This is a genomic window from Anaerolineae bacterium, from assembly GCA_013178165.1.
Lineage (GTDB): Bacteria > Chloroflexota > Anaerolineae > Aggregatilineales > Ch27 > Ch27.
The window spans coordinates 1-56,251 of the sequence record JABLXG010000020.1; the positions used below are offsets into that span (position 1 = coordinate 1).

Consider the following 56,251-nt stretch of genomic DNA (forward strand, 5'->3'; position numbering starts at 1 on the left):
CAACTGGCGCTCAACATTATCAAAAAGGACTCTTCCAAGGGAAGTATCCGCACCAAACGCTTCAAGGCCGGCCTTGATATCACCTTCCTTGAACGGTTACTGGAACAAATTTGATGCAATCGCCCTGGCGCAGGCACGCGATCGGGCCGTTCTGTCTGCCGAGCGCCGCCTGCTGCCGCCAGAGTCTGAACGCTGCCGGGAGGCAGCGCCCGGCGGCCTCCCGGTCTCCCGGCCTCTCCACCTCCCGGCCTCCCTGAAGATATCCTCAAGAAACCCTGCTTGACAGGCCGGGCAATCTATACTACCTTTGATATGGTAAAACGTTACAGCAGAAACGAAACAGTGTGTTGTGTGGGCGTTTTGCCGATCCAGACCGGGCAAAGGGTGACGGGTGACCCACAAGCGCCGATCTACGCTTAGGGATGTGGCTCGCCAGGCGGGAGTTTCGGTCACCACGGCTTCGCAGGTGGTGAACGGGCGCTCCGGCGGCAATATTCGTATCAGCGACACCACCCGCCAGCGCGTCTGGGAGGCCGTCCGGGCGCTGGGGTACACCCCCAATGCCAGTGCGCGTAGCCTGCGCACCCGCAAGACCAACCTGCTGGCCGTGCTCGTGCCAGACATTGCCAATTCATTCTACCCCCAGTTGATCCGCGGTGTGCAGCAGGTCGCCTCAGCAGAGGGCTACGATCTGCTGGTGTATGACGCCGACGACCACCCCCAGCGGGAAAAGGCTTTTATTGAAGCCATCCTGCGGCGACAGGTCGACGGCGTGATCATGGTGCCGTTCTTTTTGCAGGATGAAGACCTGGAGCGCATCACGCGGGCGAATATTGCGGTTGCGGTGATGTCCGGAGCGCCATCGCTGATCCCCGGCATCGATGTGCTCAAGGTTGATGATACGGCTGCCTTAAGCGGCATGATCAACCACCTGATCGCCAAAGGCCACCGCCGCATCGCTCATCTGAGTGGCACCCTGAACACCATTGCCGGGCGGGGGCGCTTCAAGGGCTATCGCCGGGCGCTGGAGGAGGCCGGCATCCCCTATGACCAGCGGCTGGTGGGCATCGGCAACTTCCGGGCGGATTGCGTGCCAGGGTTGATCGAGCGACTCTTCGCGCCCGACCACCCCGCGCCAACAGCGATCTTCGCCGCCAACGATGTGATGGCCATCGCTGCGATCTACGCCCTCAAACGCCGGGGGCTGCGCGTACCGGAAGATGTGGCTGTTTGCGGTTATGACAACATTCCTGAAGCTGCAACCATGATTCCGGCGCTGACGACCATCGACCAGAACATGCAGCAGGAGGGCCGGATGCTGGCCCAGTTGCTGGTGGAGCGCCTGGCCAGCACGACCAGGCTGCCAGAGCGCGCCGTTCCTTTTGAGTTTCGCCTGGTGATCCGGGAGAGCACCTAGAAAGGCAAGGGCATGTCGCTACCTCACGATTACGCGGAGCGGGTTTATGCGGGGGTGCTGGGCAAGCTGATCGGGGTGTACCTTGGTCGGCCCTTCGAAGGCTGGTCCTACCAGCGGATTATGGCCGAACTGGGGCTGATCACCTACTACGTCCACGAAAAGCGCGGACTGCCGCTGATCGTCACCGACGATGACATCTCCGGGACGTTCACGTTCCTGCGGGCGCTGCCGGATTACGGCAACAGCCTGTCCCTGACCCCGGCGCAGATCGGGCAAACGTGGCTGAACTACCTGATCGAAAAGCGCACCATCCTCTGGTGGGGCGGCGTCGGCAACTCAACCGAGCATACCGCCTACCAGCGGCTCAAGAGCGGCCTCAAGGCCCCGGCCAGTGGCTCGATCGCCACCAACGGCCACACCGTAGCGGAGCAAATCGGGGCGCAGATATTCATCGACGGCTGGGCGATGGTTGCACCTGGCGACCCCGAACTGGCCGCTGACCTGGCCCGGCGGGCGGCCAGCGTCAGCCACGACGGTGAGGCGGTCTACGGGGCACAGGTGATCGCCGCCATGGAAGCCCAGGCGTTTGTGGAATCCGACCTGAACCGATTGCTGGATACGGCCACCGGGTTGATCCCCGCCGATTCGACGATCTACCGCGTGATCGCCGACCTGCGCGAACTGCGTGGCAAAGAGACGGACTGGATGCGGGCACGGGAATGGCTGGAAGAACACTACGGCTACCAGCATTACCAGGGCGTCTGCCACATGGTGCCCAACCACGGCCTGATTGTGCTCAGCCTGCTCTATGGTGACGACGACTTCCAGAAAACGCTGATGATCGTCAACACTTCCGGCTGGGACACGGATTGCAACTCCGGCAATGTCGGCTGCCTGATGGGCATCAAGAACGGGCTGGCCGGGATTGACGCCGGGCCGGACTGGCGTTCGCCGGTGGCCGATCGGCTATACATCCCCACCGCCGATGGCGGGCGGGCGATCACCGATGCGGTGCGCGTCAGTTACGACATCATCAACATCGGGCGGGCGCTGCAGGGGCAACCGCCGCTGGCGCCCAAAGGCGGCGCACGCTACCACTTTGAGCTTCCCGGCGCGGTGCAGGGCTTCCAGCCGGAACCCAGCGTGGAAGTCAATGGCACCACGAGCATCGAAAACGTCGCCGGGCACAGCGCCCTCGGCGAGCGCAGCCTGGCGATTCGCTACCAGCGGCTGGCGCCGGGGCGGGTATCGCGGGTCAGGACGCACACCTTCATCCCGGCGGATACCGGCGACCTGGGGCATTACGCCCTGCTGGCCTCGCCCTCGCTGTATCCGGGGCAGACGGTGACCGCTGCCGTCCAGGCCGACCCGACCAACGCCGAGCCAGTTCAGGCGCGGCTGTACATCCGCGTCTACGAGGCGGCTGGCACAGCGCACTTCTCAGTTGGACCGGAGGCGCTCAAGGCGATGGAGCAGGCCGTTGACGCCCTGGTGCCGATCTACGGTCCGGCGGTGACGCTGGCGCCGGGGGCGCGGCAGGACTTCACCTGGACCGTACCGGAGACAGAAGGCCGCCCGATCGCCGAGATCGGGCTGGAGATCGCGCCGGTAGAGGGCTATGTCCCCGCTGGCAGCGTGTACCTGGATTACCTGACCTGGGGCGGCGCCCCCAACGTCCGGCTGGGCAAGCCGGCCAAATTCGGCAAGATGTGGTCGCTGGCCTGGACAAACGGCGTCGATGACTGGTGGCCGTGGTGGCCGCTTGGCCTGCGACTGATGCACAACGAAGGCACCGGGTTGCTGATCCAGGGCACGCGGGAATGGACGGACTACCAGGTTTCGACCCGCCTGACGCCGCACCTGTGCGCTTCGGCGGGGATTGCGGCGCGGGTGCAGGGGATGCGGCGCTATTACGCTCTGCTGTTGCGCCCCGGCAACCGCGCCTGCCTGGTCAAGGCGCTGGATGGCGAGCGTATCCTGGCCGAGAAGGAGTTTGCCTGGGCATTTGATGAGAGCCATGACCTCCGGCTGGCGGTGGAAGGCCAGCGCATCAGAGGGTGGGTTGATGGCACGCTGCTGTTTGACGTACAGGATACGGAGCGGCCGCTGGAAGGCGGCGCAGTGGCCATCGTCCTGGAAGAAGGTACGCTGGAGTGCGGCGATGTGTTCGTCCGCCCGGTAACCTGATCACGCCATCATCAATGCGGGGCGATAGTTGAGGAAGGAGGTGCCCGCCAGGTCAGAGTTATCCGATGCAATGAAAACTGATTGTCACGACAAGTGCTGATTACTCAAGTGAGGAGGGAGATTGCCGTGAAAGCACGCGCTCTGTCTATTCTGCTCATCATTGCCCTGTTCCTGATGGTCACGCCGATTGTCAGCGCCCAGGGTGACGAAATCGCCATCACCTGGTGGACCGAGCCGAACTCCGTGCCCACCAACATTCAGGAACTGTTCATCGACCCCTGGAATGAGGCACACCCCGGTTATCGGCTGGAAATCACCGAGCATGAGGACCTCAACAACGTCCTGCGTACGGCCATCACCGCTGGCGAAGCACCGGACATCATTCAGTCGCCCGGCGCCTCCTTCATCGCCGAATTCGTGGAAGCCGGCCTGGTGCAGCCGCTGGATGACTATGCCGCGCAGTGGGGCTGGCAAGATCGTCTGCTCCCCTGGGCCTTCGAGTCCGGGTTCATCGGTGGGACACTATACAGTGTTCCACTGACCTACGAGAGCATGATCTTGATGTACAACAAGACTCTGTTTGAGGAGAAGGGGTGGACCCCGCCCACCAACCTCGAGGAGTTCGAAGCGCTGGCCGAGGCTGCCGTTGCCGAGGGCATCTATCCCCTGATCTACGGCAATGTTGGCTGGCAGCCCACCAATGAGCACCTCGTGGGCATCTACCTCAACAATGTGGCCGGGCCGGAGAATGTCTACAAGGCCCTGATCGGCGAGAAGCCGTGGACGGATCCGGAGTTCGTGGAGGCGATGGAACTGCTGCGGACCCACATCGCCGACAAGGGCTGGTTCAGCGGCGGCCTGGAAAACTACTTCGCCATCGGCTGGGATGATTACTGGCCAACACTCTCCACCGGCGAAGCGGCCATGATGATGATCGGCACCTGGGGCTTCTGGGGCGTGGGCGCTTTTGAAGAGGCCGGAACGGAATGGGACTGGGCGCCGCTGCCCGTCTTCAATGAGCGCGCTGGCGAGTACAACTACGAACTGGCGACCGGCTCCACGCTGTCGATCAACGCTGCTTCGAAGCATCCTGAGGTGGCGGCGGAAGTGATCGACTTCCTGCTGAGCGATCCGGACCGCGTCCTGGACATGTCGGCCACCCAGAGCTTCGGCGAGTGGATGGTGCCGGTGCGCATCACCCCTGAGGACTTCCCGGAGGGGGTGGACGAGCGCTTTGTTCGCTTCTTCTCTGACTTTGCCAAGGTCACCGGCGAAGGCCGGATCGGTTACACCACCTGGACGTTCTGGCCGGCTGGTCCGAATGTCCAGCTGTGGGAGGAAATCGAGCTGGTCTGGTACGGCGAACTGAGCGTCGAAGACTATCTGGCCAACCATCAGGCGGCCTGGGATGAAGCGCGGGCGTCAGGCGCCGTGCTGAACGTCCCGGCGCCGGGTGTCAGCGAATAAGCAGGGCGATAATCGCCACGGGGGCGGTGACGTCACCGCCCCCTCTCCTGTTCCCGGCGAGTATTTCACCGATTACTTGAACACAGGTCTGGAGAAGGCAGTATGGCAGCCACATCGCTTCATCGTGAAGCCCGCCAGGCCCGGCGACGGCAGCAGATCAGCGGCTGGCTATTCGTCGTGCCGGTACTGTTGCTCAACCTGATCGTCGTGGTCATCCCTTCGATTGCCGGTCTGGGGATGGCCTTCACGGACTGGTCGGGCGTGGGCAGCATGAATTTTGTGGGTCTGGCTAACTTTAGGCAGTTGCTCCAGGATCAGGTCTTCTTCAAGGCTTTGATCCACAACCTGATGTGGACGGTATTCTTTCTCACCATACCGGTAGCGCTGGGCTTGCTGGGAGCGTATCTGCTTTCCGGCGTCAAACGCGGGCAGATGTTCTTCCGGGTGGCCTACTTCATCCCGTATGTGATCGCGGCGGTGGTCAATGCGCAGCTGTGGCGCTTCCTGCTCAATCCGCGCATCGGCATCGGCCCGGCGCTGGCCAAGTGCTGCGGGATAACCTTCCTGGATGTGGCGATCTTCGGCTCCCGCGATCTGGCCCTGTTCGGCGTCGCCTTTGTCGACATGTGGCACTTCTGGGGGTTCCTGCTGGTGCTGTACCTGGCCGCCATGTCTGCCGTGGACGTGGAGCTGTACGAAGTGGCCCGCCTGGACGGGGCTAACCGTCTGCAGCAGTTCCGCTTTGTGACTCTGCCCAGTATCCGCCCGACGCTGGTCTTCACCATCCTGATGATCACGATCTGGTCCGGGCTGGTCTTTGACTACGTGTACATCATCACCGGCGGCGGACCAGCCAACGCCTCCGAAGTGATGGGGACTTACCTGTACACCAGCGCCTTTGAGCGCTTCAAGTCTGGCTACGCGGCGGCGGTAGGCGTATTCATGACGCTGTGGGTGGCCATCGCCACCGGCGGCTTTGTGCTGCTGCGCAAACTGGGATGGGAGATCTAGCCATGTTCCGGACCAGAAGAACAGTCTCCACACTACCTAACTATGTCATTTTGACGCTGCTGGCGATCTTCGCCCTTGTCCCGATCCTGTTGCTGTTCCTCAATTCGCTCAAGAGCACCGCCGAGATCAACCTCAGCCCGTTCACGCTGCCCCAGGAACCGCTGTGGGACAACTTTACGACAGCCTGGCGGGAAGGTAACTATGCCAACACGATCAAGAACAGCGCGATCCTGACCGGCTTTACCGTGGCCGGGGTGATCGTGCTGGCGGGGATGGCGGCTTACGCGCTGGCCCGGCTGGACCTCAGGGGCGGCAATGTCATTTCCTTCTATTTCCTGATCGGTACCGGGGTACCCGCGCAGTTGTTCATCATCCCGCTGTTTTACATCTGGAAGCAACTGGGGCTGATCAACTCGCACGCCGGCCTGATCATCATCTATATCGCCCTGCAATCACCCTTTGCCACGTACCTGTTGCGGTCGTACATGGTGGCCCTGCCCCAGGACTTCATTGACGCGGCGCGTATTGATGGCGCTTCCAACATCCAGGTGCTGCGGGAGATCATCCTGCCACTATCCTGGCCTGGCTTTTTGACGGCGGCGCTGGTGGTCGGGCTGTTCACCTGGAACGAATTTCTGTTCGCTGTCACCTTCCTGCCTGGCACCGACCTGAAGCCGATCTCGACCAGCCTGTACGCCTTCCAGCAGCGTTATGGCCGCGACTGGGGGCTGACCAACGCCGGATCGGTGATCATGATCGTGCCGGTGTTGATCCTGTTCCTGCTGCTGCAGCGCAATTTCATCGAGGGTCTGACCCAGGGCGGCCTGAAGGCATGAAGGAGTTCATGATGACGACTTCCCGACACGCCTGGTTATTGAGGCGGTGGGGTGTGGTGGCGGTTACCTGTATCGGCGTGCTGATCGTGTTCAGCCTGTTCACCCGCGCGATCGGCTGGATGTCTCTGTGCGACGGCGGGCTGGCCCTGACCGGGGCGGCTCAGCCGGTCGCTGCCCAGGCAGAATCCCGGCAGATCAACCGGGCGGACTACGCCGACCACTTGCGGGCGATGTGGCTGGGCGAAACCATCGCCAACTGGACCGGCCTGACCACCGAAGCCGTCAAGACCGGGCCGCCGTTTTACACCGACGCCGACTGGGGTCTTGACCAGGGGATCGACTGGAAGCCCAACGACGTGATTGACTTCGTGTTTCAGGACCCCTGGCTGGCGGATGACGACACCGATATTGAATACGTCTACCTGCACCTGCTCGCCCGGCATGGCACGAACCTGCTCACACCGGCGCAGATCGTCGAAGGATGGCAGCAGCACATCAACGACTGGATCTGGGTTTCTAACCGGCAGGCCCGCGATCTGATGGAGCGGGGCGTGCTGCCACCCGTGACAGGGATGCGGTCGGTCAACCCGGAGAGCCTGCAGATTGACGCGCAACTGACCACGGAAATCTTTGGGGCGCTGGCCCCGGGCATGCCCGATCAGGCGCTCCGGCTGGCTAACCTGCCGATCCTGACTACAGCAAGCGGGTACGCCGCCCATGCCGCGCAGTTCCATGTGGCGCTCTATGCGCTGGCCGCGCAGGTCGACCGCTCCCTCCCGCCGCGCGAGCAGATCATCTGGCTGGTCAGGGCAGCGCGGGAATACCTCCCAGATACGTCAAAAGCCGCTGAGGTGATCGACTTTGTGCTGGCCGACTATCTGGACAACCCTGACCGGGACAACTGGGAACGCACCCGCGACCGGATTTGCGAACACTTCCAGCTAAATGCTGATGAAAACGGTTATGTCTACCGGGGCTGGACGGAATCTTCCGTGAATCTGGCGACGGGGGTGATGGCCCTGCTCTATGGCGAGGGCGACTTCAGGCGCACTATTCAGATCGGAACGCTCGCCGGCTGGGATTCGGACAACGGCACGGCCACCATGGGCGGGCTGCTGGGCCTGTTGCTGGGCTATGACGCGCTGCTTGAACAGTTCCCCGGTGTGGCGATTGCTGACCGGTATCAGATCAGCCGCACGCGGGAGAATCTGCCGGACTACCTGCCGGATGACCGGCAGGCCGAAGACACGTTCACCCTGATGGCGGAACGGATGCTCCCGATCATCGAGCAGACTATCCTTGAAGCGGGGGGAAGCGTAGCAGGCGAGGTGTGGACTCTGCCGCCCGCGCCAGACGGCCCGCCGCTGAGCCATAACCCGCTGGAGCAGCTCTGGCAACGCAGCGCCAACAACCGCGTCCGCCAGCACGGAGGAACCGTGGAAGCCCGCGTAGAAGGCGAACCTTCCCAGGCCACCAGCCGGGCGATCGCGGACGGGGTGGAGCACGACTTTAGCGGGGTTGAGCCGCGCCCGCCAGCGCGGGTGTACCGGGGCAAAGCCCGCGACGGGGCGATCACGCTATCGGTAGTCTATGATCGCCCGGTTGAAGCGAGCGTCATCCGCTTCATCGAAGGCGATCCCGGCGTGTTCACCGCCTTCCAGCTGGAATGCCTGGTTGACGGCGAGTGGGTTGCCGCGCCGGAGGGCACAACGCTGATCGGCGCGCCCGATCCACAGGTGCCTTACCAGCTCTTTGATTTCGCGCTGCCAGCGCCGATCGAACTGACCGGCGTCCGCCTGACCGGGACGGTTGAGGTGGGGCCGCTGGATGACGTGAAGGTGGTAGAACTGGATGTGCTGGCGGAGTGATCCGGCCCGTTGTGGCGGGATCCACCGGCGGGGCGACCCTGAAGAAGGGTCGCCCCGCGGCGTAACCGGGAATCGCCGGGCGGCGCAGCCCCTCCGGCGCGGGTCACAGGCACGGAGGGGTACGGCGCAACGCTGCTACGGCGCTGGCTCCAGCCAGTACTGCGATCCCCATGGGCTGATGACCTGGCTCTCCGACGCCCAGCCGACCGCCCCACCACCATAGTCAATCCGGTACCAGATGAGCGGCCCGGCAGCAGCACAAACCGGCCCTTCCAGCACGGTGAATTCCTCGTGATAGCCACGCACACTGATCACCGGACCACCGGGGCTGCTGCGCAGGCTGCTGAAGGAGCGTGCCACCCGGCCTGTATCGCCGACCGCCAGACGGGGAGCCAGCGAACCGGCGCAGGCTGTCGGTGTGCCACCGCCGTCCTCAACGGGAGCCAGCCAGTACTGCGCCCCCCACGGGCTGGCGACCGCGCTCTCCGAGGCCCAGCCAACCAGCCCACCGCCGTAATCGATCTTGTAGAAGGTCAGCCCGCCCGCGCAGGTCGGCCCCTCCAGCACGGTGAAGCGCGCGCCGGTGTACATGACACGGATCACCAGCCCACCGGGGCTGTTGCGCAGGCTGCTGAAGCTACGGGCGACTTCCCCCGTATCACCGACCGCCAGCCGTGTCGGCAGCGATCCCGGACAGGGAGTGCCGCCATCGGCATAGGCTGGCAGCGGCGGCAGGAGCAACCCGATCAACACCAGTACAACCGCGAGGGCAACAATTTTTGACAACTTACGCATGATGTGGTTTCCCCCATTTCTCAACAAGTGAAGAGTCGCCCCGGATCGCCGGTGACCCGCCAGCCGCAAAGACCCGGCTGCGCCCCGAACCGGCCAGAGCCTTCACCCAGGGCTGTGAAATGCTCTTACTGATATTATACAATATCCGGTGGAAATTGAGATGACGCAACGGCGCCTGCGGGCTGCAGTTTCGCCGGGGCCATCGAAGCCTATAATGAAGACGGGGAAAATCCCCCCTACCCACCGCCAGCAGCTGGATTAAGGGAGTCCCGGCATGCCCAAGTATCGCGACCTTGACCCGATCAACAAGCCTGAAGACCGACGCATCGCCGAGCGGTTGCTGGCCCTGCGCCGCCAGCTTGACCGCGATGTGCCGGTGACGCGCACGCTTTCCCGTAACCTGCTCGTGGCCACCTGGAACATCCGCGAGTTCGATTCGCCTGCCTACGGCGAGCGCCTGCCGGAAGCGTTCTACTACATCGCCGAGATCATCGACCGCTTTGACCTGGTGGCTGTCCAGGAGGTGCGCAAGGACCTCAAGGCGTTGCACCGTGTTCAGGAGCTATTGGGCGATCACTGGCAATATCTGATCACTGATGTGACCGAAGGCGAGCCGGGCAACGATGAACGGATGGCTTTTCTCTATGATTCGCGCAAGGTGCACTTCGGCGGGCTGGCCAGCGAACTGGTCCTGCCTCCGCTAAGGACCAAGGACGAACAGGGCAAGACAGTCTACCTGCCGGTGACACAGATCGCCCGCACGCCGTTCATTTGCGGCTTTGAGGCAGGTTGGACACGCTTTATGCTATGTACCGTCCACATCCTGTACGGCAAGGGTATCGCCAACGATCCTGAGCGCGTGGCCGAGATCGAGCACATCGCGCAGTTCCTGCGCCGCCGCACACTGGATGAGACGGCCTGGTCGCAAAACCTGATCCTGCTGGGCGACTTCAATATCTTCAGCCATGATGATCTGACCATGCGCGCCCTGCTGGACGCCGGTTTCTCCATCCCGATCGGGATCGACGGCCCCACCCGGCTGCCAACCAATGCTGCCCAGAACAAATTCTACGACCAGATCATGTTCCGGGTGCGGGACCAACGCTTCGGTGAGATCGGCAAGTCGGGCGTCTTCAACTACTACGAGACGGTCTTCCGCAACGACGACGAGGCGCTTTACGCCCCGTACATGAGTGAGGCCTACAACACCACCGAAGCCGGCAAGCCGCGCAAGGACAAATCGGCCTACTACCGCACCTACTGGCGCACCCATCAGATGTCCGACCACTTCCCGCTGTGGGTGGAGCTGCGCATTGATTACTCCGATGACTACCTGCAGCGCAAGCTGAGCGGCAACGCGTAGCGCTACCGTGAACATTCAGGGGTGAGTTGGAGCCGGGTGGAGCGCGTAAAAAGCGGCTACCACCCGGCGATCTTTTTCGCTTCAGAAATAGAACATCCGTGCTACAGTGCGAATGGTTCACGGACGCGCTGCCCGGCCCCTACCGCGCGGGAGACAACCCATCTGGAGCGTATCCTGGTGCTCCCGCCAGCAGCCGGATGGCGAGCGGTAGGCGCCGGGCGGCCAGCCCGCACAGGAGGTGCGCAACAGTGACGGTCATGGCAAAGACGACTCAACGCTCCCGTAAGAAGGCCCCTCCCTCCGATGTTGAACTGGCCCAGGCGTTGCGCCGGGGCGCGCTGGCCCTGGCCGAAGCCGTGCCGGACAAGATCGCCGATGCGCCGTTACACCAGGTAGCGGCGGCGCTCAAGACCACGATCGAGCTGATCAGGATGCTGGAAGCGCCGGATGACGCCACGCACGAACAGGTTATCCGCTGGGAATTCGCCTATGACGGTGCGGTCCATGCGGCTCCACCCTGGGCAGGCGCGGGTGATGGCTCATCCGGCCCGCTTCCGGGTGGTGGCCTGTGGCCGCCGCTGGGGCAAGACGGAACTGGGCAAGGTGGCCCTGCTTGACGCCGCCCGGCGCGGCGGGCTGGGCTGGTGGATCGCCCCGACCTACGGCCTGGCCGATGCCGTCTGGCGAAGCCTCAAGGCGGCGCTGGAGGGGGTATGGGTGGAAAAGAACGAGCAGATGCGGCTGGTGATCCTGCCCGGCGGCGGTGCGATCCAGGTCCGCAGTGGGCACGAGCCTGACGCCCTGCGTGGCACGGGGCTGGACCTGGCCGTGCTGGATGAAGCGGCCTTCATGCCGGAGGAAGTCTGGACGGGGGCCATCCGCCCGGCGCTCTCCGACCGGCGGGGGCGCGCCTTGTTCCTCTCCACGCCCAACGGCCTCAACTGGTTCTACCGCCTCTATCTGCTGGGCCTGGACCCGCTCCAGCCGGACTGGGCAAGCTTCCACCACCCCACCCGCGACAACCCCCTGATCGCGCCGGAGGAGATCGACGCCGCCCGGCTGGAACTGCCTGATCGCTGGTTCCGGCAGGAATACGAGGCTGAGTTCGTGGAGGATGCCGGGCAGGTCTTCCGCAACCTCGACGCCGTCTGCACTGGCCAGCCAGGGGAGCCAGAGCCAGGCGGTCGCTACGTCTGCGGCATCGACTGGGGGCGTGTCGACGACTACACCGCCTTTGCCGTGTTCGATGTCGCGGCGCGGCGGCTGGTAGCCCTGGAGCGCTTCCGCCAGATTTCATGGGCGCAACAACGCGACCGTCTGCGCGCCCTATGCGATCGCTGGGGGCCGGGTGCGATCTGGGCGGAAGCCAACAGCATCGGCAGCGTCAACATCGAGGCGCTGCAGGCGTACGGCCTGCCCGTCCGCCCGTTCCAGACGACGGCCCAGAGCAAAGCGCCGCTGATCGAAGCGCTGGCCCTGGCCATGGAACGCGGCGACGTCACCCTGCTGAACGACCCGCTATTGCGCGGGGAACTGAACGCCTACACGATGGAGCGGCTGCCTTCCGGTACGTATCGCTACGGCGCGCCGCCGGGCATGCACGACGACACCGTGATCGCGGTGGCGCTGGGCTGGATGGGCGTCCGCCACGCGGGCGGACCGCTCTCGTTCGCCTGAGGAAACAAGGAGGGCGCGGCGGTGATTTTAGAACGCCGGGCTGAGGCCCATGTAAATGGCAACGATAGTGAGGACAGTCAGCAAACCAGCACTGGCCAGAGCAACGATCGCTTCCCGGCTCAAACCGCGCAGCAGGTAGGCGCGCTCCGGGTGACGCGGGTCATAATGGACGGTCACCATGCTACCAGGTTGGAAGCGGCGTACAACTGCCTCAGCGCGGCGGCGATCGAAGGTGGCAATGCTGTTGCTCAGAGGGTTGTCATACAGACGTGTGCTGACGTAGCCCTCATGGTTGACCACGTAGCGAAATTTGACCACCGGCTGGTAGAGCTGGCTGAAGGCGTGATCCCCGGCGTCGGGGCGGGTCGGGCACACGCTGGCAGCCACGATGACGCCGGTCGCACGGGAGGGCCGGGCAACAGCCGACGCCCTATCCCATAGCAGGGCAGGTAGACGAACCGTAAGTTCCAGTAAAGAGAGCATAGTGACTCCTGAGTCCGAGGTTATACCGTCATTCCGTAATCAGTAATTAGATGTAAACCTGCCCAGTACAGTAACACAGACTGCGCCGGAAGAACCTGAAAATTGTGTGAATCTTTTGCGCAGGGTGAGGAGGAACGATCATGCCCGCATGGTTGGACTGGCTGCCGGGCCGCCGGCGGCGACTGGAAAAGCGCCCGCCGCATCTGGCTGCTGTCGCCCGGCACAATACTTTCGGCTGGCCTGCCCTGACGACTTACGAACGTCAGGCGGCCGTCTATGAGGATAACGCCTGGGTCTATGTGGCCGTCAACCGCATCGCGGAGGCGGCGGCGCTGGTGCCGCTGCGCGTCTACCGGCGGGCGGGGGAACGCCGCATCCCACTGGAAGCGCACCCGGCGGAAGCACTGCTGGCCGCGCCCAACCCGTTCCTGAGCGGTTTTGAGTTGATCGAGCAGACGGTTGGCGCCCTGGAACTGACCGGTAATGCCTACTGGTTCCTGGCCGGGGATGCGCAGGGCCGCCCGGCCCAAATCTGGCTGCTGCGCCCCGACCGCGTGGCCGTTGTGCCGGATGAGCGCGATCACGTGCGCGGCTATATCTACACTCTCGATGGGGAGCACATCCCGCTGGAAGCGGTGGAAGTCATCCATTTCCGGCGCTGGCACCCGCGCAGCGACTACTACGGGTTGAGCGCCCTCCAGGCGGCGCGGCTGGCCGTCCAGACCGACGATGCGATGACCCGTTGGAACCGCGATACATTCGGCGCGGATCGCGCCGTGCCCGCCGGGATCGTCAACATCACGGAATATGTCAGCGACGCCGACTTTGAGCGGCTCAAGCGCGAATGGCGCGAATCCTACGGCGGCGCGGAACGGCGCACGGCTTTCCTGCGCGGCGGCTCAGTACAGTGGCAGGCCATTGGCCTCAGCCAGCAGGACATGGACTTCCTCAACGGGCGGCGCTTTAACCGGGAGACGATCTTTCACATCTACGGCATCCCGCCGGGCATGTGGAGCGAGAACGCTACCGAAGCCAACGCGACCATCGCTGAGCGCGTGTTTGTGGAGCGCACACTGTGGCCCAAGCTGGTGCGGCTGGCAGGCAAGATCACCGCCGAGTTACTGCCTTTCTGGGGTGCAGACCTGGAGGCGGCCTTCGACGACATTCGCCCGACCGATATCGGCACACGCCTGGCCGAGGTCCGCACCGCCTACCCGGTGCTGAGCATCAACGAGATTCGCGCCCGCTACTACGACCTGCCGCCCGTCACCTGGGGAGAAACGCCGGTCAGCGGGGCGGGATCGCGTCGGCCAGCGGACGGCCAGCTGGCCGTTTCCGTGGCGGATAACGAAGCGCGCGATCCAGGCAGCCCGGCCATCGCGCCACCGGTCAAAGACGCCGCCGTACAGCGGGAGTTGAAGCAGTGGGAGCGCTGGGCCATCCGGCGGCTGGGCCAGTCCGCCGAGCGCCCGTTTGTCGTGGAGGCCGTGCCGGAGGCGCTGGCGGCGGAGATCAGCGCCCGCCTGCTACTGGCGGAAACGCCGGAGGACATCCGGGCGGTATTCCGGGCGGCGGCAGGGCAGGAAGCCAGCCCGCCAACGGATTAGCAAGGCCCGTCGGAACTGGAAAAGCATCGAGAGCAACCCGTGTGGTTGCTCTCTTCTGTATCCCCGGCCAGTGCCCCCTCAGACCTCAATGCCCAGCACATTACGCACAATCACCCCGATCAGGAAGGACAGCAGGGCCACACCCAGGCTCAGCCCGGCCATCTCCAGGAAGCGCCGCCGGAACGATTCATCCCGCGCCACGGAAAGGTAGAAGTTGAACACGGCAATGATCCCGATGGCGATGATCAGTGTGACGATCAGGCTGACAAAGATATTGGTGAAGATCAGGTAGGGCAGGATCAGGGCAATGACAGTGAAGACGTAAGCAATGCCCGTATACAGAGCGGCGCGGCCCGGCTCCTGCTGCCCTGATGGCTCCGAGCGCGTGGAAAGGTACTCCGAGGCGGCCATCGAGAGCGAGGCGGAGATACCGGTGATCAGCCCGGAGAGGGCAACCAGACCGGTATTTTGCAGGGCGAAGGTCAACCCAGCCAGCGCCCCCGTCAACTCCACCAGCGCATCGTTCAGCCCCAGCACGACCGATCCAGCATATTTGAGCCAGTCTTCATCCAGCATGGCCAGCAGCGCATTCTCGTGCTCTTCTTCTTCCCGCAGAACCTCCTCCATGCCGGGGATAGCATCCAGCAGGCGGCTGTAAGCGCTCTGGGCGGCTTCTTCGCTGCGCTCCATCAGCTTGACGCCGAAGGTCAGGCCAAACAGCCGCGCCAACCAGTAATGCAGGCGCACCTTCCAGGAATCAGGTTGCGCTTCATGACCGGTATGAGCCTTCCAGAAGTCGTGATGCTTGCGCTCCTCCCCGGCGATCCGGCGCAGCACTGCCGCGTTATCCGGGTTTTTGATCGTTTCGGCCAGCTTCAGGTAGATGTGATGGCCGGTGATCTCCTCTTTTTGCAGGTAACGCATAGCCTGCTGAAGATCGGCGTCTCTGGCTGCCTGGGTCATCGGGCTTCCCTCCCTGTCCTCTGCTGCAAGCGGTACATCCCTGTCCAGGATTATACCGCCGCCGGAGGAAGGTCAGCGGAATCAAAACGCCCGCGTCGGGGTGACGCGGGCGCGGGTAGTCAGTGTCGCGGAGCAGGCTTAGCGCAGCTTGACGACCTGGCGAGCCTGAAGGCCCTTGGGACCCTGTTCGATGGAGAATTCGACGCGGTCGCCTTCCTCGAGGTTACGGAAGCCGGTGCCCTCGATGGCCGAGTAGTGGACGAAGACGTCCGGCCCGTTCGGCTGCTGGAGGAACCCATAACCCTTGGTCCCGTTGAACCATTTGACAGTACCCTGAATACGTTCAGCCATTGGAGAAGCTCCTTCAACTGTAATGGCTTATTCGAAGATCGTAGTTGGGCATGCACGACCGCGTGGTTGAGACAAAAAACGCCCGGAAATTGGGCGTTGCACTGCTCACCTACACACTGCACCTGCCTGCTTTCCTACTGCCGGGCAGTATATACCGATCCGGGGGCGTTTGTCAATGCCTGTTTTGACCTGTGACAGGGCCAAAGCGGGCTGCCCACCGGCCCCCCTCACATCACCAGCACCCGCAGCCCCAGCAGAATCAACAGGGCGCCGGAAAAACGGCGCTGCCAGCGGGCTGCCCCCTCCCGCTGGCGCAGCCAGTCGCCGGCCGTCCCGGCCAGCAGTGCGATGATGGTATGGGTTGTCGTCGCAGTGGCATTGAAGAGCAGACCCAGCGCGATCACCTGTCCGGCGACCGCCCCCCGCGCCGGGGTGACAAACCCAGGCAAAAAGGCCAGGAAGAACACCGCGATGCTGGGGTTGAGCGTACTGGTTAGCGCCCCCTGGCGGAAGACCGCCGGCCAGCGAGCGTCATCGCCCACCGGCGCGGCAGCAATCCCCGCCGGGCGATCGGGCGCCTCACGCTCCCGGCGCGGCCACAGCGCCCGCATGCCCAGATAGACCAGGTACAGCGCCCCGGCGATACGGACGGCGCCGTAGGCCCCCGGCGCAGAGGCCAGCAGCGCCGCCAGTCCGGAGGCGGCCAGCAGCGTGTGGAGCACGTAGCCCACGCTCAGCCCCAGGGCGGAGACAATCCCCGCCCGCCGCCCCTGCCCTACACTACGGGCGATCACATACAACATATCCGGGCCGGGCGTCAGGTTGATCGAAATGGCCGCTGTTGCAAACAGCAGCAGCGTGCTGGCATCCGGCATGGTATTTTCCCCTGGGAGACTGCGTCACACATCCGGGCGGCACCACGCGGGTTCGCGCTTAGAAGGGAGGCTCACCGCCAGCCGCGCCGGTCTGTCTCCATCCGGCAAGGACAGTTCAGATCAGCGCGTCCAGCACCTGTTTCAGATGCTCAATGGCCATCTCCGTCAGATCCAGCAATTCGTGAGCGATGTTGATCGCCGGGGCGCGGCGGCTTTCCCGCAGGAAGGTGTTACCGGCCTTGGTGCGGCCTTTGGCCACGCGGATCAGGGCGCGGGCCTGGGCCAGTTCAAGCCGCGTGGGGAAGGTCTCATCCCCGCGTTCGACGGCAAAATCCATGTAAGCGGCGCGAACCGTCTCGATCAGTTCTTCCAGCAGGAGGCGGTCGCTGACCCCCTTGAGCGAACTCATGGCCAGCCTCAGGTCAGCCAGCAACTCGCCGCCATCCAGCGCCACGTCGCCATCCAGCCGCAGCTTTTCCAGGTCGATCAGCTTGAAGTCCAGCGCCCGGCTGTCATTGCCACGCTCGCGGGCGGGCAGGCGGCGAACCATGATGTTGCGCGAATGCAGGTCGCCGTGCATGTAGGCGACCGGGAAGCCCTCCAGCCTGAGCTGGTGACGCACCAGGCTGCCCATCTGATCCAGCAGGCTGTGCTTGAGTTGAGCGGCGTGTTCCAGCTTGCGCTGGTCAAGCAGGCCGTTATCCTGAATGTAGGTGAAGACGCGCCCGATGTGCTCCTGCATCGGCAGCAGGTACAACTCCCATAGCAGGCCGTACGGGGCAGGGCTGGTCTTACGGCGCTGGCCGGTGTGCATCCCGAGCAGGAACGGCCCCAGTTCGGCGCTGATCTCCGGGCGGGCTTGGGGCACGTCCTTCAGCATCTCAATCAGGGTGCGGTAGCCATTGAGGTCCTGCAGGATCAGGAAGGATCGCCCCTGCTCATCCTCATAGCTGGGCTGGGGCACCATGGCGAAGCAGGAGCGGATACTGGCGGGCAGACGGTCGTAGTTGGCCCGCTCCTCCTCGATCTCGGCCTTTGGCCCGTACTTGACGACCAACATGCTGGCGTAAGGGATGCTCACCGCGCCCGATCCATCGGGGATCATCGGGTTGGAGATATATGGCTTGATCCGCACGATCTCGGTATCAGACATGCCCAGCCGCAGGCGCTCCGGCTCGCCTTCCAGATCGACACGCAACCAGCGGCGCAGGGCCTCGCGGATGCTCTCGCGATCGGGCTGGGCGACCTGCTCCAGTTCAAGCTCGACCAGCTTGTGATGGACATAGCTCATCCCCCACTGGATCAGCGGCGCGCCCAGGTAGGCACGCACGGCGACCAGCGTGCGGGCCAGAATCATCAGGTAATCGTAAGGCGTCGGGAAAAGCGCGTGCAGCGTATTGGCGGCATTGCGCCCATGGAAGACACCCCACCATAGCTCCATCGCCCTGCGCAGCGTCTCCTGCGCGATGGGAAAGTCGCTCGCCAGCGGCATCAGATTCTCGATCACGTAACAGGTGCTGAGGATGGCTTCGCGCAGGACCTCGCGGTGGGTGGCGAAGTCCCCGGCGGTCAGGTTCTGCTGGCGCAGGTATTCGGCCACCCACAGCATATCCTGATCCAGCCCCCAGATGCCGCCTGTGCGCTCCGCCACACGCAACAGCTTTTCCAGGCTCTGTTTCTGCGCATGGCGCAGGCCGCCGGCCAGCTTGTGGCGCAGGCGCAGGGCCAGCGCCAGGTCCTTATCCAGCGGCGTACCGGCGATTACCCGCCCGGCCAGCTGGCGTAACTGCTCGCGGTCCACCAGGCCGTTGAGCAGCCCCCGCTCATCGGCCAGCTCCAGCACCTTGAGCGACCAGAGGGTGTCAAAATCGCTGCCGCGCCCCTCGATCACAAAGTGATCGCTGCCAATAGTGCGCTGGTGGAGGAGCTGCTCCAACCGCGGCAGGATACAGCGTTCCGGCGCGTTAAGCAGTAGCAGGGCTTCCAGCCGCGTCATTTCCACCGCGTCCACCCGGCGGTGAGTCTCGCTGGGGAAGGGCGTATCAAACCAGCGCAGGGTTTCCTGCAACTCCTCATAGGAGGCGTCAAAACCGTAGGCCAGCAGGCCAGCGACGTAATGCTGGGTCACCCGCACCGCGTCCGGGGCGACTTCGCCGCGCTGATCGAGCGGGGCGCTGCGCACCATCTCCGGGTACAGGCGCGGCGCGCGCATCAGGTCCAGCGCCAGATCGCCGACCGTCTGTTCAAGATCAGGAAGCAGGGATTGAGGCATAAGCAACCATCTCCGTTGCCAGTGAAGGCTATAAGCGATGACAACGTTGCCGGATGGCCATATTACCATGCTTTCGCGAACAGAGATAGGCGGGCACCATGCAGACAACGAAGAGACCAGGTGGTCAGGAGGCCAGGAAACCGGGAAAGAAGTGGCAGGCAGCAAGAGGTCAGGAGGCCGGCGGCCCCCTACTGCCTTTTCCCTGTTCCCCACTCCCATTTTCCCCTGCGGATGAGACCTGCCTGCGATTCCGGAGCGCGGCAGGCAGCCCGCCGCCAGGATCATGGCCCGCCGGGCACCCGGAGCAGCAGGCCCACCGCGTAGCCGACCAGCGCGCTGACCGTGCCGATAGCCGCCATTTCCAGCCCGCTGCGCCCCGGACGCCCGATGGTCACCCGCGCTTTGTAGGCCCCGACCGCAAACAGCACCAGCGCCGACAGCCCGATGGAGACGGGGATGCCAATGGCCACGGGAAATAACAGGAACGGCAGGAGCGGGATCAGCGAGCCGATGATGGCCGAGACGCCGACGATTACGGCGGACTTCAGGGCCTGGCGGCGATCCACATGGGCCAGCCCGTGTTCCTCGGCCATCATCACCGCCACCCAGACATCCGGGTTGGCCGTGATCGTGTCCACAATGTGGTCAAGCAGCTGGCCTTCGAAGCCTTTGAGGGTGTAAATCTCACGGATTTCGCGGCGTTCTACCGCCGGGACTTCCAGCAGGTGGCGGTACTCGCGGGTACGCTCGCTCTCGTAGAAGTCGGCCTCGGCCAGGGTAGAGGTGTAGGCCACAGCACCCATCGAGACCGATTCAGCAAAGGTCGCCGCCAGCCCGGCCACAAGCACGATGCGCGGATCGCTGGTGGCGGCGGCCACCCCCAGAATCACCCCCAGTACATTGACCAGCCCATCCTGGCCGCCCAGGATGACATCGGATAGCCCCGAAGCGCGGCGGTGGGGATCGATGCGGGTATGGTAGGTCACCTGCTCATCATGGGTCACTCCGGACGCGGCAGATCGTACCGGCATGGCTTCCCTCCTCACTATGGGCCACCTGGCCCCGTCAGGATAGGCCGGTTCGCCGCGGCTCAGGCGGTCAGATGGATGGGCGGCGGAACCAGCCGTAAGCGATCGCCAGCAGGACAGCGTTGAACAGCAGCGGCCAGACCAGAACGGTCGGCGGTGCGCCCAGCAGGACGAACTGCAGATTCGGCAGCAGCGCCGGTAACGCGCCGATCACAATCCCGGCAGCCACCGCCAGGTAGGTGTAGCGTCCCCGGCGGCGACCGGTCAGCGAGCTAATGAGCTGTGGCAACAGGCCACCAGCTGCCGCCGCCAGGAACAGCATCAGGAACAGCGGCAGCAGCCCGGCTATGTAATTGGCGGCCAGGCTGACGCCCGCGCTGGCCGCCGCAGCGATGACCAGATCCAGCGGCGTGGCCGTGTAGAACACGTCCTGCTGGTTGCGGACACACTCCCGGCAGCGATAGCCAACCGGCGTTTGCACAGCGCAGGACACACACATGGGTCGCCCGCAGCGGTTACAGCGCAGACTGGTGGCGCGCTCAGGATGCACCGGGCAATACAGGGTGTCGCCCTCGGCGGGTGACAGGGCAAGCGAGGAGGCGTCAGGTGGTGAGGTGTCAGGCATGTTCCGGTTCTCGCTGATGGCTGTTGGCTCCGCTGATCTAGTTCTCGTCGTTTTCCATAAACCCGGTATGGCGCGGGCGCTGGCGGGAAGGATGGCGCGGCTCCAGCCGGTCGAGCAGCGAACGGTAGAAATAGTTGCGCCCCCGCAGGCGAACGAAGCGGCTGACGTGCGCACTGGCCTGAACGGTGACCCGATCGCCGACCTGCAGCGTCGTCGCCAACACGCCATCGGCGGACACAATGACCCCCGTCCGATTCTCCGGCGCGACAAACACATCGATCACCGCGCCTTCGGAAACCACAATCGGGCGGTCCATCGTCAGGTGCGGGGCTACCGGCACGATCAGGATGTTGCGCAGCTCCGGCGGCAAGATCGGCCCGCCGACGGCCAGCGCATAAGCCGTCGAGCCGGTGGCGGTGGCGATGATCAGGGCGTCGGCGGCGTATGTGGTCGTCCAGCCGCGGTCAATGTACGTCTCCAGCCAGACGGTAGTTGCCAGTTCGCCACGCCCGATCACGACGTCGTTGAGGGCGTCACCCGCGCACAGGCACTGATCGCCGCGCCGGGCTTCGTAGCCGACCATCATGCGCTCTTCGATCCAGTAGCGCCCGGCCAGCACCGCGTCGAGGGCCTGCGGCCAGCGGTTGGGGCTGCGCACCTCCGTCAGGAAACCCAGGCGACCAACGTTGACGCCCAACACAGGCACGCTGTGGGGGGCGCAGAGCCGCGCCGCCCGCAGCATCGCGCCGTCGCCACCGATGGCAACGACCAGATCGGTCTCCGGCGCCAGGTCGTGGATCTGCTCGGCGGCCTCGCCGGTGCGCACCCAGCAGTTCAGGCCACGCTCCCGCAAACCGGCGGCGATCTCCTCCGCCAGCGGGAAGGTCGCCGGACGGAAGGGATGGGCCAGGACGCCAACCGTCTGCAGACTGTGCATAGGGTCATCCCTCTCCTCGCTGGCGGCAGAAGTAGCGCTTCTGCCGCCGATTATAGCCGCGGGCCGGGAGCATCACCATCGCCGGCCACTCACCATCCTGGCAGGCTGGGCAGGATGAAGCGCCACAGCGCCAGCACAGCCAGCCCAGCTAACCCCCACATCACCGCCGCCGGCAGCCAGCGCAACATTCCCGCCCAGCGGTCGGGTAACAGGGACGCCCAGCCCGCCCAGCCCCCGGCAAAGGCCAGTGCCAGCGCGCTCAGGGCCGGGTACAGGTAGCGCCCCTGGAATTGTACAAAGGTGAGGTTGTAGTAGATGAACTGGGCGATCCCCAGCGCCAGGAGCGCCGCAAGCAAAGCCAGCACGTCGCGGGCGGTGGGGGTGAGGGCATCCCACCGTTGCGCCCGGATCGCCAGCGGGATCAGCCCGGCGGCGCTGAGCACGGTGAACACCAGCAACGCGGTATAGACCCAGCCCGGCATAGGCACGCCCATCCAGCCGAACTGGCCCCAGAAGCTCTGGAAGGTCACGCGGACGCCTTCCGCCAGCCATCCCCCCAGGCCTCTGGCGGCGATCCAGTCGACGGTACGCGGCTGGCCGACAACAACGGCGTCATGTCTCCCCAGGCCCATGACATCCGGCCAGCCGTACAGAGCCAGGTTGCGCCCCCACCACAGCCCGCCGAGCAGCAGGACGGGCAACAGGAATAGCGCCCAGGCTGCCAGCAACCCGGCCAGACGGCGGTCAGCTTCCCCCCGCCAGCGCAGGTAGATGGCCAGCGCGGCCAGCGGCCCCAGCAGCAGGGTTGAGGCTTTGGTCAGGAAGCCCAACCCCACCATACCGCCCAGCAGGAGCGCGCCGCGCCGCCCAGGGAGCCGCCCGGTTGCCTGTAGCACGGCCAGCAGCGTCCCCGCGCCAACGATCAGCCCGGCCAGGCCATCGTTGTTCACCCCGGCCAGAATCGCCACATGCTGCGGCAAAAAGGCGGCAAAAGCCATCGCGCCAAGCCGGATGGGCGGCTCCGCCCCGGCGGCCCGCGCCACGCCGTAGACGCACAGCACCACGCCCGCCCCGATGAGCGCCGAGAACAGCCGCAACGCCGCCAGACTCCCACCGGTCAGGCGGTAAACCGGCGCAGCCAGCAGGTAATACAGCGGCGGCTGGTGATCTTCGTACTGGACGCTATCCAGCTGCTCCAGATGCTGCGGGGCGAAGCCGCTACCGGTGAGCGTCGCCAGGTAACTGGCATCCCAGTCTTCGGCGGTCAGGGCCGGGCAGCAGCCTTCCGCCGCCACCTGGCGGATATAGTTGTAATGGGCCGGTTCATCGGGAACCTGCCAGGCGGGGGTCAGCAGGGCGTAGAGCGCGGCCAGGACAGCATAGGCCAGCAATATCACGGCAGCAGCGGCGCGCTCAACAGTTACAGCGGAAAAGCGCATACGGGCATCCTGTCATCGGCAACCGGCGCACGCGCATTATACCCCGCCCCCGCTGGATCTGGCCGGGCGGCCAGGGAGAGTGGGAGACCTGCCCACTGCCTATTCCCCGTTCTTGCATGCAGCGTCATCTGATGGCTGACAGCCATGGCCTGCAGTTTCGTTGTCAGGCGGCGCGGAGTCAGGTAGACTCCCCGCCGGACTGATGGGGGGCGGGCATCCGCACAGGCCCGCCCCTCCTGTCTGTAGCCGGATTGTACTGAGGACAGCGGACTGATGCCCGGAACCCTGACCCGTGTTGCCCGTACCCTGATCGCGCTCGCTGCGCTGGCCGGTCTGCTTGCCCCGGCAGACGTTGGGGCGCAGGAGAGGGCGATTTTACGCGTCGCCGCCCGACCTATCACCGGCGCGACGGCGGGAATCCCCTTGCCAGACCCGCAGGCGCTGCCCGCCGGTCCTTCCGCCGCCCGCGATCTGGTGGAGAATCTGTTCGTCGGCCTGTTCCGCTACGATGCGGCAACCCGCCAGGCGGCGCCCGTCCTGGCCCGCAACTGGTCGGTCAGCGCCGACGGCCTGACCTGGACCTTCAGCCTGCGGGAGGACATCCCCTGGGTGAGCTTCAACGCGCCGGAGGGGGCGATCCAGGCCCTGCGGCCGGTAGTCGCCGACGATGTCGTTGCCGCGCTGCGCCGCGCCTGCCACCCCCTCAAGCCCAAACCGGCCAGCACAGCCATCTTCATCATTCGCGGTTGCTATGCCGCCCTGCAGGCTAACCCGTTGCTCACCACCGATGAGCAGATCGCCGCCCTGATCGGCGCGGAAGCGCCCGACCCGACCACACTGGTGTTGCACCTGACCTTCCCGGCGGCGTACCTGCCCGGCCTGCTGGCCGCACCGGAGTTCCGCCCCATCCCCCGCGAATTTGCCGCTTTTACCGCCGCCTGGCCGATGCAGGCCAGCAATGGCCCCTATGTCCTGACCGGCTGGACAGCCGGAGAGCGCCTGATCCTGGAGCGCAATCCCTTCTGGCCGGACCCCCTGCCGGGCAACATCGACCGGGTGGAGATCACCTACGGCGACGATCCGGGCGAGGTCTTTGCTGCTGGCGAGGCCGACTTCGTCCGGCTGGGGGCGGAAACCGCGCCCGGCGCGTCCGCGCTGCGGGGCGACCGGGTGACCGTGCTGGGCTTTTCCACCGAGCGGACTTTTGTTAATGCGGCGGGTGTCCGCCAGGCGCTATCGTGGAGCATCGACCGCGCCGCGCTGGTCGCCGACGATTCTGGCCACCTAGCGGTGACAACATTCACCCATCCGGGCAGCATCGCCGGGCCGGAGGAAGCGGCGGCTGTCGGCTACGCGCCGGAGGCGGCCCGCGCGGCGCTGGCGGCAGCCGGTTATCCCGGCTGCAACCATGTGCCGGAAGTGCTCAAGCTGGGCGTGCCGCCCGGCCAGGAGCCGCTGGCGGCGCAGATCATCGGTATGTGGTCGAGCGTGCTGGGCTGCCAGCCGGGCCTGTTCGAGGTGGTGCGGGTGCGCGCGGCCACGCTGCGCAACATTGGCCGTGACCTGATCGATGAAGAAGCCAGCGACCGGATTCACCTGTGGCTGACCGACTATACGCCTGAGCATCTGGATGCACACGGTGGCGCGGCGGATGCCTTCCATTGCACCTTCGGTTACTTCCACAGCGGCCTGCCGTGCGGCGCGGTGGACGCGCTGATCGACTGGGCGGCGACCAGCGTCATCGATCCTGCTGAGCGCGCCGATGTCTACACCCGGATTGAGGCCCGATTGTTTGGCCCAGCAGGGACGATCCCGGTGGTTCCGCTGTATGCCAACGCGGAATACATGGGTGTGGCTGCCGGGCTGACCGGTGTGGGCGATTATGGTCCGGCCTGGTGGGGCGCGTGGATCAAGTCCTGATGCAACTACCGCCCTGGCTCTGCGTACAGGGGATCAGAGTCTTGCCACCTGAGGCGAAAGGAGCCAAACCATGCGCGGATTCATCCTGCGCCTGATCATCAACGGGATTGCCATCGCGGTTGTCGCCGCGTTATTGCCGGGCATCACAGTGGTCAACGACGATCTGGGCACACTGGCGGTGCTGGCGCTGATCATCGCCCTGGTCAACGCGCTGGTGAAGCCGGTGATCATATTCCTCGGCTGCCCGTTCATCATCCTGTCGCTGGGCCTGCTGATCCCGATCATCAACGGCTTGCTGTTGTTACTCACTGCTGCCCTGTCTGGGGGCCGCCTGATCGTGGATGGCCTGGGCTGGGCCATTCTGGGTGGCCTGATTATGGGCATTGTCAGCATGGTGCTGGAAGGCGCCCTGGGTGTGAAAGAGGACAGGCGTGAGGAGCAGCGGCAGCGTCGCTAGGCCGCTGCTGACTCCCGCCCTGGACGAATCGCTGAAGCGCAGGTTTGACCACAAGAACGCCGGGGGTGGCGACCTCCGGCGTTCTTGTGCCTGTGGTCAAGCGGCCATCGCCGCGGGCCAGGGTGCGTTTACAGCATCGCCTGTAGGGTAGCGCGGCGATCCGCCAGCGCCTCGTCAGTCAGCAACGGGGTGCATTCGTCCACCGTGCGCTGCCCCTGGATCAGCGCTACCGCGAAGGCCATACAGGTCGGCTCCCCACAGGCTTTGCAGTTCGTTTGTGGCAGCAGCGACCAGACATCCATCATGCGCGGGGCGCGGCGGGCCGCCCTGGCCGGGGCCAGCGCGTCACGCTCGGCCCAGGTGGCGTTGATCGCCTCCACCAGCGCCCCCAGCAGCGCCAGCCCTTCTTCAACATTCGCCACCTGGGTGAAGTACACCCGGTCAGGGTAGAGTGTCAGGAAACCGCGCTGGCGGCGAAAGGTCAACGCGCCCTGGTGTGGGTTGTAGGTGATCACGTCCGGCAGTGTTGCCAGGTACGGCAGCACGTCATCCAGCAGCCGGGACGGTTGCCCGATCACGATGATCCGGCCCGGTTCCGCCAGGCAGGGCAGCGTCCGGATCAGCGCGATCGATTCCAGGTACGGGCTATCATCTGGCGGCGCCATGTCCTGTCTCCTGACTCGGCCAGATACCTGCAGGCGCTCACACCCCTGCTAGAGTGATGGGCTGGCCCCTGTCGGTTCCGCCGGGAGGGTGGGGTCGCCAGCAAACAGCCGCCGGCCCAGCCACAGAGCCACGTAGACCAGCCCGATCAGCACCGGGACTTCGATCAGCGGGCCAACGACAGTCGCCAGCGCCTGGCCGGAAGCGATGCCGAATGCGCCGACAGCTACCGCGATTGCCAGCTCAAAGTTGTTGCTGGCTGCCGTAAAAGAGAGCGTGGCTGAGGCATCATAAGGGAAGCCCAGTCGCCTAGCCATGAAGAAGCTCACGGCGAACATGATGACAAAATAGGCCAGCAGAGGCAGGGCGATCCGCAGCACATCACCGGGCAGGGCCAGGATCTTCTCGCCCTGCATGCTGAACATGACCACGACGGTGAACAGCAGGCCGATGATCGCCGTCCGCCCCAGGCGCGGCGCGAAATCCGTATCGTACCATTCTTTGCCTCTACGGCTGATGAGGACAAAGCGGGTGATCACCCCCGCCGCCAGCGGGATACCCAGGAAGATCAGCACGCTTTTGGCGATGTCCCACATCGTCACGCCAACGTTGGCCGTGTCCGCGCCAAACCAGCCAGGCACGATCGTCAGGTAGAAGTAGGCCAGCGGGCTATACATGATGATCTGGAACACGGAATTCAGCGCGACCAACACGGCACAATCCTCGCTGTTCCCTCCAGCAAGCATGTTCCAGATGAGCACCATAGCAATACAGCGAGCCAGCCCGACAATGATCAGGCCGGTGCGGTATTCGGGCATATCCGACAGGAAGAGCCAGGCCAGGCCGGTCATCAGCGCCGGGCCAATCAGCCAATTCTGCAGGATGGAGACGCCAAAGAGTCGGCCCTGATTCCGGATCTTGCCTAGTTCCTCATATTTGACCTTCGCCAGCACGGGGTACATCATCCACAGCAGGCCGATGGCAATGGGAAAAGAAACGGTGTCGATGCGCAGAGCGTCAAATGCCGTCTGGATGCCGGGAAAGGCAGCGCCCAGTAGCACGCCGGCGGCCATTGCCAGGAAGATCCACAGCGGTAAGAACCGGTCCAGTAGCGAAAGTCGCTGAAATACACCGGTTACCTGTCTGCGGGACACATAGGTTGTTTCTGTCATGGATTTGCTGCTCCTTTCGAACATTTCTCCGGTCAGATAGAGTTACCTCAACAGAGCCATTAAAGGCACCTGGCAGGGCAGCCAACGCGCAGGGATGCGCCAGACACCAGGAAAGCAGACATCGCAGAACAGGTGTCTAACGGCCTGGCGTGGGCAACCAGCTGCTCTGGCTGAACATCCTACCGCAAATACGGCTCCCGTCTGAAGAGATCACCCTGCATCCTGGCTGTACCCGCCCCGGGCACCTGAATAAGCACCTTTCAGCCGCCTTCGAGCAGGTTGCGCACCTGGCCTTTCAGATGCGCCTTCAGAAAGGCCAGCGCACTTTCCGCATCCTCATCGAGCAGGATACGGTATAGCTCGATGATCTCCTCATGATCCAGGATCAGCGTGACCGCTTTTTTCATCGTTGGCTCCGTCTGGCTGTCTATCTTATCGCTTCCAGTCATTAGCTTTGCCTGTCATTATAATGAGGCTAGCGCCGCCCCGAACAGGTATCCGGCAATTGTGCTGAACAGGGCGACGAGACTCACAGCGGTCCCGGTTCTGGCTCTGTTGCGTATTCGCCGGGATGTGCCCGTAGCCTATCTTTGCTCTGGCGGGCGACTTTCTTCTCGCGGATCAGTTGCTGAATTATAGCCCCGTGAGGGGAATTCGATCGCTTCGCGTGGGCAGATCGTTGCGCAGGTTGAGCAGCCAACCATGCAGCGATCTGTGCCCTGCTGGGAATCCACCCACTGCACAGCACCTTCTCGTTGAGCGCCAACCCAGGCAACCGCAACAGGTCGTGGTCGGTTAGCCCGAAGGTCGGTTACCCTGATCACTTCATACACTACCGGCGGCCCCATCGTCTCCTCCAACACGACGCGTGTTTCTGCTTCCAGCTATCGTCAGGTGGGGCAGCCAGAACCAGGAATTTTGACGGTTAACACAAGCCGTTTCCTTCGTTTGCCGCTACGGATTGGATGTCACAGGTATCCTAGGAGCTTCAGCAGGATCTGGGCCGCCAGCAGCCACATCAGTAGCCCGAGGCCAGCCTTGATCATTGACGATTTGAATCTCATGCTGAACCTTGCCCCGAGGTTACCGCCAATGAGAACGGCAGCGCCAGTCACCATCATCAGTTGAAAATCGAGACTGTGAGACGCCGCATGGCCTATGATTCCGGCAAGCGCGGAGAACGAGATGATCAAATGTGACGATCCTGCCGCAAACTTGGTCGGATATTTGCAGACATAAACCATGAAAGGAACAATGAGTATCCCGCCGCCTACACCGAGCAGCCCGGCGATGATTCCCACAGCGAAACTGAATAACACGATGAGGGTGTACATGGCTGCGGATAGTCTTGTTGGAGGGTTTTGCTCAACTGTTCCTTTCTCCCAATAGGAGTAGAACATCCTCGCTCCCAAACCAACCAGGAAGAACACAAACAACCATAGCAAGAGGGTGGAATCGACAAATTTGGACAGGTATCCTCCCAGAAACGCGCCAAGGATGATACCAGGTACGAACGCGAAGGACGCTTTATAGTCAATCATCCTGTTACGGAAAAAGACATAGCCGGCAGACACTGACGTGATGAGATTCAGTACGAGGGATGTAGAAGTGGCCAGCAATGTCGCGTAACCGAGCAAGATGAGCATCGGGGAGTACACCGATCCGCCACCCTGGCCAAACATGGAGAATACAAAAGCTATCACAAAGGCAAGGATGACAGCAGCCAGAAGTGTGCTACTGAGTTCCATCTTTGTCCTCTCAGTTAGCCTTCCGAAGGCTTCTGGCCTTCGGAAGGCCGTTGAATTCACCGCTCAACCAAGACAGTCTTTTCATAGCCGGAGCAGGGAATACACACCGGTTGGCCGTCTTGCATCCGCACGTAGCGATCAAAGACATACTCGCCGCACACACTGCACCTGGTCTTGTTGAACGACCCTTTGACCGGCGTATACGTGAAATCGGGCCTGGCTTCTACTTTGAAGAGCGCTTCATCAGGCTGGTCGTACACCCACTGGATCACCTCGCGGCGCACGTCCAGCGGAATGTGAGACGGCTCGATACCCTTCTTGCGATAGGCAAAAAACTCGAACTTACCCATCGCGTCGATGAAATCGGGCAGCAGCGAATAGCGCACTGCGCCTTTCTGTGGATGGTAGAACGTGGCCGCCAGTTTGCCGTAGAAAGTCTTGGCGACCATTACTTTGCCATAGGTTGCACCGGTCGCGATCTGAATCCCATCTATCATGCAGGTCTGTGGGTGGCCTTCGCCCAGTTCGGGGAAGACAAAGAAACCGTGATCGGGTTCTTTCTCAGCGCCCAGATACTCAAGCGCCAGTTTGCCCATGCGGTAGCCTATGGGCATGAAGGGACATTCATGCCCATGAAATTCAAAGGCCCATTCGGGAGGAATGAACTGCGTCGTCATATGTTTCTCCTTTTGCGCTACAAGGCGGCCAGCGCCGCCCCAAACAGGTACCCGGCCAACGTACTGAACACGGCCACCAGTGACACGTATACTGCTGTCTTCCTGCGGCCCAGGATACGCCCGGTCACCAGGATGCTCTGCAGGCTCAGTTCTGGGTCGGCCAGCAGGTAGGCCAGCAGCGGCCCGCGATGCATCCCCAGGTCCAGGAACATGCGGGCGATCGGCACCTCGACCAGCGTCGGGAAGTACATAAAGACACCGAACAGCACCGCCAGCAGGTTAGCCGGGAGCGTATTCTGCCCGGCCAGCGCCCGGATCCAGTCCTCCGGGATGATCGCCCGCGCCATCCCGGCCAGGAAGACGCCCGCCAGCAGCAGGGGGAAGATCTGCTTGACAAAGCGCCAGGTCTCCCACAACCAGTGGGCCAGCTCGTCTTCGGTGAGCTTGCGAGTTGCCACGTAACCGATTGCGCCGATCAGCAGCAACTCAGCTACAAAACGCCCGGTGATGTGGATGACCAGACTGCCTTTTTCAGTGGTCGGGGCGGCCAGCAGCACGGTCAGGCCGACCAGCACCAGTGCGCCCCATGTCCAGCTGCTGACCGCGCTCAGGACATTGTTGAAGCCCTTCCAGGCCAGCGGGGCGATGAGCACCAGCATGAGGATCAGGACGGCTCCCTGCACGGTCAGGTTGAGCGCGTCCAGCGTGCTCCCTACGCCGGCGGGCAGCTCTAGCGGCAGGGTCACGCTGAAGAGCGTCCCGGTCAGTAGATCGATCTGGAGCGTTCCGGCGATCAGGACGGCGATCAGCAACCCGAACAGCGCCCACAGCGCTGGGCGGAGTGCCGCCTGTCCCTCAAACATGGTGGCGTTTTGAACAGCTGTCTGCTCTCCCCGGAAGATAGCAGCCATGATCAGGCCGATCACGATGCCGAAGGCAATGGACAGCACGATCCGGGCCAGGGCGATATCCAGCCCGATCGCCGCGCCGGTGTAGCTGATCGCCAGGATGTTGACCGCCGGGCCGACAAACAGGAAGGTGATGGCCGGGCCGAGGCCCGCGCCACGCTTCCAGATGCCGGCGAACAGCGGCAGGATGGTGCAGGAGCACACCGCCAGCAGAAAGCCGCCGATCGCCGACGCCGGGTAGCTGATCCATTTGGGCGTCTTTGGCCCCAGGTAGCGGGTGACAACCTCCGGCGGCATCAGACCACCAAGATAACCAGCGATAAAGAAGGCCGGTAGCAGGCAAAGCAACACATGCGCAGCCAGGTAATCCAGCAAGCCTGTCCATCCGGCCTGGAGTAGTTGCAGAATCAGATCGCCGATTGGCATACCTTCCTCCGTGGGGGGTGTTTGTCGCAGCAGTATTTGCTGGAGAGCAGCAAGGCATTCAAGTTTTTGAATGATTCCTTGCCATCAAAACGCCTCGCCGGGGCGAGGCAGATTCGTCCTATCCGGCTTCCAGGGCGTCGGCCAGCCAGGTCATGATCTCGTCGGTTGAGGGGATGCGTCCCTGGGCTACAACCTTCTCGTTGATCACCAGGCCTGGTGTACGCAGGATGTAGCTGCTGATCTCCATCGGGTTCTTGACCTTGATCAGTTCGTAGCCACCTTCCGGCTGGAGCATGGCCAGCGCTTCGCGCGTGCGCTCCTCAACCTTCTGGCAGTTGGGGCAACCGGGGCCGAGCACTTTGATGGTGAGCATGAATATCCTCCTCCTTGATTGGATGCACAGTGGCGAATAGGTTTGCCGCGGTGCAACGCGGGCAGGAGCACTCCTCCAGCGCGGGGTTCTCCGCCGGGGCCGGGCCGAACAGGTCGTCCAGCAGCCGCAGGGTTCGTTCCTCCGTGATCCAGTAGAAGACCTGGCGGCCTTCCTTGCGGGAGTCAATCAAACCGGCCTCGCGCAGGATCATCAGTTGCTGGGAGATATAAGCCTGCCGCTTGCCCAGTGCGGCTTCCATGTGGCAGACACAAACCTCGCCCGCCCGCAGCAGGCTCAGGATTTGCAGGCGGACGGGATGAGCTAAGGCTTTGAACAGCGCAGCGCAGGTGTCGAAGTCAGGCATGGTAACACACCTATTCAATATTCTGAATGTGAATCTATCGCTCCCCCGCTGCCAGGGCAATAGCCGGATGTCACCTCAATGGCATGATCTCCGGCCTACCCGGTGATCAACAGGATAAAGGCTAAAGGTTAGCCTCTGGTTTTCATCATGTGTTCATTTTTTGACCAGCTATATCCGCTATAATCCGGTGTGATCAGGCTGAAGAAAGACATTACCACCATGAGGTCCCCTTTTCTTTCCACCCTGCTGAACCGTCTGTGGGCAGTTCTGGGCGGGGTGAGCATTCGGATCAAGGTGTTGGGAATCGTGCTGGGCACGGTGACGCTGCTGGGGGTGTTCGTTACCCTTCAGATGCGGGAAGTGCTGGTCGACACCCTCCAGCAGCAACTGGAGAACCAGGGCATAGCCCTGATCGAGCGCCTGGCGGAGCGCAGCGCCGACTTTGTGGCGGCGGGAGATACTCACGGGTTGGAACTCTTCCTGAAGCAGGAAGAGATTCATTACTCTACTGATGCCCACAATACCCATGTGGCGTATATCGTCGTCGTGGATCGGCGCGGAGAATTGCTCGCCAGCACCTTCTCCGGCGATCTGCCGCCGTGGCTGGCAACCCATCTTGGCCCGGCTGCCGATGATGCTCACCGCCATACCACCATGACGCTGGCGGCGGGTGCGTCCGGCCCAGTCCTGGATGTGAGCAATACCTTGCCGGAGGGCGGACTGACAGTACACCTAGGCCTGGCCCAGGAACAGCTGCTGACGACTGTCAGCACGGTCACCTGGCAACTGGTGCTCACGACGCTGATCATGGTGGCGGTCGGGCTGGTGGCAGCGACCTTTCTGACCTGGGTGCTGACGCGGCCCATTCTGGAACTGGTGGCCGCGGCGCATGATGTGGAGCATGGCAATTTTGCCCGGCGGGTGGAACGCTGGGCCGCCGACGAGATCGGTGACCTGGCCGACGCCTTCAACAGCATGACGGAGGCCCTGGCGGTGGCTGACCGTGAGCGGGCCGAACGGGAGCGGCTGCGGGCGCGCTACATCAGCGGTGTCATTGTGGCTCAGGAGGCCGAACGCAGACGCATTGCTCGCGAGCTGCATGACAGTACCAGTCAGTCCCTCACCTCGATCCTGATCGGGCTGCGCAACCTGGAAGAAACCCCGCACGGCATATTGCTCAAACCACGCCTGGACGAACTGCGCCAGATTGTGGATGCCACCCTGGCCGAAGTGCATGCCATCGCCTGGCAGCTACGCCCGGCAGTGCTGGACGACCTGGGTTTGCTGGCGGCTCTGGAGCGTCTGGCGGAAGACTACCAGCGCCGTTACGGTATCCCGGTCGACCTGGTGGCCAAAGGTCTGGATCGGCGGCTGCCGGTGGAGATGGAAACGGCCCTTTACCGGATTGTGCAAGAAGGGCTGACGAACATCGTCCGCCACGCGCAAGCCACGGTAGCCAGCGTCCTGATCGACCGTCAAAACGATGTCTTGAAGATCGTGATTGAGGATGATGGGCGCGGTTTTGACCCGGCGGTGGTCAACATCAGCGGTGGGGAGAGTCTGGGCTTGCAGGGCATCCGTGAGCGTGCCTGGTTGTTCGGGGGCAGCCTGACCATTGAATCGCAGCCAGGCCAGGGGACAAGCCTGTTTGTTCGTCTACCGCTGCCGGGTCATGAGCGGTACGCTGCCCATCCTTTGGAGGAGCCTGATGCCTGATCCCAAGCGTATCCTGCTGGCCGATGACCATGCCATCCTGCGGGCTGGACTGCGTTTGCTCATTGATCGTCAGCCGGACCTGACCGTGGTCGGCGAGGCAAGCGATGGGCAGGAAGCTGTACGCGCGGCGCTGGCGCTCCGCCCCGATCTGATCCTGCTCGACCTGAATATGCCGGGGTTGGATGGACTGGCCGCGCTCCCGCGGCTGCGGGAGCAGTTGCCGCAAAGCCGTATCCTGATCCTGACCATGCATGACGACGCCAGCTACCTGCAAAAAGCCTTGCTACTGGGCGCGGCGGGCTATGTGCTCAAGAAGGCGGCGGATGCCGAGCTGCTGTTGGCCATCCGGGCCGTGCTGCGTGGGGAAACCTACGTCCATTCCGCCATGACCCAGAAGCTGCTCCAGAACGTCCTGCCGGGCGTAGGTGATAGCAAGCCTTCCTCCTCGGCGAACCCCTGGCAGGAGCTTTCCGAGCGCGAATACGAAGTGCTGCGTCGCGTGGCGCTTGGCTACACCAACGCCGAGATCGCCGAGGAGATGTACATCAGCGTCAAAACGGTGGAAACGTACCGGGCACGGGGGATGGAAAAGCTGGGGCTGCAAACGCGGGCGCAGCTCGTGCGCTCCGCGCTGGAGCACGGTGTGCTGGACTGAGCAGGACGGCTGTCAGGGTTTCCCCGGCGTAAATCCAGGGCAATCCCTGACAGCCAGCGGGCCGGGAGCGGGTTTTCCCCGCTACAAAACGCTCTTGTCAGGGGCTACCATCGGGTCATATGTGAGGGTAGCAGCGACGAGAGGATAACATCATGGCCAACCTGCTCAAGCGTCATCAGGACCGGGTGATCGAGGACCCGGCGTTTGTCAGGACACTGTTCAACGATGTGCGTTTTTCCGTGTTGTGGCTTGTCCTGCGCATCTGGCTGGGCTACCAGTGGATTGAGGCCGCCAGCCACAAGATCGGCAATCCTGCCTGGGTAGTCACCGGCGATGCGCTCAAGGGTTACTGGAGCAATGCCATTGCTATCCCAGAAACAGGCCGCCCACCCATCGCCTTCGACTGGTACCGGGGCTTCATTCAGAGCCTGTTGGATGCCCAGGCATATACCTGGTTTGCCAAGCTGGTCGCTTACGGTGAGCTGCTGGTCGGCATTGCACTGATTGTTGGTGCATTTGTAGGGATTGCCGCCTTCTTCGGCGCGGTCATGAACTGGAACTTCATGATGGCCGGCAGCGCCAGCACCAACCCGGTACTCTTCATCACCGCCCTGGTGCTCATCTTTGCCTGGAAGACCGCCGGTTACCTGGGGCTTGACTACTTCCTGTTGAACTGGCTGGGCACGCCCTGGGGACGCCGCCGCGCGGCCAGAACAGAAGCGCTCCGAAAAGAGCCAGCTTCCGCCGCCGGCGACTGATCGTCATGACCGGGAATCTTCGGGGCCGCACCTATCGTGCGGCCCCGCTTTTTGCCTGGGCAGGCTCCCGGCGCTCGATCTGCCGCCGCGCCCGGCGTACAATCGGTGGCATGTGCCGGCGCTTTGTGCCCATCAGGAGGCAACACCTGCCATGACCACACCGCCAACCCCCCGCCGCAGCCGCCCGCAGATCGAAAAAAGCTACGGCATCCCGGAAGAAGAAGAGGGGATGCTCCCCTGGGAATTCGTCGACACGCAGATGGCTGCCGCCCGCAACTACTGGCTGGCGACCGTCCGCCCGGACGGCCGCCCGCACGCCATGCCGGTCTGGGGTATCTGGCTGGATGGCGCGTTCTACTGTAGCGGCGGCCCGACCACACGCTGGAACCGCAACCTGGCCGTCAACCCCAATCTGGTTGTGCACCTGGAAAGTGGCGATAACGTCGTGATCCTGGACGGGCAGGCGGAACGAGTCACCGATCCAGCGCTGGTAGCCCGCATCGACGCGGCTTACCTGGCCAAGTACGATACGCCGCATGGCGAGCCGATGTGGGTGCTGCGGCCCCGCGTGGCCTTTGCCTGGACGGACTACCCCACCACGGTGACCCGCTTCCAGTTTGATTAAGCGCTGTTTGTGGGCGCCAGGGAAAAAGATCAGAGGGCACGGCGGGCTAACCGCAGGCGATCGGCCCTGTGCCCTCTGAAGTTTTCAGGGGTGGCCTAGAACTCTTGCCGCTCAAAGCGCCAGAGCGTCACGCTGATGAAGATGGCGATCCAGACCATCGTCGCGGCGACTGGCAGCAGGGAGGAGACGGGGTCGCCGCGCGCGATCAGCAGCGCCAGGCCGGGGTCGTCCGCTCCGCCAGGCACGGTCAGGCCGTAAGGCGTGATCTGGCGCAGGCCAGGGGCGATGCCTAGCAGGATCTGATAGCCAAAGACCAGCAGCAACGGGATGGCGATCACCGGCCCCCGGTTGTCAAAGAGCACACCCAGCATCAGCGTCAGGGCCAGGTAGAACAGCAGGTGCAGCCCCAGTACCCCCAGGGCCAGCAGGAACGGCCCCGGCGCGACATCGCTCCCGGCCAGCCGCAACTGGACAAAAGCGACCGCCCCCTGCAACAGGATCATGATCGCCAGGGCGCCGATGCTGTTGGCGACCAGCTTGGCGATGATCACCGCCGGGCGGGCGACCGGTTTGGAGAGCACCCAGGCCAGCGTACCGGATTTCTTCTCGTCCATGATGGAATCCTGCATGATGATCGCGATGCCAATGGCGGTGGCCATCGCGCTGACCATCAGGAAGACCTCCAGCCCATCAACGACGGCCTGCTGACCGGTGAGTTCCTCGGCGGCCCGACCAGCCTCCACCGCCTGGCGCGACTGCGCGGGAGCCATCCACAGGATGATCGCCAGCAGACCGTTGCAGATCGCCAGCCAGATGATGGCCTGAACCAGCCAGGCCCTGGTGCCCCACCATTCGCCGTTTTCCTTGCGCAACAGGTTAGCCAGCCCCACCCGCCAGCCATGCTCGTTGAGGCGTTGCAGTTTGCTCTCGCTGACCATCAGGCTTCCCCTCCTTCGGTCATCCGGAGGAAGATATCCTCCAGTTCATAGCGGCGGCGGCCAAATTCGGTCACAGTCACGCTCTCGTCGGCCAGCACCAGCCGCAGCAGCTGCGCCTCGGCGGCGGACTCGTCGCTCACGCTGACCTGCCAGTGGGTCAGCCCGTTAGCGGCGGTGGTGGCGCTCACGCCTTTCACCCAGGGTTGAGCGTTCACAGCGGGCAGGATACGCCCCGCATCGCCGCGCAGGGTCAGGGCATACACGGTACCCTCGCTGCCGGCCAGCAACTGCTCGATTGGCGCCTGGGCGATCAGCTGTCCCTTGTTCAGGATGGCCACCGTATCGCTGACCTTCTGCACATCATCCAGGATGTGGGTGGAGTAGAAGATCGTGGTGTACTTGCGCAGGCGCTCCATCACCTCCAGCACATCGCGGCGACCGCCGGGGTCAAGGGATGCTGCTGGCTCGTCCAGGATCAGCAGGTCAGGGTAGTTGATCTGAGCCTGGGCGATGCCCAGCCGCTGCCGTTCCCCGCCGGAAAAGCCGCGTACGGGGCGGTTGGCCTTGTCCTCCAGGCCGACCAGCCGCAACGTATCCTCGATGCGCGCCTCAATGGCCTCCGCCGGGCCGCTGTAGAAGAAGCGGGCGGTGAAGCGCAGCGTTTCGCGGGCGGTCATGTGATCGTAAAAGCGCGGGTCCTGAGCCAGATAGCCGACGTGCTTGCGGATTTCGGCGTTGTCATGCAGGATGTCGTGGCCCAGGATCGTGCCGCCGCCGCCGGTAGGGCGAGCCAGGCCAAGCAGCAGTTTCATCGTGGTGGTCTTTCCCGCGCCGTTGGGGCCGAGAAAACCAAAGATCGAGTTGCGGCGCACCTTGAGGTCCAGCGCCCTGAGCGCCTGTACATTGCCGTATGTTTTGCTCAGACCGTGCGTTTCGATGACGTACGTGTCCGGCTGGTTCATCGATTCCCCCTTCTCCAGTCGGTTGTTTTGCACCCCGTGCAGTGGCACAATGGGAGCAGAGTCACTGTCCCGCTATACGGGAAAACGCCCGTGTGGTTGCGGCGGGTTCTGCCGCGCCGGGCGATAGTTTAGAGGCACAAGGAGAGCACAATGCGGGTGGGTCTGCTGGCCCCGGAACTGAGCGAAGCACATGGCTGGGGCCGCTACACGCTGGATCTGGCGCGGGCGCTGGCGGCTCAGGGCGATATCGAGCTGGTCATCGCCGCTTCGTCGGCCAGTCCCGGCGATGGCGGCCTGCCACACGCCGGCTACTATCCGATTCTGCCGCCGCTCATCCCGGCCCAGCGGGGCACCAGCCTGCGAAGCTTGCTGACCGCCCCGCGCCTGCGGGCCGTCCTGCGCGGCTGCGACGTGATCCACGCTGTCGCCGAACATTACCTGCCGGTGGCGGCGGTGGTCGCCGGACGCCGCCCGCTGGTCGCTACGGCGCACGGGACGTATCTCCCCTTGCATCTGGGGCGCTGGAACGGCCCGCTGTTCCGCTGGGCGGCGCGGCGAGCGGTGATCCTGCCCGTCAGCGCCTACACTGCCGGGCGCGTGCGCGAACAACTGCCAGAAGCCCGCCTACAGGTGATCCCCAACGGCGTGCACGCGGAACGCTTCGCCATGCCGCCGGCCCAGCTGCCGCCCCGGTACGGCCCGACCGTGCTGGGGGTAGGCGTCAATAAGGCCCGCAAGGGCTTTCACATCCTGCTGCAGGCGGTCGCGCAGGCCCGCGCAACCGTGCCGGATATTCAGTGCGTGATCATCGGCGACACCAGCGACGCCGCCTACCAGGCGGAACTGGCCCGTATCAGCGCAGAAAACGCGCTGGAGGGCTGCGTGCACATCCTGGGCCGTGTGCCTGATGAGACGCTGATCGGCTACTACCACATCGCTGATGTGTTCGCCCTGCCCTCAATCAACATCGGCGGGCGCTTTGAGGGCTTCGGCCTGGTCTACCTGGAGGCTGGCGCGGCGGGCCTGCCGGTCATCGGCACACTGGGCTGCGGGGCGGAAGAGGCCATTGTGAACGGCGAAACTGGCTTTCTGGTGCCCCAGCATGACGCCGGGGCGCTGGCCCGTGCCATCGTCCGCCTGTTGACCGACCCCGATCTGCGGGCGCGGATGGGGGCGGCGGGCCGGGCGCGGGCGGCAGCCTGCTCCTGGACCAACGTGGCGGCGCAGGTGCGGGCCGTCTACGAATCCGCCCCGGCACTGAGGCCGCCCACGGCCGGTCTCCCGGCCTCCTGACCTCCCGGCCTCCGGCCATGGGGGGCCGCCAGAGCGGTTGAAGAGCGGCGCAAAACCGGGTATAGTGCGCGGGCTGGAGACCCGGAGCCGATCGCAGCGTCGGCCTGGAAGCCGGCGCTCTGGAGAAACGCAGTATGGAACTGAAAAACCTGTGGAAGATGATCCGGCGACGCTGGTGGCTGATCCTGGTCCCGCCAGCGGTAGTGCTGGCCCTGACCTATCCGGCGCTGCTCAACCCGCCAGGTGGCGCATTCACCACGGCCATGCACATCACCGCGGCCCAGCCACTGGCCGGCATCGAGGAAACGTACGAGGACGCCAGCTACTTCCCCTGGCTGGCCGCCGAGCAACTGATCGACGCCCTGACCATGTGGGCGCGCACCAGTACCTTCGCTGAAGAAGTGCGGCTGGCCGTAGCCGAGAAGGGCATCGAGCTGCCGCCCCGCGCGCTGCTGGGCGCCTTCGCCGCGGATAACTCGCAGATGGTGATGCGCCTGATCATCACCTGGCCGGACGCCGACCAGCTGGAGGCCATCGCCCGTGCAGCAGTGGACGTGCTCAAGAACCGCAACCAGGACTATTTCCCGTCGCTGGCCGATAACCCGGCCCGGGTGATCGGCCTGGACGAGCCGGTGCTCAGTCCGGTCGCCCCGCCGCTGCTGACCCGCTACCGGCCACTGGCGCAGATCGCTCTGGCCCTGGCGGTCGGGCTGGGCCTGGCCGCCCTGGTGGAATATCTGGACACCGCCATCCGTTCCCGCGAGGAGCTGGAGGCACTCGACCTGCCCATCCTGGGGGAAATCCCGCGCCATCGCGGTCTGCGCTACTGAGCGGCGCCGGGGAAAGGCTACTTGATGAATGCCGAAACGCTGCCCGCCCCGCCTGGTTACCGGCTGGCGCACCGCTTCCAGCTGAGCCGCCGCTGGACTCTGCTCTGGATCAACGTGACCGCCGTGGCGCTGTTCGTGATCACGCTGGGGGCGGCCTTCAGCGGCCTGTTGCTCTACGCCCGCCTGGGTGCGCCGCTGGCGCGCACCGACCTGCCAGCGTTCCTGCCAGCCTGGGCATATATCCTGCTGCTGATCGGCACGTTGATCCTGCACGAAGCGCTGCACGGACTGGCTATGCTGGCCTGCGGGGCGCGCCCGATCTTCGGTGCACAGCTAACCCGCCTGGTGCTCTACACCACCAGCCAGGCGTTCTTCTCCCGCCGCGCCTATCTGTTCGTGACACTGGCCCCGCTGTTCGGCGTGACTCTGCTGGGCCTCCCGGCCATGCTCCTGCTGCCGAGCGGGCTGGCGATCTGGGTAGCAATCATGGTTGCTATGAACGCCGCGTCCTCACTGGGAGACCTGTGGATGGCCGCTGTGATCGCCAGCTTCCCGCCGGAAGCGCGCTTCCGCGACGAGGTGGATGGCATGAGCATCTTCCTGCCGGAAGGGTTACCGCCCGGCCTGTGAACGGCACAGCAGCGCAGCACAACGTTCAGGGCACAAGTGCGCTCAGCCGTGCCTTTTCGCTGGAGATAAGAGCGGCTCATGGCAACTGATGCGCCCGCCGGTCGGCCCGACACAAGCCCCTGGCCGTACGTGATCCTGATTCTGAGCGCGGTCGCTTTTGGCTTCAGCGCGATCTTCGCCCGGCTGGCTGCTGAGGCCCCGGCCCTGGTGATCGCCACCTGGCGGGCCACCATCGCCGCCCTGGCGATGACGCTGCCCTTTCTGGCGCAGTCCCCGGCGGCCCGCCGTCTGGATGCACCCCGCCGCCGGGCCGGGCTGCTGGGCGGTCTGCTCTTTGCCGTCAGCCTGGCGGTCTTCCATATTGCGCTGGAGCGGACCACCGCTGCCAACGCCACATTTCTGGGCAACCTGGCCCCGCTGTGGGTGGGCGTGATCACCCTGCTGGTGCTGCGCCGCGCCCTGCCGCGCCTGTTCTGGCCGGGCATGGCGGTTGCCCTGCTGGGCGCGGGGCTGATGGTTTTCAGCGAAGGCGGGCTGACCGGCGTTCATAGCGGTGACCTGATCATCTTCGCCAACAGCACGATCTGGGCCGCCTACCAGGTGCTGACCGGGGAGGCGCGGGCGCGCATCAGCGCGTTGACCTGGGGCTGGATGGTGACCGGGATCGGCATGCTGATCCTGATCCCGCTGACGCTGTTGCGGGGCTATTCCCTGACCGGCTACGATGGGCCGACGATCGCGGCGCTGGTGGCCGCCGGGTTGATCTCGCAGTTTGGCGGGTTTATGGGCTACAACTACGCGTTGGGCTATGTCCCGGTAGCGCGGGCCTCGGTGATCAATCTGCTACAGCCAGTGATCACGGCGGTGGTTGCGGCCCTGTTGCTGGGCGAACCGTTTGGCGGCTGGCGGCTGGCCGGCGGGGCGCTGGTGTTGACCGGTATCTACGTGGCGACGCGCCCCGGCTACAGCCGCCTGGCCTCCCAACAGGCAGCGGAGGCCTGAGCAGCCCCCGCTACAGCGCCTGCTGCAGCGGCCACCGCCCGGCCCCCCGCCTGAACTCCTGAACGGTTATTGCTCGCGTGACCAGCGCTCGCGGTCAACTTCCGTGACGAAAACGACGTTGCCTTCCTGATCCAGGATGCGTATCTCCTTGGCCTGCAGGTCAGCGTCCAGATTCCACAGCGGTACAACCAGATCAACAACCGCGCTGGCCTGCATCTCAGAAGTATGGGCCATATCTCGCTGGGCGTCTTCTCCGCCATAGACGTGCAGACGACGCGGGTCCTCAATCCCAAAGCGCAGGCTGCGCTCCCCAACGACTTCGACCGTCCACTCGCCGGGGCGCTCAGCGACATTGGGCGCGTAACTATTGATGATCCGTCCCCGTTCAAGCTGGACGCCCTTGAGCCTACCCTCGGGGTCCGATTCAATGACCAGGGTCAGGATGGCCACCTGCCGCCCGTCCGGCGGGGTTGGCGCCGGCGTCAGGCCGTCAGCGGGCACGAAGGTAGGCTTGGGGCCGATTTCGTTCTGGGCAGTGATGGCGGCGGAGCCAAACAGGAGCGCCACTCCCACCAGCGCCAGCACGCCCAGCCCGGCGGTCAGAAGAACAGTCTGTTTGCGGTTCATCGCCAGACTCCTTTGCCTTTATGGCCAGTCCCAGTTGGTGGGGGCGAACACACTTGGCGCGTTGACGGTCGCACCGAGGGCGGTGAGCACATTGCGCACGATCACCCAGTCAGCCGGCCCGAATTCCCAGACGGTCGGCCCGGCGTCACGCATCAGGTCGATGTTGTTGTCCTCGGAACGCCACCAGGTGGTACCGTTATTGGCGGTGAAGGATCGGCAGTTGCGCCAGCCGGCATTGGCCGCGTCACTGGTGCAGGCGGCCTGGCTGTTATACAGAATCGGGGAGATGTTCCAGTAACCACCGTCACAACAGTATTCATCCGGCAGGCCAAAGGCCGCGTGCCCGGATTCGTGGACGGCGATCCACTCTCTGCCGCCACCGGCCATGGCGCTGGCCCGCCCGCCGCCGCCACAATCGCGGACGCCGGCCTCGCGGTGGACGATCACGACCAGCTCGGCGAAGGCGGCGTCGGCCAGGTTCGGCCAGGTGATGCGCGGGCAGATGCCGCTGGTCGGCGGCTCGACATCGCCGCCGGCGGCCGTGGAGAACCAGAAGTTGAACAGGCCCAGGTTGGCGCCAACAACAGCATTCTGCCAGAAGCCAGTATCGATCAGGTCAGCCACGTCATTAAGAAAATTTTGGCGGTTGGCGGTGTTGGTCAGGGCGCCATAGCCCTCGTCCGCCACGAAGACAACATCAATCGCGCTGGCCGGGTCGCGCCAGCGGATGGCCGAAAACACGGTAGTGCCGACGGAAAACGCCGGTGTCGCCGTAGCGGAAAGGGTGAAATCGCAGCCGGTCAGGATCAGGGCCAGCAGCGTCAGTCCGCCCAGCAGGCGACGCCAGGGCACGGCACTTCGGCGATGCTCGTCCATAACAGGGTCTCCTTGAGATGCTACAGGACAGGGATGAATACGAGCACGCAGCGCTCGCCGCGTGACGACACAGGTGGGCTGACGGGGTAGCACCCGGGCCAGGCAGGAGGACTGCCGGTCGATAACCGCTCGGACAGTCCGGGGAAGTCCGTGCCCGCCGGACATCCTCAGTCACTTATACAGGAGTTTTATGGAGTGCGCAAATCTGATTTTTCGGGGTTATCCAGCGGCAGAGCGCTATCAAAACGGGAGCGCCGGGCACAGACTCCGGCGCTCCCCTGCTCCATGGGTTGCTGCTGGCGGCGCTCATGCGCCGGGCATGGTGTAACGCTCGCGGATGTTGGGCACCAGGTATTCGTCAAAGGCGCGGCGCAGGTCGTAATCGGGTGCCCAGCCCCAGTCCTGCCGGGCGCGACTGTCGTCCTGGTCGACCGGCCAGCTATCCACGATGCCCTGCCGCCGCCGATCCGGGGCAAAGGTGATCTGTGCGCCGGGGAAGGCCCGCAGTACCTCCCCGCGGAAGTCCCCGGCGGAGAGGCTGAAGCTGGTCACATTGTAGACATGGGTGGTCAGGCGTTCCTGCGGCGCGGCTTCCAGCATCAGCAGGGCCTTGATCGCGTCCGGCATGGCCATGAAGGGCATGGTTGTATCTTCCCGGACGAAGCAGGCGTACGGCTCGCCCCGCGCGGCAGCGTGCAGCATCTCCGGGCCATAGTCGCTGGTACCGCCGCTGGGCACGGTGAAGGCGCTGATCAGGCCGGGGAAGCGAATGGCGCGGAAGTCCACCGTGTGAGGCGGGCGTTCGGCGGCCAGCTGGCGGTAATGACGGGCGTAGTAGCGACCCAGGTGCTCGGCGTAGAGCTTGTTGCAGCCGTACATGGTGGTCGGGATGTTCCACTCATGCTCGCGGACGGCCCCGGCGCTGGCCTTGGTGGCCAGGTCCGGCAGGCCATAGACGGCGATCGAACTGGGAAAGATAAACTTGACCGGCTGGCCCAGCCACATGGCCTGGTCAACAGCCAGCTTGAGCAGGCCCAGTGTGCCATCGACATTGACGCGGTGGGCGGCCTCCGGCGTGAATTCCGCGCGGGTAGAGAGCAAAGCGGCCAGGTGAAAGATGCGCGGAATCGAAAACTCTGAAACCAGGCGATCCATTAATTTGTCATCCAACAGATCGCCGGTGATGCTGTACGGGCAGTGTTTGCGGATCTCGTCTGGCAGGGGGCGGACATCCAGGGCCAGGATATTGCGCACACCGCTGGCGGACAGACGCTGGATCAGGGCCTGGCCCATCTCGCCGCTGGCGCCCGTCACAAGCACAACTTCTTTGCGCATGGCTTCTCCTTGAGATGCGTATCGCTGTCTTCCGGCCAGCTGGCCAGCGCCCTGGGCGCCCTGGCGGGCCGGCGATGGGCATTCTAGCGCCCTCAGGCGGCGCCTGCCAGGTTCCGATCCTCATCAAGCGGGACGCCAAGTGACCTGTCATGCTCGCGCAGCATACCGCCATAAGGCAGCAGGCCGGCGGGCGCCGGCTGACCGATCAGGAGGAGCGATCGGCGGCGGCAAACGTGAAAATCGCCGCGGCAATACAACATGAGGTAAACCCGCCGGGCGTTCTGGCGGAAGTAAGCGAACATCGGACAGGCTTCTACAAACTCGCAAACCTGCTGTTCAGGGGCCATGCGGAATATGGTCTCTTGGTTAGATAGCGAATCTCTATCCGTTGTCATGATAAAGTATAAAGTAAAATAGAATTTATCACCAAAGAATTAATGTTTTATTTACGATCCAGGGAAGTAGCTACCCGGTGGCAGCCTGCAGGATCGCCGCCAGAGCAGCCAGAGTCAGGCCGGTCGCCAGCAGCAGGAGGAAGGGGAACAGATTCGCCTGCTTGAGCCGGAAGCGCACAAAGGCAGCATGGAAGAGAAACAACAGCAGGTAACCCAGGACGGTTGTCCAGGCAGCGACGGGGTAGCCATAGGGGGGGATCAGGGCCACATTGAGGGCGATATTGGCTGCCGCCGCCAGCATCGTCCCCAGGGAGATTGTGCCGGTGCGCTTTTCGTAATATTCCAGGTTGACGTAGAAGGTGTGCGGCAACATAAAGAAGCATCCCGCCATCACCACCGGGACGATCGCCAGCCCTTCGCGGTATTCTGGCGGGGTCACCAGCCGGGCCAGCGGCGGCCCGACGATGATAAGGCCAGCGGTGACCACCGCAAACAGCAGCGTATACTGGCTGGCGCGGGCGCGGATGGCGGCGCGTATTGCGACGCGGGCAGTAGAGTCGCCTTCCTGCCCTTCACGGGCCATCTGCTCGAAGAACCAGGGCACCCAGGCGCGGTTGGCCCCAGCCCACAGCACAAAGACCACGCTGCCAATCTGGTAGGCGAAGCTGTAGATGCCCGCCGCTCCCAGCCCGGCATACTGGCCGATCAGCACCCGGTCAAACTGGCTCAACAACAGCCCGGCCAGCAGGTGCGGGATCAACGGCACGCTATAGGCCAGGGCGTAGCGCCAGGCTGCCCGATCGACCGGACGCCGCCCGCGCCACAATAGCCCCGCCCCCAGCACCAGCCCACCTCCCCCGCTGACCAGCGCAATACCCAGGGCGCGGGCCAGCGCCCCGTCCACGCCCGGCAGCCGACCCGGCAGGATCAGGATGAAAGCGAGGGATAGCACGATCCGCAGCAAGGCCAGGGCCAGGCTGAGCGCCGTATACAGCCGGTAGCGGTAGGCGTACAGCCAGGCTTCCAGGACGATCTCGATGACAAAGAGGCCCGCCGCTGCGGATGCCGCCAGCAACACCAGCCGCCGCTCAATGCGGAAGAGTGCTGCCAGTGTCTCCCCCGGCAACAGGGCCAGCCCGCCCAGCGCCGCCAGCGCCGTCAGCGTCCCCAGCGCAGCGATGGTGGAGAGAAACTGGCGGAAGCGCCGGTCATCATAGTCGTAGCGGGCGCGGCCCACTGCCCGATCCAGCCGGAGCGTGATCGTGCTGTTGAAGATCGTCATCCAGGTGAGGAACAGGGCAACCGCCCCGTATTCCTCCGGTGTCAGCAGCAGGGCGAAAACCGGCATGAACAGGAAGTCGAGGCCCTTTTGCAGGGTATGGCCGGTCACATACCACAGCGTGGTGCGGGCCGACCGGCTCTCCAGGGCGCGCTGGCCGCGGCGCAGGACAGCGATCATCGATGGCTATCCTCGCTCGCCGGCATCCGGACGCCGATCGCGGCCAGGAAGCGGGCCAGTTCCGGCGGGAAGGGAGCGTCCTCCGCGCTGATCAGCCAGGCTTCCGCCGCCGGGTTGAGCCAGCGCGTGGTGTGCAGGACACTGGACGGCCCGGAGGCCACCGCGCGCAGCGCCGATCCCAGCCGGGCGATGATCAGTTCGGCGGGAATAGTCCGCACCAGTACGCGAACATCCTCTCCTACCGCCAGCAGCCGGGCGAGGTCCTCCTGCTCGCGTGGGTGAGCTTTGAGCAGCACCTGCCAGCCCTGCCCCTCCCAGGCCCGGATCAGGCCGCGCAGGTTCGCCAGCAGCGCCGGAGTCAGAGCCGACGAATGAGGGACGCAGATCAGGGCGGGACGGCTCAGCCCCTGCCAGTCGAACAAGCCATCCTCCGGCGGGGCAAAGAGGCCGATCAGGGCGTCCAGCTCCGGCGGGGTAAAGACCGGGCGCGGCAGGGCGTGGCGTGGCAGCCGTCGCAGGGCAGCGTTGGCGTGCTCCGGAAAGGTCAGGTAAGCGGCCTGCAACAGGCTGAAGCCGCCCATGCCTTCCAGGCGCTCAAAGCCCCGCCCGTAGACCAGCGGGAAAAGCGCGGTCAGCCGCCTGGCATGGGTGCGCTCTGGCGGCTGGCGATCCACGTAGGCCGCCGCGCCATCTTCAACGGCATACAGGCGGCAGCCGGGGCTGCGCCGGAGGGCATCCACCGCGATCTGCTGGACATCCGGGCGCATGTCGTTAAACAGGTAAACGGTCTGCGGCGGATGGGGGGCCAGCAGATGGCGGGCGCGGCGGACAGCAGCAATCAGCGGCAGGTGAGCCGTGAGGCGGCGCAGCGGATGTGGCGGGCGCGGGGCGTCCTGTGCGCCAGGGAGCAGGATCGTCCGGCCCGACGCGGGCAGCAGCCCTGCCAGCCCATCAACGGCGCGGCGCGCGCCCTCGAAGTCGTTGAACACGGCCAGCCATGGCGAGGGACCAGGCTCGGCCCGGATCAGGCTGAGGCTATACAGGATGTGCAGCGGGGTATGAGCCAGAAAGAGGCGGATGGTCATCAGTAGAGCAGCCTGGCGCCAATGCGCCGCAGATAGCGGACGGTCGCCGGACGGATCGGGCGGCGTTCCCGGCGCAACAGGGTGCGTTCCGCCCACAGGGCGCCCAGCATGCCCAGCGCTACGCCCGGTCGCCGGGTCCTGATCAGCGCCGCCACACCCCAGATCAGCATCGTGGTCAGCGGGTAGGGCAGCGGCAACAGACGCCAGGCCATACGCGCCTTATTGAGACTGTAATGCTGCCAGCGCTCGACTTCCTCCAGGCGCCCCTCTGACGAGGTGTAATGGCGGGCGGCAACCTCCGGCAGGTACACGATCTCCCAGCCGGCGTCAATCAGGCGCAGGCTCAGATCGATCTCCTCCATGGCGTAGAAGTAACGCTCCGGGTAGACCTCCGGGCCGCCCAGCGCCGCAGCGCGCAGGGCATGCGCTGTGCCCAGGAAGTAAGGGGCCGGGGTAGGCGCCGTCAGGGCGCGGGCGTAGGCCTTATCGGGGTAAGGTAGATGGCGCTCATCCAGCCGTCCGTCCGGGTGCAGGATGCGCCCACACAGCCCGCCGCAGCGCGGATTGGCGGCGAAGTACCCCACGATCCGGCTGACTTCCTGCGGGGTAGACCATGCGGCGTCGTCATCGATGAAGATCAGCAGATCGCCCCGGGCCAGCCTGATCCCCAGGTTGCGCCCGCCGCAGACGCCCAGATTGTGCGGCGCGTGCTCCACGTGGAGCCGGGCGCGGTCATCCAGCGGGGGAAGGCGCAGGGTTTCCTGCGGGCCATTGTTGATCAGGATGATCTCATAGGGTGCAGGCAGACCCTCCTGACGGAAGATCGATTCCAGGCAGCGGTACAGATCATCCTGGCGTCCGTAGGTGATGACAATAAAGGAAAGCTGCATGGCAGGCGTTTCATCCGACGCTCAGGTTAAGCCTGGCTTATTATAGACATACAGGCCCCTCCTGGCATACCGGTCGCAGCCGGCAGCCGGGAGACTGGGAGACCGGCAAGAAAGAGGCAGGAGGCAAGCGGCAGGTGACAGGAACAGAGACGCCGGGACACCCGGCCCCTTGCGGCAGCAGGGCGGATCGTTTACTGTTGGACCAGCGTGGATCGCGGGGGCGGCTTCCCCCGCCTGGTGATGAGGTGAAGCGATGCGTGACGTGATCAAGACTTCCGACGCCCCAAAGGCCATCGGGCCATATTCGCAGGGGATCCGAATCGGCAACCTGGTCTATACAGCCGGTCAGGCAGCAGTTGACCCGGCGACCGGTCGTCTGATCGAGGGCGACATCAAGGCCCAGACCGAGCAGACGATGAAGAACCTGGACGCCATCCTCAGGGCGGCGGGCACTTCCCTGCAGCGTGCCGTCAAGGCGAATGTCTACCTGCACAACATCGCCGATTTCGCCGCCATGAACGAGGTCTACGCCCGCTGGATTGACCCGGAGAAGCCGCCGGCGCGGACGACCGTCGGTGGGCTGGATTTGCCACTAGGGGCGCTGGTGGAGATCGAGGTGGTGGCCGACGCGAGCGAGGGCAGCTGACGCCTTAACAGGGAGCAGAAGGGAGTACCAGGCCGCCGGTGACGATCATCGGCGGCCTGGAGGGTGGTGGAAGTGTCCTTAACGATTTACTGAAAAACCAAGTTATTGTCTCCCCCCTCTACCCCCCGATCACCTGTAGCTCGCGCGGGAAGGTCGTCAGCGATTCCGCGCCGTCTGCTGTGATCAGCACGTTGTCTTCAATGCGCACCCCGCCCACCCCCGGCAGGTAGACACCCGGCTCCACCGTGAAGACATGGCCCGGCTCCAGCAACTGCGCATTCCCCTCGCGGATATAGGGGCCTTCGTGCACTTCCATGCCCAGGCCGTGCCCGGTGCGATGGGTGAAGTACGCCCCCAGCCCGGCCTTCTCGATTTCGGCACGGGCGGCGCGGTCGACTTCCTGGCAGGGCACACCCGGTCCGGCAGCCCGGCGCCCGGCGGCGTTGGCCGCGTAGACCGCCGCGTAAGCCTCCCGCAAACGCGCGTCCGGCTCCCCCAGGGCGAAGGTGCGGGTGATATCGGAGGTATAGTGGTCGAAGCTGATGCCGAAGTCAAAGAGCAGCAGGTCGCCTTCGCGCAGGGCGCGGCTTCCGGGGACGCCGTGTGGCAGGGCGCTATTCGGTCCGCCCAGCACGATCGGCGGGAAGAGCAGCTCGCCCCCACCGCGCTGCAACATAGCGATCACCAGAGCGTTAGCGATCTGGCGCTCGGTCATGCCGGGCCGGACAGTCCCGATCACCTCCTGCAGGGCATCCTGGCTGATGGCAATCGCCCGGCGCAGGGCGGCCACCTCGGCGGCGTCCTTGCGCAGCCGCAGCGCGGCCAGCGCGTCCCCGGCGTCGGTGATGACAGCCCCCGGCGCATGGCGGGTGATCAACAGCGCCTCGTTATAGCGCATTCGCAGTCCTTCCACGCCCAGCCGCTTGCCGGGCAGGTCCAGCGCCGCCAGCGCGGCATGCACGGCCCCGTCCGGCCCATCGGTGTCGGTGTAGGTGAAGAGCCGGATCGGGTATGGCGGGCTGGCCAGCTTATCCTGCTCCAGGGCCGGCAGGACAAAAACCGGGTCGCCGGCGGGCGGGTAGAAGCCGAACAGCGGGCGCTCCATCAGGTGGAACTCCTGCCCGGTCAGGTAAATCATATTGGGGCCGGGGACAAGCGCAATGGCGTCCAGCCCGGCGCTGGCTACAATCTGCTGGAGGGTCTGTAAGCGTGTCGTGTACATCGATCACTGCCTCTGAGCGTCAGATGAGCGCAACTACGGCCAAGCGTAGCAACGGAGCGAGATTCGGGCAACCAGGGCACAGCTACTCTTGCTGCACAAACAGGATCACTACCCCCAGCGCCAGCAGGTAGGCCAGCGCCGCGGCAGCAGCATTGGCGGCGATTCCCCCGGCGAAGAGGGCCGTCCCCAGCGGCGCGCCTACCATGCGCCCGAAGGAGACAAAGGCCACATTGCCGGCCAGCAGCGTCGCCCGGCGTTCCGGAGCAATCTCCGTCATCAGGGCGATGCTCGTCACCAGCGTTGCCTCAAACGTCAGGTAGAACAGGAACAGTCCCAGCAGGCTACCCTCCACGCTGGTCCCCAGCGCCGGCAGCGCCAGGGCGCTCAGCACGCTGGCCGCTGCGCCCAGCGCCACCGCCCGCCGCTTGCCCAGCCGGTCGACCACGCCGATAACCAGCCCTTCGCCGCCCAGTTCCGCCACGCCGATCACGATCGATGCCGCCCCCAGCGCCGCGATCTGCAGGCCGAAGGCATCCTCCAGCCACACGCCAAAGACGATGCTGACCAGCTCATTGGCGAAGGTGATCAGCAGGCTGACGGTCAGGGCAGCCAGGGCGGAGCGGTAGGTCAGCAGGGCACGGATGGCATCCGGCAGTGCGGGCGGCTGGCTGCCCGATCCACGCCCGCCGCTGACCAGCAGCGCCAGCAGGACGCAGCAGCCAAGCAGCAGCGCCGCCAGCCAGGGGAAGGCCGCGTTCCAACCGCCGCGCGCGATCAGCCACCCGGCAACCGGGATGCCCACCAGATATGCCGCTGACCAGGCCAGCTCGGTCAGGCCAATGGCCAGGCCCCGCCGCCGGTAATCCACCCGATCGCCAACGTAAGCCTGCATTGACGTGTCAAAGACGATCTTGCCCGCACCCAGCAGTAGCAGCCCGGCGAAGAAAATGCCGTACAGCGGCAGGATCGTCATCAGCAACAGGGCAGCGATCACCGCGATGAGGCCGATCAGCATCCCCGCCCGGCGCCCGCGCCGATCAGCGATCACGCCAAAGGCCGGACCAAGCAACCCCAGGCTGGAACGGGCGGTAATGGCCAGCGCCACCGCCTCCAGGTCCACGCCCAGTCCGCGGGCGATGGTTGGCAGGAAGGGGTAAACCAGCCGGTAGGCGGTATTGATCAGGGTGCGGGTGACGGTGATGGTGACGATCTGGTAGCGCAGGCGGGCAGGTTGGCGAATGGCGCTCACAGAGTCTCCTTTGCAGGCAGGCGTCAGCGAATATGCGGCCAGCCGCCGCGATCCAGATAATCGTGCATGATCTGGCTGATGGCTTCCAGGCGCGTCTGCGCCAGCACCTGTTCGACCGGCAGGAAAGCTACCGCCGAATTCTCGTCGTCCGCGCCTTCCGGGATGAGTTGCCCACCGGTCACGCGGCAGGCATACGCTGCGCCCACGCCGTGCACCGCATCACCGTTGGGATAGGTGACATAGAACAGGCGCGGATCGCTATAGAGACCCACCAGCGCGTACGGCTCCACGATCAGGCCGGTTTCCTCCTGCACCTCGCGGACGACGGTAGCCGGGCAGGTCTCGCCCAGATCGCTGAAGCCGCCGGGGAAGTCCCAGCAGGCAAAGTCGGCGCGGTAGGTCATCAGGATGTAGCCGCGGTCATCCTCCACGATGGCCAGCGCGCCGGGCAGAATCACCGTCTCGTGGCCGACAGCAGCCCGCAATACAGGGTAGTACGGGCGCAGCGGCGGAAACGACTCGACCGGTTCGATCTGCGGCGGCTCCCCGGCGCGGGCGCGCAGCGCGCACGTCACCATCTCCTGGTGGGAGGGATGCGTCCGGCGCAGAAAGGCTTCCGGCTCGATGAAAAAGGCCGTCAGCGTCTCGCCGCCGTCTGCCTGAAGCGCGCCGCCTGCCGCTTCCCCCCAGAAGATAGCCGTCCACTGCTGAACCTGATCGCCGTTGGGGTAGCGCAGATTGTAGCGGGGATGGGTCAACAGGCCAGCCAATCCCTTGATCTCCGCCGTAATGCCCGTTTCCTCCCGCACCTCGCGCCGGGCCGTCTGGAGCAGGGTCTCGCCCGGTTCCATGGCCCCGCCGGGGATGCTCAGCCAGTCGAAGTCGTAGCGCGTCTGGGCCAGGATGCGCCCCTGCGCGTCGAAGATCACGGCGCTGGCGTAAACCAGGTAGATCAGCTGGCTGCCAACCTTGCCGCGCAGCCATTTGACATAGCCATCTGCCAGCGATTGCGGCGGATTGATTGCACTCATGGGTTTCCTCTGTGTGCCGGGTAGCGCGGCCTGCAGGGTACAGCGTGCCCTTGACAAGCGCCGCTGGCGGGCGCTACAATGCTTGCCACAGGACGGGCGTGTAGCTCAGTTGGGAGAGCGCTACAATCGCACTGTAGAGGTCCAGGGTTCGAATCCCTGCACGTCCACACACAAAAGCGTGAGCAGCGTGCTCACGCTTTTTGCATCGATCGCTCCGGTTGCGCACGTCCTGCTTCCACGGGTTCTGCCCCCGGCAGCGCCGATGATGCTACGGCCAGACCTCGTCCACGCGGTCGGCCCGGATCGTGATTCGCTCTTCAACCAGATCGCTGCGCCCTGAGTCAAAGTCGGAGTACTGGATCGCCTGGATGATGGCGTTGCGGTAGATCCAGCGGCGGGTTTCCACCCCCTCATCCAGGGCGATGATGGCCACGTCGCGGGTGGGGCGGCTGCCATCGCGGGAGGTCCGGGCCCAGACATTAAAGGGCGCGGCAGGATCGTGCTGCACCATCTTGGTGATGGTAAGCGGCGGCAACTCGCCTTCCAGCACAAAACTGGTCAGGCCCTGCACAGCAAAAATGCCGCTGACCACCTGACCATCCAGCGCCACCTGAAACTCGTGAGCCGAGAGACTGTCAACCGATTTAACACCAATGGCTGGATTCATAGCCCGATCCAGACTCCTTTCTGCCGGAGGAACCGGTCAGCGGCTTCGTAGCACGTTTCTGTCAAGTGAACGCACCCGCCTGCCTTAGCGCCTGTAGATAACAGTATACAGGGGGGCTGAAAATCCACGCAAATGACCGTATTCACTCCCGTAACATGCAACCGGGGGAGCCAGGCCCCGCAACAGCCCGGTGGCCATTGCTACGACACCAGCAACCCTTCTTTTGCCAGGAAGTCCAGCATGGCCTCCTGCCACGGGCGCAGGGTGATGCCCAGCAGGGCGGCGGCGCTATTCTCCAGGGCGCTAAATTCCGGCGGGCGAGAGGGGCGCGGGTACTGGGCCAGGACGATCGGCTCGATCGGGATAGCGGCATAGCCGGCATGATCCAGAACAAAGCGAGCCAGCCCCCAGCGGGAGACATACCCGGCGTTGACCAGATGGTATGTGCCATAATGCCCGCTGGCCAGCAGGCGGACGATCGCCTCCGCCAGGTCGTCGTTGTAGGTCGGGGCGGCGATTTCGTTGATTACCACGCGCAGAACCTGTCCCTGCTGCGCCCGGTTGAGGATGGCGTGGACGAAGTTGTGGCCGCCGTGGGCGATCAGCCAGGAAGTGCGCACAATGTAGTGCTGCGGGACCAGCTCGCGCACAATCTGCTCGGCCACCCATTTGCTGTAGCCATACGGGTTGATCGGGCTGGCAGCGTCGTATTCGCGGTAAGGGGCGCGGGCCTGGCCATCAAAGACCTCGTTGGTGCTCACATACAGCAGCGCCGCACCCAGGCGCTGGCAGGCCAGGGCAACATGCTTGGTGCCATAGGCGTTCACGCGCAGGGCGCGGCCCGGATCGCGGGCGCAGCCGTCAACATCCGTCCAGGCGGCGCAATGGATGACCAGCTCAGGCGCCTGATCGACCAGCGTGCCCACACTCGCCGGATCGGCCAGGTCGACCTCCGGCAGGTCGACGCCCAGGATCGGATGGTGCGGGGCGAGCAGGGCAGCCAGCCGCCCGCCCAGTCGACCTTTGACGCCGGTGATCATGATGCGCATGGGCACCCCCTCCCTCAAGTATGCCAGCTATAGCCGCCGGAAGTATACCCGATTTCAGGCTTCGAGGCGGCTGATCATGACGTTGGGCGGTGTTGCATCGCTACCTGAGATGCGAGGCTGATGTTCACACCGTGGCGATGTCCCCCGCGGTGATTCGGAGGTATCGAGCCACCTGTCACCCGTCTGAACAGACATCAATTCATAAATTGAAAATAAATCTTGTAGTTGATATATTGACAATAATCAATTATCAACTATGATGATGATACTGACCCAGTGTTCAGGAAGGTGAACTATGAACCGCCTCAGAATTGCTGTACCGGTAATCGTCCTCCTGGTTGGATTGATCACCGTTGGCCTGCCTGTTGCCGAAGCCATACCCCGGGAACCGATCACTGTCAAAGTCTGTTGGACCAGCAATCCGCTAATCTCGCAGTATGCTCTGGTTGACCTGACCAATGGCACCAGTGTCACCGCCAGCCAGCTGACCGGTGGCGTGTTGCTGGTCGCGCAATACGATGGCTTCGTTGAATACGGGTACTGGACCAGCCGGGAAGGATACTTTGTCCTCGGCTGGGGCTGGGAGTCTGAGGGACAGCAATTCTATTCCGCTAACGAACAGGGTCTCCTCACCACAGAGCAACTGGCCGAAGTCATGACTGTGTTCGGGCCGATGTTGCAGACCAACTGCGTCGAGCAATTGAGGGCCAGGTCTATAACCTGAGGACCAGGCCACCTGGGCCATTACTCTAGCGCCGGAGATTTCGGCTTTGGAAGCGTCCCATCAGACGGGACGCGCACACACACGAGCGGGATAATGCCAGGCCTGCTCCAGCATGCTAGCAAGTTCTGGTAGCATCTGAAGCAGAGCCACTTCAGTCAGAACGAGCAGTGAAAGCCGGGCGGTAGTCGATACAGGCTGCCGCCCGGCTTTTTTACCATTCTGGCACTTGACAGCGTGTAACAGACAAGATATGATTTTAATTGTCTATTTTATCAAAAATAATTTGAGAATTAGGTTCTGGTCTCACGCGCTACTGGCGTCTGCCATCCCAACCTCTTCGCCGCCCGTAGACGATCGCCAACCCAGACAACTACATCGCTACTCCATGACCCGCCGCCATTGATCGGGACGCCCGCGCTGGCCCTACCTGCCTGGCAGGGGCGTCACAGGCCCTCATCCAGACCTGCTTATGACCGAGTCATCAGGAGACTTCATGTTAACCCGGAGAAACTTCATCAAGCTCAGCACGGCAGTTGGCGCGGCGCTCATGCTGCCGTGGCAGGAGGCCCTGCAGGTATTGGCCCAGATGCCGGCCCTGCTCAACCCGGCCACCCAGCCACAGTTCGTCAACCCCATGCCGGTAATCAAGGCCGCTGGATTGCGCGTCGACGCTACTTCCGGCGGGACATACACCGTACGCATGGCCCCGACCACGCAATCGCTCGGTCTGGTCAATCCGCTGACCGGTACGCCGCTGACCACGCCAGTCTGGGGGTACAGCGTGGACGGCTACACGCCGGTGACTTACCCCGGCGCGACATTCGTCGCCCGGAAAGATGTGCCTCTCAATATCCAGTGGGTCAATGCACTGGCCGTCCGGCACCACCTGTTGCCGGTAGACAGCACCCTGCACTGGGCGCTGGGACACCTGGGGCACCACAATCACGGCATGATGTATGACTTCAGCATGTTCGGCGGCGTGCCAGTCGTCCCTCATCTGCACGGCGGCCATACCGAGTCGGATAGCGACGGCCTGCCCGAATACTGGTGGACGCCCGGATACCACACTGATCCGGCCGACCCCCTGTTCAAAGGCCCGCGTTTCGTTAAGAGCCTGTACCGCTACGACAACGATCAGGAGGGCGGGACTCTGTGGTATCACGACCACGCCCTGGGTATCACCCGCCTGAACGTGTACGCCGGCCTGGCCGGTTTCTACTTCCTGCGGGATGCCAACGAGCTGGCTCTGATCGACGATAACCGGATTCTCTCCGGCGACTATGAGATCGAGATCGTGATCCAGGATCGCATGTTCGCCGCCGACGGCTCGCTGTTCTACCCCGCCGACCCGGCTATGGCGATCGCTATGGGTGCGATCAACCCGCCCGACCCGACTGCCTTGCCAGAGTTCTTTGGTAACTTCATCCTGGTCAATGGCAAGGCCTGGCCGGTGCTGGATGTGGAACCGACCAAGTACCGCTTCCGCCTGCTTAACGGTTCCGACTCGCGCTTCTACAGCCTGTGGATCAACACTGGCGCAACTGATGCCGTCAACGGCCCGCTGTTCACTCAGATTGGCTCAGACGATGGTTTCCTCAATGCGCCTGTGCCCCTGAACCAGCTGACCCTCGGCCCCGGCGAGCGCGCCGACGTGGTGGTAGACTTCGCTGGCTGGCAG

At 64.2% G+C, this 56,251-nt stretch carries 55 protein-coding genes and 1 tRNA gene (1 of these 56 cut by a window edge); 24 read left to right on the forward strand and 32 right to left on the reverse strand.

Features of this window, described 5'->3' with window-relative positions:
- Positions 1-391 precede the first annotated feature (391 nt).
- The 6 genes from HPY64_11830 (at position 392) to HPY64_11855 (ending at position 8,786) form a co-directional block, all read left to right on the forward strand.
- A complete protein-coding gene (locus HPY64_11830; GenBank protein NPV67828.1) occupies positions 392-1,417 on the forward strand; it encodes a LacI family DNA-binding transcriptional regulator in 1,026 nt (341 codons plus the stop codon).
- Positions 1,418-1,429: 12 nt separating this feature from the next.
- The gene (locus tag HPY64_11835; protein NPV67829.1) at positions 1,430-3,604 is read left to right on the forward strand and encodes an ADP-ribosylglycohydrolase family protein; all 2,175 of its coding nucleotides are present in this window, start codon (positions 1,430-1,432) and stop codon (positions 3,602-3,604) included.
- Positions 3,605-3,730: 126 nt separating this feature from the next.
- The gene (locus tag HPY64_11840) at positions 3,731-5,071 is read left to right on the forward strand and encodes an extracellular solute-binding protein (protein NPV67830.1); all 1,341 of its coding nucleotides are present in this window, start codon (positions 3,731-3,733) and stop codon (positions 5,069-5,071) included.
- Between the two features lie 102 nt (positions 5,072-5,173).
- Positions 5,174-6,082, forward strand: a complete 909-nt coding sequence (locus HPY64_11845) for a sugar ABC transporter permease (protein NPV67831.1) — start codon at positions 5,174-5,176, stop codon at positions 6,080-6,082.
- A gap of 2 nt (positions 6,083-6,084) precedes the next feature.
- Positions 6,085-6,918 (forward strand): carbohydrate ABC transporter permease, encoded by an 834-nt coding sequence (locus tag HPY64_11850; protein NPV67832.1) that lies wholly within the window; start codon positions 6,085-6,087, stop codon positions 6,916-6,918.
- 11 nt (positions 6,919-6,929) lie between these two features.
- Positions 6,930-8,786 (forward strand): ADP-ribosylglycohydrolase family protein, encoded by a 1,857-nt coding sequence (locus HPY64_11855; GenBank protein ID NPV67833.1) that lies wholly within the window; start codon positions 6,930-6,932, stop codon positions 8,784-8,786.
- A gap of 135 nt (positions 8,787-8,921) precedes the next feature.
- On the opposite strand, the gene HPY64_11860 is transcribed toward HPY64_11855, so the two are convergent.
- On the reverse strand, positions 8,922-9,581 hold the full coding sequence (locus HPY64_11860; protein ID NPV67834.1) for a hypothetical protein: 660 nt from the start codon (positions 9,579-9,581) through the stop codon (positions 8,922-8,924).
- Between the two features lie 274 nt (positions 9,582-9,855).
- On the opposite strand from HPY64_11860, the gene HPY64_11865 reads away from it, so the two are divergent.
- The 3 genes from HPY64_11865 to HPY64_11875 all read left to right on the forward strand — a co-directional run bounded on the left by HPY64_11865 (position 9,856) and on the right by HPY64_11875 (position 12,621).
- The gene (locus HPY64_11865) at positions 9,856-10,944 is read left to right on the forward strand and encodes an endonuclease/exonuclease/phosphatase family protein (GenBank protein NPV67835.1); all 1,089 of its coding nucleotides are present in this window, start codon (positions 9,856-9,858) and stop codon (positions 10,942-10,944) included.
- 248 nt (positions 10,945-11,192) lie between these two features.
- On the forward strand, positions 11,193-11,561 hold the full coding sequence (locus HPY64_11870) for a hypothetical protein (protein ID NPV67836.1): 369 nt from the start codon (positions 11,193-11,195) through the stop codon (positions 11,559-11,561).
- Positions 11,479-12,621, forward strand: coding sequence for a hypothetical protein (locus HPY64_11875; protein ID NPV67837.1), 1,143 nt, complete (start codon positions 11,479-11,481; stop codon positions 12,619-12,621). The genes HPY64_11870 and HPY64_11875 overlap by 83 nt, the downstream gene beginning before the upstream one ends.
- A 27-nt stretch (positions 12,622-12,648) precedes the next feature.
- Here the strand turns inward: HPY64_11875 and HPY64_11880 are convergent, their stop codons facing one another.
- Positions 12,649-13,104, reverse strand: coding sequence for a DUF3592 domain-containing protein (locus HPY64_11880; GenBank protein ID NPV67838.1), 456 nt, complete (start codon positions 13,102-13,104; stop codon positions 12,649-12,651).
- A 140-nt stretch (positions 13,105-13,244) separates the two neighbouring features.
- Between HPY64_11880 and HPY64_11885 the strand changes: the two genes are divergently transcribed.
- Positions 13,245-14,711 (forward strand): phage portal protein, encoded by a 1,467-nt coding sequence (locus HPY64_11885; protein NPV67839.1) that lies wholly within the window; start codon positions 13,245-13,247, stop codon positions 14,709-14,711.
- 78 nt (positions 14,712-14,789) lie between these two features.
- Here HPY64_11885 and HPY64_11890 read toward each other — a convergent pair whose 3' ends face one another.
- The 8 genes from HPY64_11890 to HPY64_11925 form a co-directional block, all read right to left on the reverse strand.
- Positions 14,790-15,674: a rubrerythrin family protein gene (locus tag HPY64_11890; GenBank protein ID NPV67840.1), complete on the reverse strand. Its 885-nt coding sequence runs from the start codon at positions 15,672-15,674 to the stop codon at positions 14,790-14,792.
- Between the two features lie 138 nt (positions 15,675-15,812).
- The gene (locus tag HPY64_11895; GenBank protein ID NPV67841.1) at positions 15,813-16,025 is read right to left on the reverse strand and encodes a cold-shock protein; all 213 of its coding nucleotides are present in this window, start codon (positions 16,023-16,025) and stop codon (positions 15,813-15,815) included.
- A 227-nt stretch (positions 16,026-16,252) separates the two neighbouring features.
- Positions 16,253-16,900: a LysE family translocator gene (locus HPY64_11900; protein ID NPV67842.1), complete on the reverse strand. Its 648-nt coding sequence runs from the start codon at positions 16,898-16,900 to the stop codon at positions 16,253-16,255.
- 115 nt (positions 16,901-17,015) lie between these two features.
- On the reverse strand, positions 17,016-19,172 hold the full coding sequence (locus HPY64_11905) for a phosphotransferase (GenBank protein NPV67843.1): 2,157 nt from the start codon (positions 19,170-19,172) through the stop codon (positions 17,016-17,018).
- Positions 19,173-19,453: 281 nt separating this feature from the next.
- Positions 19,454-20,203 (reverse strand): hypothetical protein, encoded by a 750-nt coding sequence (locus HPY64_11910; GenBank protein ID NPV67844.1) that lies wholly within the window; start codon positions 20,201-20,203, stop codon positions 19,454-19,456.
- A gap of 67 nt (positions 20,204-20,270) precedes the next feature.
- Positions 20,271-20,825, reverse strand: a complete 555-nt coding sequence (locus HPY64_11915) for a hypothetical protein (protein ID NPV67845.1) — start codon at positions 20,823-20,825, stop codon at positions 20,271-20,273.
- Between the two features lie 37 nt (positions 20,826-20,862).
- Positions 20,863-21,762, reverse strand: a complete 900-nt coding sequence (locus tag HPY64_11920) for an NAD(+) kinase (protein NPV67846.1) — start codon at positions 21,760-21,762, stop codon at positions 20,863-20,865.
- 89 nt (positions 21,763-21,851) lie between these two features.
- Positions 21,852-23,201, reverse strand: a complete 1,350-nt coding sequence (locus HPY64_11925; protein NPV67847.1) for a DUF2142 domain-containing protein — start codon at positions 23,199-23,201, stop codon at positions 21,852-21,854.
- Between the two features lie 273 nt (positions 23,202-23,474).
- Here HPY64_11925 and HPY64_11930 point away from each other — a divergent pair, with 273 nt between their 5' ends.
- On the forward strand, positions 23,475-25,121 hold the full coding sequence (locus tag HPY64_11930) for a hypothetical protein (GenBank protein ID NPV67848.1): 1,647 nt from the start codon (positions 23,475-23,477) through the stop codon (positions 25,119-25,121).
- A gap of 70 nt (positions 25,122-25,191) precedes the next feature.
- Positions 25,192-25,578: a phage holin family protein gene (locus HPY64_11935; GenBank protein NPV67849.1), complete on the forward strand. Its 387-nt coding sequence runs from the start codon at positions 25,192-25,194 to the stop codon at positions 25,576-25,578.
- A gap of 128 nt (positions 25,579-25,706) precedes the next feature.
- Here HPY64_11935 and HPY64_11940 read toward each other — a convergent pair whose 3' ends face one another.
- From HPY64_11940 to HPY64_11975, 8 genes are all read right to left on the reverse strand, one after another.
- The gene (locus tag HPY64_11940; GenBank protein NPV67850.1) at positions 25,707-26,243 is read right to left on the reverse strand and encodes a hypothetical protein; all 537 of its coding nucleotides are present in this window, start codon (positions 26,241-26,243) and stop codon (positions 25,707-25,709) included.
- A 48-nt stretch (positions 26,244-26,291) separates the two neighbouring features.
- On the reverse strand, positions 26,292-27,413 hold the full coding sequence (arsB, locus tag HPY64_11945) for an ACR3 family arsenite efflux transporter (protein ID NPV67851.1): 1,122 nt from the start codon (positions 27,411-27,413) through the stop codon (positions 26,292-26,294).
- A 260-nt stretch (positions 27,414-27,673) separates the two neighbouring features.
- The gene (locus HPY64_11950) at positions 27,674-27,820 is read right to left on the reverse strand and encodes a hypothetical protein (protein ID NPV67852.1); all 147 of its coding nucleotides are present in this window, start codon (positions 27,818-27,820) and stop codon (positions 27,674-27,676) included.
- Positions 27,821-28,381: 561 nt separating this feature from the next.
- Positions 28,382-29,161: a sulfite exporter TauE/SafE family protein gene (locus HPY64_11955; protein ID NPV67853.1), complete on the reverse strand. Its 780-nt coding sequence runs from the start codon at positions 29,159-29,161 to the stop codon at positions 28,382-28,384.
- Between the two features lie 56 nt (positions 29,162-29,217).
- Positions 29,218-29,838: a formylmethanofuran dehydrogenase gene (locus tag HPY64_11960; protein ID NPV67854.1), complete on the reverse strand. Its 621-nt coding sequence runs from the start codon at positions 29,836-29,838 to the stop codon at positions 29,218-29,220.
- Positions 29,839-29,855: 17 nt separating this feature from the next.
- Entirely contained in the window at positions 29,856-31,172 is a 1,317-nt protein-coding gene (locus HPY64_11965; GenBank protein ID NPV67855.1) for a permease, read from the reverse strand.
- A 118-nt stretch (positions 31,173-31,290) separates the two neighbouring features.
- Positions 31,291-31,545, reverse strand: coding sequence for a thioredoxin family protein (locus tag HPY64_11970; GenBank protein ID NPV67856.1), 255 nt, complete (start codon positions 31,543-31,545; stop codon positions 31,291-31,293).
- Positions 31,493-31,909, reverse strand: a complete 417-nt coding sequence (locus HPY64_11975; protein NPV67857.1) for a winged helix-turn-helix transcriptional regulator — start codon at positions 31,907-31,909, stop codon at positions 31,493-31,495. The genes HPY64_11970 and HPY64_11975 overlap by 53 nt, the downstream gene beginning before the upstream one ends.
- A 219-nt stretch (positions 31,910-32,128) precedes the next feature.
- Between HPY64_11975 and HPY64_11980 the strand changes: the two genes are divergently transcribed.
- The 4 genes from HPY64_11980 (at position 32,129) to HPY64_11995 (ending at position 35,663) form a co-directional block, all read left to right on the forward strand.
- Positions 32,129-33,625 (forward strand): HAMP domain-containing protein, encoded by a 1,497-nt coding sequence (locus HPY64_11980; protein ID NPV67858.1) that lies wholly within the window; start codon positions 32,129-32,131, stop codon positions 33,623-33,625.
- A complete protein-coding gene (locus HPY64_11985) occupies positions 33,618-34,280 on the forward strand; it encodes a response regulator transcription factor (GenBank protein NPV67859.1) in 663 nt (220 codons plus the stop codon). The genes HPY64_11980 and HPY64_11985 overlap by 8 nt, the downstream gene beginning before the upstream one ends.
- 152 nt (positions 34,281-34,432) lie before the next feature.
- The gene (locus HPY64_11990) at positions 34,433-35,038 is read left to right on the forward strand and encodes a DoxX family protein (protein ID NPV67860.1); all 606 of its coding nucleotides are present in this window, start codon (positions 34,433-34,435) and stop codon (positions 35,036-35,038) included.
- A 151-nt stretch (positions 35,039-35,189) separates the two neighbouring features.
- On the forward strand, positions 35,190-35,663 hold the full coding sequence (locus HPY64_11995; GenBank protein ID NPV67861.1) for a pyridoxamine 5'-phosphate oxidase: 474 nt from the start codon (positions 35,190-35,192) through the stop codon (positions 35,661-35,663).
- Between the two features lie 95 nt (positions 35,664-35,758).
- On the opposite strand, the gene HPY64_12000 is transcribed toward HPY64_11995, so the two are convergent.
- On the reverse strand, positions 35,759-36,601 hold the full coding sequence (locus HPY64_12000) for an ABC transporter permease subunit (protein NPV67862.1): 843 nt from the start codon (positions 36,599-36,601) through the stop codon (positions 35,759-35,761).
- Positions 36,601-37,563, reverse strand: a complete 963-nt coding sequence (locus HPY64_12005) for an ABC transporter ATP-binding protein (GenBank protein ID NPV67863.1) — start codon at positions 37,561-37,563, stop codon at positions 36,601-36,603. Before HPY64_12005 ends, HPY64_12000 begins: the two co-directional genes overlap by 1 nt.
- Positions 37,564-37,713: 150 nt before the next feature.
- Between HPY64_12005 and HPY64_12010 the strand changes: the two genes are divergently transcribed.
- The 4 genes from HPY64_12010 (at position 37,714) to HPY64_12025 (ending at position 41,318) form a co-directional block, all read left to right on the forward strand.
- Positions 37,714-38,856, forward strand: coding sequence for a glycosyltransferase family 4 protein (locus tag HPY64_12010; GenBank protein NPV67864.1), 1,143 nt, complete (start codon positions 37,714-37,716; stop codon positions 38,854-38,856).
- Between the two features lie 134 nt (positions 38,857-38,990).
- Entirely contained in the window at positions 38,991-39,686 is a 696-nt protein-coding gene (locus HPY64_12015) for a hypothetical protein (GenBank protein NPV67865.1), read from the forward strand.
- Positions 39,687-39,710: 24 nt separating this feature from the next.
- On the forward strand, positions 39,711-40,316 hold the full coding sequence (locus HPY64_12020) for a DUF3267 domain-containing protein (protein ID NPV67866.1): 606 nt from the start codon (positions 39,711-39,713) through the stop codon (positions 40,314-40,316).
- A gap of 78 nt (positions 40,317-40,394) precedes the next feature.
- Positions 40,395-41,318, forward strand: a complete 924-nt coding sequence (locus tag HPY64_12025) for a DMT family transporter (protein ID NPV67867.1) — start codon at positions 40,395-40,397, stop codon at positions 41,316-41,318.
- 66 nt (positions 41,319-41,384) lie between these two features.
- On the opposite strand, the gene HPY64_12030 is transcribed toward HPY64_12025, so the two are convergent.
- The 7 genes from HPY64_12030 to HPY64_12060 form a co-directional block, all read right to left on the reverse strand.
- Positions 41,385-41,945: a hypothetical protein gene (locus HPY64_12030; protein NPV67868.1), complete on the reverse strand. Its 561-nt coding sequence runs from the start codon at positions 41,943-41,945 to the stop codon at positions 41,385-41,387.
- An 18-nt stretch (positions 41,946-41,963) separates the two neighbouring features.
- Positions 41,964-42,821 carry a hypothetical protein gene (locus HPY64_12035; protein ID NPV67869.1) on the reverse strand — a complete coding sequence of 286 codons (858 nt, stop codon included), beginning with the start codon at positions 42,819-42,821 and terminating at the stop codon, positions 41,964-41,966.
- 306 nt (positions 42,822-43,127) lie between these two features.
- Positions 43,128-44,156 carry an NAD-dependent epimerase/dehydratase family protein gene (locus HPY64_12040; GenBank protein NPV67870.1) on the reverse strand — a complete coding sequence of 343 codons (1,029 nt, stop codon included), beginning with the start codon at positions 44,154-44,156 and terminating at the stop codon, positions 43,128-43,130.
- 92 nt (positions 44,157-44,248) lie between these two features.
- On the reverse strand, positions 44,249-44,503 hold the full coding sequence (locus HPY64_12045; protein ID NPV67871.1) for a hypothetical protein: 255 nt from the start codon (positions 44,501-44,503) through the stop codon (positions 44,249-44,251).
- Between the two features lie 118 nt (positions 44,504-44,621).
- The gene (locus tag HPY64_12050) at positions 44,622-46,010 is read right to left on the reverse strand and encodes an oligosaccharide flippase family protein (protein ID NPV67872.1); all 1,389 of its coding nucleotides are present in this window, start codon (positions 46,008-46,010) and stop codon (positions 44,622-44,624) included.
- A complete protein-coding gene (locus tag HPY64_12055) occupies positions 46,007-47,095 on the reverse strand; it encodes a hypothetical protein (protein NPV67873.1) in 1,089 nt (362 codons plus the stop codon). Before HPY64_12055 ends, HPY64_12050 begins: the two co-directional genes overlap by 4 nt.
- A complete protein-coding gene (locus HPY64_12060; protein NPV67874.1) occupies positions 47,095-47,985 on the reverse strand; it encodes a glycosyltransferase in 891 nt (296 codons plus the stop codon). The genes HPY64_12055 and HPY64_12060 overlap by 1 nt, the downstream gene beginning before the upstream one ends.
- Positions 47,986-48,238: 253 nt before the next feature.
- Between HPY64_12060 and HPY64_12065 the strand changes: the two genes are divergently transcribed.
- Positions 48,239-48,631, forward strand: a complete 393-nt coding sequence (locus HPY64_12065) for a reactive intermediate/imine deaminase (protein ID NPV67875.1) — start codon at positions 48,239-48,241, stop codon at positions 48,629-48,631.
- A gap of 118 nt (positions 48,632-48,749) precedes the next feature.
- On the opposite strand, the gene HPY64_12070 is transcribed toward HPY64_12065, so the two are convergent.
- The 3 genes from HPY64_12070 to HPY64_12080 form a co-directional block, all read right to left on the reverse strand.
- Entirely contained in the window at positions 48,750-49,853 is a 1,104-nt protein-coding gene (locus HPY64_12070) for an aminopeptidase P family protein (GenBank protein NPV67876.1), read from the reverse strand.
- 82 nt (positions 49,854-49,935) lie between these two features.
- A complete protein-coding gene (locus tag HPY64_12075; protein NPV67877.1) occupies positions 49,936-51,102 on the reverse strand; it encodes an MFS transporter in 1,167 nt (388 codons plus the stop codon).
- A 23-nt stretch (positions 51,103-51,125) separates the two neighbouring features.
- Positions 51,126-52,133: an NUDIX domain-containing protein gene (locus HPY64_12080; GenBank protein ID NPV67878.1), complete on the reverse strand. Its 1,008-nt coding sequence runs from the start codon at positions 52,131-52,133 to the stop codon at positions 51,126-51,128.
- A gap of 94 nt (positions 52,134-52,227) precedes the next feature.
- Between HPY64_12080 and HPY64_12085 the strand changes: the two genes are divergently transcribed.
- A tRNA-Ala gene (locus HPY64_12085) sits at positions 52,228-52,300 on the forward strand.
- A 101-nt stretch (positions 52,301-52,401) separates the two neighbouring features.
- On the opposite strand, the gene HPY64_12090 is transcribed toward HPY64_12085, so the two are convergent.
- Positions 52,402-52,800, reverse strand: a complete 399-nt coding sequence (locus HPY64_12090) for a hypothetical protein (protein ID NPV67879.1) — start codon at positions 52,798-52,800, stop codon at positions 52,402-52,404.
- A gap of 200 nt (positions 52,801-53,000) precedes the next feature.
- Positions 53,001-53,849 (reverse strand): dTDP-4-dehydrorhamnose reductase, encoded by an 849-nt coding sequence (rfbD, locus tag HPY64_12095; protein ID NPV67880.1) that lies wholly within the window; start codon positions 53,847-53,849, stop codon positions 53,001-53,003.
- 295 nt (positions 53,850-54,144) lie between these two features.
- On the opposite strand from rfbD, the gene HPY64_12100 reads away from it, so the two are divergent.
- Both HPY64_12100 and HPY64_12105 read left to right on the forward strand, forming a co-directional pair.
- Positions 54,145-54,573: a hypothetical protein gene (locus tag HPY64_12100; GenBank protein ID NPV67881.1), complete on the forward strand. Its 429-nt coding sequence runs from the start codon at positions 54,145-54,147 to the stop codon at positions 54,571-54,573.
- Between the two features lie 493 nt (positions 54,574-55,066).
- On the forward strand, positions 55,067-56,251 hold the 5' portion of the coding sequence (locus HPY64_12105; GenBank protein ID NPV67882.1) for a multicopper oxidase domain-containing protein. The gene runs 1,053 nt beyond the window's last position; only the first 1,185 of its 2,238 coding nucleotides appear in the window; its start codon is at positions 55,067-55,069; its stop codon lies off the right edge, out of view.

What these genes read in the sequence shown, in the direction of transcription:
- HPY64_11835 (NPV67829.1), top strand. Translation starts at nt 1,430, where the DNA reads ATGTCGCTACCTCACGATTACGCGGAGCGGGTTTATGCGGGGGTGCTG.
- HPY64_11845 (NPV67831.1), top strand. Translation starts at nt 5,174, where the DNA reads ATGGCAGCCACATCGCTTCATCGTGAAGCCCGCCAGGCCCGGCGACGG.
- HPY64_11850 (NPV67832.1), top strand. Translation starts at nt 6,085, where the DNA reads ATGTTCCGGACCAGAAGAACAGTCTCCACACTACCTAACTATGTCATT.
- HPY64_11855 (NPV67833.1), top strand. Translation starts at nt 6,930, where the DNA reads ATGACGACTTCCCGACACGCCTGGTTATTGAGGCGGTGGGGTGTGGTG.
- HPY64_11860 (NPV67834.1), bottom strand. Translation starts at nt 9,581, where the DNA reads ATGCGTAAGTTGTCAAAAATTGTTGCCCTCGCGGTTGTACTGGTGTTG.
- HPY64_11865 (NPV67835.1), top strand. Translation starts at nt 9,856, where the DNA reads ATGCCCAAGTATCGCGACCTTGACCCGATCAACAAGCCTGAAGACCGA.
- HPY64_11875 (NPV67837.1), top strand. Translation starts at nt 11,479, where the DNA reads ATGGCTCATCCGGCCCGCTTCCGGGTGGTGGCCTGTGGCCGCCGCTGG.
- HPY64_11880 (NPV67838.1), bottom strand. Translation starts at nt 13,104, where the DNA reads ATGCTCTCTTTACTGGAACTTACGGTTCGTCTACCTGCCCTGCTATGG.
- HPY64_11885 (NPV67839.1), top strand. Translation starts at nt 13,245, where the DNA reads ATGCCCGCATGGTTGGACTGGCTGCCGGGCCGCCGGCGGCGACTGGAA.
- HPY64_11890 (NPV67840.1), bottom strand. Translation starts at nt 15,674, where the DNA reads ATGACCCAGGCAGCCAGAGACGCCGATCTTCAGCAGGCTATGCGTTAC.
- HPY64_11895 (NPV67841.1), bottom strand. Translation starts at nt 16,025, where the DNA reads ATGGCTGAACGTATTCAGGGTACTGTCAAATGGTTCAACGGGACCAAG.
- HPY64_11900 (NPV67842.1), bottom strand. Translation starts at nt 16,900, where the DNA reads ATGCCGGATGCCAGCACGCTGCTGCTGTTTGCAACAGCGGCCATTTCG.
- HPY64_11905 (NPV67843.1), bottom strand. Translation starts at nt 19,172, where the DNA reads ATGCCTCAATCCCTGCTTCCTGATCTTGAACAGACGGTCGGCGATCTG.
- HPY64_11910 (NPV67844.1), bottom strand. Translation starts at nt 20,203, where the DNA reads ATGCCGGTACGATCTGCCGCGTCCGGAGTGACCCATGATGAGCAGGTG.
- HPY64_11915 (NPV67845.1), bottom strand. Translation starts at nt 20,825, where the DNA reads ATGCCTGACACCTCACCACCTGACGCCTCCTCGCTTGCCCTGTCACCC.
- HPY64_11920 (NPV67846.1), bottom strand. Translation starts at nt 21,762, where the DNA reads ATGCACAGTCTGCAGACGGTTGGCGTCCTGGCCCATCCCTTCCGTCCG.
- HPY64_11925 (NPV67847.1), bottom strand. Translation starts at nt 23,201, where the DNA reads ATGCGCTTTTCCGCTGTAACTGTTGAGCGCGCCGCTGCTGCCGTGATA.
- HPY64_11930 (NPV67848.1), top strand. Translation starts at nt 23,475, where the DNA reads ATGCCCGGAACCCTGACCCGTGTTGCCCGTACCCTGATCGCGCTCGCT.
- HPY64_11935 (NPV67849.1), top strand. Translation starts at nt 25,192, where the DNA reads ATGCGCGGATTCATCCTGCGCCTGATCATCAACGGGATTGCCATCGCG.
- HPY64_11940 (NPV67850.1), bottom strand. Translation starts at nt 26,243, where the DNA reads ATGGCGCCGCCAGATGATAGCCCGTACCTGGAATCGATCGCGCTGATC.
- arsB (NPV67851.1), bottom strand. Translation starts at nt 27,413, where the DNA reads ATGACAGAAACAACCTATGTGTCCCGCAGACAGGTAACCGGTGTATTT.
- HPY64_11950 (NPV67852.1), bottom strand. Translation starts at nt 27,820, where the DNA reads ATGAAAAAAGCGGTCACGCTGATCCTGGATCATGAGGAGATCATCGAG.
- HPY64_11955 (NPV67853.1), bottom strand. Translation starts at nt 29,161, where the DNA reads ATGGAACTCAGTAGCACACTTCTGGCTGCTGTCATCCTTGCCTTTGTG.
- HPY64_11960 (NPV67854.1), bottom strand. Translation starts at nt 29,838, where the DNA reads ATGACGACGCAGTTCATTCCTCCCGAATGGGCCTTTGAATTTCATGGG.
- HPY64_11965 (NPV67855.1), bottom strand. Translation starts at nt 31,172, where the DNA reads ATGCCAATCGGCGATCTGATTCTGCAACTACTCCAGGCCGGATGGACA.
- HPY64_11970 (NPV67856.1), bottom strand. Translation starts at nt 31,545, where the DNA reads ATGCTCACCATCAAAGTGCTCGGCCCCGGTTGCCCCAACTGCCAGAAG.
- HPY64_11975 (NPV67857.1), bottom strand. Translation starts at nt 31,909, where the DNA reads ATGCCTGACTTCGACACCTGCGCTGCGCTGTTCAAAGCCTTAGCTCAT.
- HPY64_11980 (NPV67858.1), top strand. Translation starts at nt 32,129, where the DNA reads ATGAGGTCCCCTTTTCTTTCCACCCTGCTGAACCGTCTGTGGGCAGTT.
- HPY64_11985 (NPV67859.1), top strand. Translation starts at nt 33,618, where the DNA reads ATGCCTGATCCCAAGCGTATCCTGCTGGCCGATGACCATGCCATCCTG.
- HPY64_11990 (NPV67860.1), top strand. Translation starts at nt 34,433, where the DNA reads ATGGCCAACCTGCTCAAGCGTCATCAGGACCGGGTGATCGAGGACCCG.
- HPY64_11995 (NPV67861.1), top strand. Translation starts at nt 35,190, where the DNA reads ATGACCACACCGCCAACCCCCCGCCGCAGCCGCCCGCAGATCGAAAAA.
- HPY64_12000 (NPV67862.1), bottom strand. Translation starts at nt 36,601, where the DNA reads ATGGTCAGCGAGAGCAAACTGCAACGCCTCAACGAGCATGGCTGGCGG.
- HPY64_12005 (NPV67863.1), bottom strand. Translation starts at nt 37,563, where the DNA reads ATGAACCAGCCGGACACGTACGTCATCGAAACGCACGGTCTGAGCAAA.
- HPY64_12010 (NPV67864.1), top strand. Translation starts at nt 37,714, where the DNA reads ATGCGGGTGGGTCTGCTGGCCCCGGAACTGAGCGAAGCACATGGCTGG.
- HPY64_12015 (NPV67865.1), top strand. Translation starts at nt 38,991, where the DNA reads ATGGAACTGAAAAACCTGTGGAAGATGATCCGGCGACGCTGGTGGCTG.
- HPY64_12020 (NPV67866.1), top strand. Translation starts at nt 39,711, where the DNA reads ATGAATGCCGAAACGCTGCCCGCCCCGCCTGGTTACCGGCTGGCGCAC.
- HPY64_12025 (NPV67867.1), top strand. Translation starts at nt 40,395, where the DNA reads ATGGCAACTGATGCGCCCGCCGGTCGGCCCGACACAAGCCCCTGGCCG.
- HPY64_12030 (NPV67868.1), bottom strand. Translation starts at nt 41,945, where the DNA reads ATGAACCGCAAACAGACTGTTCTTCTGACCGCCGGGCTGGGCGTGCTG.
- HPY64_12035 (NPV67869.1), bottom strand. Translation starts at nt 42,821, where the DNA reads ATGGACGAGCATCGCCGAAGTGCCGTGCCCTGGCGTCGCCTGCTGGGC.
- HPY64_12040 (NPV67870.1), bottom strand. Translation starts at nt 44,156, where the DNA reads ATGCGCAAAGAAGTTGTGCTTGTGACGGGCGCCAGCGGCGAGATGGGC.
- HPY64_12045 (NPV67871.1), bottom strand. Translation starts at nt 44,503, where the DNA reads ATGGCCCCTGAACAGCAGGTTTGCGAGTTTGTAGAAGCCTGTCCGATG.
- HPY64_12050 (NPV67872.1), bottom strand. Translation starts at nt 46,010, where the DNA reads ATGATCGCTGTCCTGCGCCGCGGCCAGCGCGCCCTGGAGAGCCGGTCG.
- HPY64_12055 (NPV67873.1), bottom strand. Translation starts at nt 47,095, where the DNA reads ATGACCATCCGCCTCTTTCTGGCTCATACCCCGCTGCACATCCTGTAT.
- HPY64_12060 (NPV67874.1), bottom strand. Translation starts at nt 47,985, where the DNA reads ATGCAGCTTTCCTTTATTGTCATCACCTACGGACGCCAGGATGATCTG.
- HPY64_12065 (NPV67875.1), top strand. Translation starts at nt 48,239, where the DNA reads ATGCGTGACGTGATCAAGACTTCCGACGCCCCAAAGGCCATCGGGCCA.
- HPY64_12070 (NPV67876.1), bottom strand. Translation starts at nt 49,853, where the DNA reads ATGTACACGACACGCTTACAGACCCTCCAGCAGATTGTAGCCAGCGCC.
- HPY64_12080 (NPV67878.1), bottom strand. Translation starts at nt 52,133, where the DNA reads ATGAGTGCAATCAATCCGCCGCAATCGCTGGCAGATGGCTATGTCAAA.
- HPY64_12090 (NPV67879.1), bottom strand. Translation starts at nt 52,800, where the DNA reads ATGAATCCAGCCATTGGTGTTAAATCGGTTGACAGTCTCTCGGCTCAC.
- rfbD (NPV67880.1), bottom strand. Translation starts at nt 53,849, where the DNA reads ATGCGCATCATGATCACCGGCGTCAAAGGTCGACTGGGCGGGCGGCTG.
- HPY64_12100 (NPV67881.1), top strand. Translation starts at nt 54,145, where the DNA reads ATGAACCGCCTCAGAATTGCTGTACCGGTAATCGTCCTCCTGGTTGGA.